The organism is Streptomyces sp. G-G2, assembly GCF_030063135.1.
Lineage (GTDB): Bacteria > Actinomycetota > Actinomycetes > Streptomycetales > Streptomycetaceae > Streptomyces.
Window position 1 is genome coordinate 1 of record NZ_JASISO010000009.1, and the last position, 56470, is coordinate 56470.

The 56470-nt window shown below is 72.7% G+C and carries 49 protein-coding genes and 3 pseudogenes (1 of these 52 cut by a window edge); 27 read left to right on the forward strand and 25 right to left on the reverse strand.

Annotation, left to right across the window (positions count from 1 at the left end):
- Nucleotides 1–231: 231 nt before the first annotated feature.
- Nucleotides 232–3711: a M28 family peptidase gene (locus QMF80_RS09600; RefSeq protein ID WP_283451592.1), complete on the reverse strand. Its 3480-nt coding sequence runs from the start codon at nt 3709–3711 to the stop codon at nt 232–234.
- Nucleotides 3712–3887: 176 nt separating this feature from the next.
- On the opposite strand from QMF80_RS09600, the gene QMF80_RS09605 reads away from it, so the two are divergent.
- From QMF80_RS09605 to QMF80_RS09615, 3 genes and pseudogenes are all read left to right on the forward strand, one after another.
- Complete coding sequence (locus QMF80_RS09605) at nt 3888–4847, forward strand: LysR family transcriptional regulator (RefSeq protein ID WP_283451594.1); 960 nt, start codon at nt 3888–3890, stop codon at nt 4845–4847.
- Nucleotides 4848–5180: 333 nt separating this feature from the next.
- Nucleotides 5181–5399 (forward strand): annotated as a pseudogene (locus tag QMF80_RS09610) (helix-turn-helix domain-containing protein); the annotation flags it as partial.
- Nucleotides 5400–5544: 145 nt separating this feature from the next.
- Entirely contained in the window at nt 5545–5964 is a 420-nt protein-coding gene (locus QMF80_RS09615) for a hypothetical protein (RefSeq protein WP_283451883.1), read from the forward strand.
- 31 nt (nt 5965–5995) lie between these two features.
- Here the strand turns inward: QMF80_RS09615 and QMF80_RS09620 are convergent, their stop codons facing one another.
- From QMF80_RS09620 to QMF80_RS38275, 5 genes and pseudogenes are all read right to left on the reverse strand, one after another.
- Nucleotides 5996–6214: a hypothetical protein gene (locus QMF80_RS09620; protein WP_283451885.1), complete on the reverse strand. Its 219-nt coding sequence runs from the start codon at nt 6212–6214 to the stop codon at nt 5996–5998.
- A gap of 196 nt (nt 6215–6410) precedes the next feature.
- Nucleotides 6411–7007 carry a TetR/AcrR family transcriptional regulator gene (locus tag QMF80_RS09625; RefSeq protein ID WP_283451596.1) on the reverse strand — a complete coding sequence of 199 codons (597 nt, stop codon included), beginning with the start codon at nt 7005–7007 and terminating at the stop codon, nt 6411–6413.
- Nucleotides 7008–7083: 76 nt separating this feature from the next.
- Nucleotides 7084–9150, reverse strand: coding sequence for a galactose-binding domain-containing protein (locus QMF80_RS09630; RefSeq protein WP_283451599.1), 2067 nt, complete (start codon nt 9148–9150; stop codon nt 7084–7086).
- Nucleotides 9151–9377: 227 nt separating this feature from the next.
- Nucleotides 9378–9509, reverse strand: a pseudogene (locus QMF80_RS38270) (hypothetical protein); the annotation flags it as partial.
- The gene (locus QMF80_RS38275; RefSeq protein WP_283451601.1) at nt 9509–9958 is read right to left on the reverse strand and encodes a DoxX family protein; all 450 of its coding nucleotides are present in this window, start codon (nt 9956–9958) and stop codon (nt 9509–9511) included. The pseudogene QMF80_RS38270 and the gene QMF80_RS38275, both read right to left, overlap by 1 nt.
- Nucleotides 9959–10309: 351 nt before the next feature.
- Here QMF80_RS38275 and QMF80_RS09645 point away from each other — a divergent pair, with 351 nt between their 5' ends.
- The 4 genes from QMF80_RS09645 to recQ all read left to right on the forward strand — a co-directional run bounded on the left by QMF80_RS09645 (nt 10310) and on the right by recQ (nt 15223).
- A complete protein-coding gene (locus QMF80_RS09645; RefSeq protein WP_283451603.1) occupies nt 10310–11548 on the forward strand; it encodes a molybdopterin molybdotransferase MoeA in 1239 nt (412 codons plus the stop codon).
- A gap of 174 nt (nt 11549–11722) precedes the next feature.
- Nucleotides 11723–12712 carry a hypothetical protein gene (locus tag QMF80_RS09650; RefSeq protein ID WP_283451604.1) on the forward strand — a complete coding sequence of 330 codons (990 nt, stop codon included), beginning with the start codon at nt 11723–11725 and terminating at the stop codon, nt 12710–12712.
- A gap of 104 nt (nt 12713–12816) precedes the next feature.
- Nucleotides 12817–13137: a hypothetical protein gene (locus QMF80_RS09655; protein WP_283451606.1), complete on the forward strand. Its 321-nt coding sequence runs from the start codon at nt 12817–12819 to the stop codon at nt 13135–13137.
- 94 nt (nt 13138–13231) lie between these two features.
- Nucleotides 13232–15223 carry a DNA helicase RecQ gene (gene recQ / locus QMF80_RS09660; protein WP_283451608.1) on the forward strand — a complete coding sequence of 664 codons (1992 nt, stop codon included), beginning with the start codon at nt 13232–13234 and terminating at the stop codon, nt 15221–15223.
- 51 nt (nt 15224–15274) lie between these two features.
- Here recQ and QMF80_RS09665 read toward each other — a convergent pair whose 3' ends face one another.
- Nucleotides 15275–16210: a D-alanyl-D-alanine carboxypeptidase family protein gene (locus QMF80_RS09665; protein WP_283451610.1), complete on the reverse strand. Its 936-nt coding sequence runs from the start codon at nt 16208–16210 to the stop codon at nt 15275–15277.
- 174 nt (nt 16211–16384) lie between these two features.
- Nucleotides 16385–17242: pseudogene (locus tag QMF80_RS09670) on the reverse strand (LysR family transcriptional regulator).
- Nucleotides 17243–17333: 91 nt separating this feature from the next.
- Between QMF80_RS09670 and QMF80_RS09675 the strand changes: the two are divergent.
- The gene (locus QMF80_RS09675) at nt 17334–17708 is read left to right on the forward strand and encodes a DoxX family protein (RefSeq protein ID WP_283451857.1); all 375 of its coding nucleotides are present in this window, start codon (nt 17334–17336) and stop codon (nt 17706–17708) included.
- A gap of 103 nt (nt 17709–17811) precedes the next feature.
- Here QMF80_RS09675 and exaC read toward each other — a convergent pair whose 3' ends face one another.
- Nucleotides 17812–19335, reverse strand: a complete 1524-nt coding sequence (gene exaC, locus QMF80_RS09680; protein ID WP_283451612.1) for an acetaldehyde dehydrogenase ExaC — start codon at nt 19333–19335, stop codon at nt 17812–17814.
- A gap of 115 nt (nt 19336–19450) precedes the next feature.
- On the reverse strand, nt 19451–20779 hold the full coding sequence (locus QMF80_RS09685) for a GAF domain-containing protein (protein ID WP_283451614.1): 1329 nt from the start codon (nt 20777–20779) through the stop codon (nt 19451–19453).
- Between the two features lie 201 nt (nt 20780–20980).
- Here QMF80_RS09685 and QMF80_RS09690 point away from each other — a divergent pair, with 201 nt between their 5' ends.
- Both QMF80_RS09690 and QMF80_RS09695 read left to right on the forward strand, forming a co-directional pair.
- Nucleotides 20981–21169: a tail-anchor membrane protein gene (locus QMF80_RS09690; protein WP_283451615.1), complete on the forward strand. Its 189-nt coding sequence runs from the start codon at nt 20981–20983 to the stop codon at nt 21167–21169.
- A gap of 24 nt (nt 21170–21193) precedes the next feature.
- Nucleotides 21194–21739 carry an MOSC domain-containing protein gene (locus QMF80_RS09695; protein ID WP_283451617.1) on the forward strand — a complete coding sequence of 182 codons (546 nt, stop codon included), beginning with the start codon at nt 21194–21196 and terminating at the stop codon, nt 21737–21739.
- A gap of 95 nt (nt 21740–21834) precedes the next feature.
- Here the strand turns inward: QMF80_RS09695 and QMF80_RS09700 are convergent, their stop codons facing one another.
- Nucleotides 21835–22638: a hypothetical protein gene (locus tag QMF80_RS09700; protein WP_283451619.1), complete on the reverse strand. Its 804-nt coding sequence runs from the start codon at nt 22636–22638 to the stop codon at nt 21835–21837.
- A 135-nt stretch (nt 22639–22773) separates the two neighbouring features.
- On the opposite strand from QMF80_RS09700, the gene QMF80_RS09705 reads away from it, so the two are divergent.
- A complete protein-coding gene (locus tag QMF80_RS09705) occupies nt 22774–23688 on the forward strand; it encodes an oxygenase MpaB family protein (RefSeq protein WP_283451621.1) in 915 nt (304 codons plus the stop codon).
- Between the two features lie 39 nt (nt 23689–23727).
- On the opposite strand, the gene QMF80_RS09710 is transcribed toward QMF80_RS09705, so the two are convergent.
- Entirely contained in the window at nt 23728–24327 is a 600-nt protein-coding gene (locus tag QMF80_RS09710; protein ID WP_283451623.1) for a class I SAM-dependent methyltransferase, read from the reverse strand.
- 160 nt (nt 24328–24487) lie between these two features.
- Between QMF80_RS09710 and QMF80_RS09715 the strand changes: the two genes are divergently transcribed.
- The 5 genes from QMF80_RS09715 to QMF80_RS09735 all read left to right on the forward strand — a co-directional run bounded on the left by QMF80_RS09715 (nt 24488) and on the right by QMF80_RS09735 (nt 29886).
- Nucleotides 24488–25318 (forward strand): MHYT domain-containing protein, encoded by an 831-nt coding sequence (locus QMF80_RS09715; RefSeq protein WP_283451626.1) that lies wholly within the window; start codon nt 24488–24490, stop codon nt 25316–25318.
- 58 nt (nt 25319–25376) lie between these two features.
- Nucleotides 25377–28310 carry a sensor histidine kinase gene (locus QMF80_RS09720; RefSeq protein ID WP_283451628.1) on the forward strand — a complete coding sequence of 978 codons (2934 nt, stop codon included), beginning with the start codon at nt 25377–25379 and terminating at the stop codon, nt 28308–28310.
- Nucleotides 28310–28768: a roadblock/LC7 domain-containing protein gene (locus QMF80_RS09725; RefSeq protein WP_283451630.1), complete on the forward strand. Its 459-nt coding sequence runs from the start codon at nt 28310–28312 to the stop codon at nt 28766–28768. Before QMF80_RS09720 ends, QMF80_RS09725 begins: the two co-directional genes overlap by 1 nt.
- Before the next feature lie 16 nt (nt 28769–28784).
- Nucleotides 28785–29165: a DUF742 domain-containing protein gene (locus QMF80_RS09730; RefSeq protein ID WP_283451632.1), complete on the forward strand. Its 381-nt coding sequence runs from the start codon at nt 28785–28787 to the stop codon at nt 29163–29165.
- Between the two features lie 142 nt (nt 29166–29307).
- On the forward strand, nt 29308–29886 hold the full coding sequence (locus QMF80_RS09735) for a GTP-binding protein (RefSeq protein ID WP_283451859.1): 579 nt from the start codon (nt 29308–29310) through the stop codon (nt 29884–29886).
- A gap of 205 nt (nt 29887–30091) precedes the next feature.
- Here QMF80_RS09735 and QMF80_RS09740 read toward each other — a convergent pair whose 3' ends face one another.
- Complete coding sequence (locus QMF80_RS09740; RefSeq protein WP_283451634.1) at nt 30092–30520, reverse strand: PPOX class F420-dependent oxidoreductase; 429 nt, start codon at nt 30518–30520, stop codon at nt 30092–30094.
- Between the two features lie 106 nt (nt 30521–30626).
- Here QMF80_RS09740 and QMF80_RS09745 point away from each other — a divergent pair, with 106 nt between their 5' ends.
- Together QMF80_RS09745 and QMF80_RS09750 are read left to right on the forward strand one after the other, a co-directional pair.
- Nucleotides 30627–31025 carry a roadblock/LC7 domain-containing protein gene (locus QMF80_RS09745; RefSeq protein ID WP_283451636.1) on the forward strand — a complete coding sequence of 133 codons (399 nt, stop codon included), beginning with the start codon at nt 30627–30629 and terminating at the stop codon, nt 31023–31025.
- Nucleotides 31026–31373: 348 nt separating this feature from the next.
- Nucleotides 31374–32063 (forward strand): DUF6397 family protein, encoded by a 690-nt coding sequence (locus QMF80_RS09750; RefSeq protein ID WP_283451638.1) that lies wholly within the window; start codon nt 31374–31376, stop codon nt 32061–32063.
- Here the strand turns inward: QMF80_RS09750 and QMF80_RS09755 are convergent.
- From QMF80_RS09755 to QMF80_RS09765, 3 genes are all read right to left on the reverse strand, one after another.
- Entirely contained in the window at nt 32027–32428 is a 402-nt protein-coding gene (locus QMF80_RS09755; protein WP_283451640.1) for a YchJ family protein, read from the reverse strand. The genes QMF80_RS09750 and QMF80_RS09755 overlap by 37 nt on opposite strands.
- A gap of 106 nt (nt 32429–32534) precedes the next feature.
- Nucleotides 32535–33452 carry an acyl-CoA thioesterase gene (locus QMF80_RS09760; RefSeq protein ID WP_283451642.1) on the reverse strand — a complete coding sequence of 306 codons (918 nt, stop codon included), beginning with the start codon at nt 33450–33452 and terminating at the stop codon, nt 32535–32537.
- Between the two features lie 40 nt (nt 33453–33492).
- On the reverse strand, nt 33493–36006 hold the full coding sequence (locus QMF80_RS09765) for a DEAD/DEAH box helicase (protein WP_283451644.1): 2514 nt from the start codon (nt 36004–36006) through the stop codon (nt 33493–33495).
- Nucleotides 36007–36150: 144 nt separating this feature from the next.
- On the opposite strand from QMF80_RS09765, the gene QMF80_RS09770 reads away from it, so the two are divergent.
- The 7 genes from QMF80_RS09770 (at nt 36151) to QMF80_RS09800 (ending at nt 43064) form a co-directional block, all read left to right on the forward strand.
- Complete coding sequence (locus QMF80_RS09770; protein ID WP_283451646.1) at nt 36151–36942, forward strand: metal-dependent hydrolase; 792 nt, start codon at nt 36151–36153, stop codon at nt 36940–36942.
- 551 nt (nt 36943–37493) lie between these two features.
- On the forward strand, nt 37494–37997 hold the full coding sequence (locus QMF80_RS09775; RefSeq protein WP_283451647.1) for a hypothetical protein: 504 nt from the start codon (nt 37494–37496) through the stop codon (nt 37995–37997).
- A 150-nt stretch (nt 37998–38147) separates the two neighbouring features.
- Nucleotides 38148–38303, forward strand: a complete 156-nt coding sequence (locus QMF80_RS09780; RefSeq protein ID WP_283451649.1) for a hypothetical protein — start codon at nt 38148–38150, stop codon at nt 38301–38303.
- 142 nt (nt 38304–38445) lie between these two features.
- Complete coding sequence (locus tag QMF80_RS09785) at nt 38446–39249, forward strand: serine/threonine protein kinase (protein WP_283451651.1); 804 nt, start codon at nt 38446–38448, stop codon at nt 39247–39249.
- 39 nt (nt 39250–39288) lie between these two features.
- Entirely contained in the window at nt 39289–40812 is a 1524-nt protein-coding gene (locus tag QMF80_RS09790) for a serine/threonine-protein kinase (protein ID WP_283451653.1), read from the forward strand.
- Nucleotides 40813–41038: 226 nt separating this feature from the next.
- A complete protein-coding gene (locus QMF80_RS09795) occupies nt 41039–42043 on the forward strand; it encodes an LGFP repeat-containing protein (protein ID WP_283451655.1) in 1005 nt (334 codons plus the stop codon).
- 13 nt (nt 42044–42056) lie between these two features.
- Nucleotides 42057–43064: a hypothetical protein gene (locus tag QMF80_RS09800; protein WP_283451657.1), complete on the forward strand. Its 1008-nt coding sequence runs from the start codon at nt 42057–42059 to the stop codon at nt 43062–43064.
- Nucleotides 43065–43152: 88 nt separating this feature from the next.
- Here the strand turns inward: QMF80_RS09800 and QMF80_RS09805 are convergent, their stop codons facing one another.
- The 4 genes from QMF80_RS09805 to QMF80_RS09820 all read right to left on the reverse strand — a co-directional run bounded on the left by QMF80_RS09805 (nt 43153) and on the right by QMF80_RS09820 (nt 50382).
- Nucleotides 43153–44934: an ABC transporter ATP-binding protein gene (locus tag QMF80_RS09805; protein WP_283451659.1), complete on the reverse strand. Its 1782-nt coding sequence runs from the start codon at nt 44932–44934 to the stop codon at nt 43153–43155.
- Nucleotides 44931–46793: an ABC transporter transmembrane domain-containing protein gene (locus QMF80_RS09810; RefSeq protein WP_283451661.1), complete on the reverse strand. Its 1863-nt coding sequence runs from the start codon at nt 46791–46793 to the stop codon at nt 44931–44933. The genes QMF80_RS09805 and QMF80_RS09810 overlap by 4 nt, the downstream gene beginning before the upstream one ends.
- Nucleotides 46794–46928: 135 nt before the next feature.
- Nucleotides 46929–49883: an FAD-binding and (Fe-S)-binding domain-containing protein gene (locus QMF80_RS09815; RefSeq protein ID WP_283451663.1), complete on the reverse strand. Its 2955-nt coding sequence runs from the start codon at nt 49881–49883 to the stop codon at nt 46929–46931.
- Nucleotides 49884–49911: 28 nt separating this feature from the next.
- Nucleotides 49912–50382, reverse strand: a complete 471-nt coding sequence (locus tag QMF80_RS09820) for a MarR family winged helix-turn-helix transcriptional regulator (protein ID WP_283451666.1) — start codon at nt 50380–50382, stop codon at nt 49912–49914.
- Between the two features lie 140 nt (nt 50383–50522).
- Here QMF80_RS09820 and QMF80_RS09825 point away from each other — a divergent pair, with 140 nt between their 5' ends.
- Both QMF80_RS09825 and mltG read left to right on the forward strand, forming a co-directional pair.
- Nucleotides 50523–52394: an ABC transporter ATP-binding protein gene (locus tag QMF80_RS09825; RefSeq protein WP_283451668.1), complete on the forward strand. Its 1872-nt coding sequence runs from the start codon at nt 50523–50525 to the stop codon at nt 52392–52394.
- 63 nt (nt 52395–52457) lie between these two features.
- Nucleotides 52458–53303, forward strand: a complete 846-nt coding sequence (gene mltG, locus QMF80_RS09830; protein WP_283451669.1) for an endolytic transglycosylase MltG — start codon at nt 52458–52460, stop codon at nt 53301–53303.
- 28 nt (nt 53304–53331) lie between these two features.
- Here mltG and QMF80_RS09835 read toward each other — a convergent pair whose 3' ends face one another.
- From QMF80_RS09835 to QMF80_RS09855, 5 genes are all read right to left on the reverse strand, one after another.
- Entirely contained in the window at nt 53332–54405 is a 1074-nt protein-coding gene (locus QMF80_RS09835) for an FAD-dependent oxidoreductase (RefSeq protein WP_283451671.1), read from the reverse strand.
- 4 nt (nt 54406–54409) lie between these two features.
- Nucleotides 54410–54682, reverse strand: a complete 273-nt coding sequence (locus tag QMF80_RS09840) for a hypothetical protein (RefSeq protein ID WP_283451673.1) — start codon at nt 54680–54682, stop codon at nt 54410–54412.
- Entirely contained in the window at nt 54679–55356 is a 678-nt protein-coding gene (locus QMF80_RS09845; protein ID WP_283451675.1) for an HAD family hydrolase, read from the reverse strand. The genes QMF80_RS09840 and QMF80_RS09845 overlap by 4 nt, the downstream gene beginning before the upstream one ends.
- Before the next feature lie 45 nt (nt 55357–55401).
- Nucleotides 55402–55881, reverse strand: coding sequence for an Lrp/AsnC family transcriptional regulator (locus QMF80_RS09850; protein ID WP_283451676.1), 480 nt, complete (start codon nt 55879–55881; stop codon nt 55402–55404).
- Between the two features lie 95 nt (nt 55882–55976).
- Nucleotides 55977–56470: the 3' portion of a DUF1295 domain-containing protein gene (locus QMF80_RS09855; RefSeq protein ID WP_283451678.1), read on the reverse strand. Its footprint extends 313 nt past the window's final position; 494 of the gene's 807 nt are visible here — the last part of the coding sequence; its start codon lies off the right edge, out of view; the stop codon is at nt 55977–55979.

Genomic DNA, 56470 nt, shown 5'->3' on the forward strand with positions numbered 1-56470 from the left:
TTGTCCGGCGCCCCTCAGCTGGTACTACGTTTCGCGTCCACCGGCCTGTTCCCGAAGTAACCCGTACGGAGTAACACCCGCCCCGAGGCCCGGCCCCGCGGCCTCCCGGCCGCCCCCGGGCCGCCCCCCGGCGCCGCCCCCCCCCGCCCCCCGGCCACCGCCCCCCCGCGGGGCGGCCCCCCGGGGCGCGACCCGGGGGCGGCCGGTCCCGTGGGGGGATTCAGCCGGGCGTCAGCTCACCTGGAGGGTGACGTCGTCCACGACGAAGGAGGTCTGGAGGGACTGGTCCTCGACCCCCTGGAACTGGAGGGTGACCGTCTGCCCCGCGAACGGCGAGACGTCGTAGGTCTTGAGCACGTAGCCCGCGGTGGCGTTCACGTTGGACAGGGTCTCCAGGACCTGGCCGCCCACCGAGACGGTGAGGGTGTCGTAGACGACGTTCTCCGTCTCGGCGGTGTCGATGTGCAGGTAGAAGGCGAGCCGGCCGGTCGAGCAGCCCGCCGGCAGGGTCAGGGACTGCGCCGCGCTGTCGGTGCGCGGGGTGCCCCAGCCGTTCATCCACGCCATGTACGCGCCGCTGTGCGGGGACTCGCCCGCCTGGTTGGTGATGACGCCCGAGGTGGAGGTCCAGGGACTCGCGCCGCTCTCGAAGCCGCCGTTGGCGACCACCTGGCGCGGGGTGCAGGTCCCGCCGCCGCCCCCGACGGTCAGGGTGTAGGTGGTGCTGTGGCTGACCGTGCCGCTACCGGTGACCGTCAGGGTGTAGGTGCCCTGCGCGGTGCCCGCGCCGACCTGGACGGACAGGGTCGAGGAGGAGCCGGACTGTACGGAGGCCGGGCTGACCGACGCGCTCACGCCGCTCGGCGCGCCGGAGACGGACAGGTTCACCGTCTGGGCGCCCCCGCTGACGGTGGTGGTGTTCACCGTGGAGGTCACGCTGCCGCCCGGGTTGGCGCTGCCCGCCGCCGGGGAGGTGCTCAGCGAGAAGTCCTGTGCCGGGGTGCCGCCGCCGACGGCCTGCTTCCAGATCGCGTACGCGACACCGTCGGCGTTGCGGTCCAGGACCGTGGCACTGACGTTGTTCGTGGTGTCACAGGAGCTGTGGTAGCAGGAGTCGTAGGCGGCGTTCGCGGTGCCGCCCCACTTGGCGGCCTGGGCCGCGGTCTTGCGGGCACTGGCACCGGCCGCGTAGCCCGAGGTCGGGATCCCGCCCTGCTGGAAGGAGTAGTCGTCACTGCGGCCCTGGCCCTCGACGTTCTCCTCGGGGGCGAGGTTCAGCGAGGTCCAGTACGCCTTGAGCGGCGCGGCGGTGGTGGAGTTGAGGTTGTTGATGAAGTACCCGGCGTTCGGTGAGCCGACCATGTCGAAGTTGTAGTAGCCCTTGATGGCGCTCTTCTGGGTGCTGCTGAGCTGGTTGACGTAGAACGTCGAGCCGTTCAGGCCCTGCTCCTCGTCGGTCCACCAGCCGAAGCGGACGTGCTTGGTCAGGGTCGGGTTCTTCTGCGCGAGGACGAGCGCGTTCTCCAGCAGGGTCGCGGAGCCCGAGCCGTTGTCGTTGATGCCGGGGCCCGCCGAGACGCTGTCCAGGTGGGCGCCGAACATGACGGTCTGGTCGGCGGGGCCGCCCGGCCAGTCGGCGATCAGGTTGTTGGACGGGTAGGTGCAGGAGGTGCAGTTCTGCTCGGTGACGGTGTAACCGGCCGCCTGGAGCTTGCCCTTCACATAGGCCAGGGACTGGGTGTGACCGGCGCTGCCCGCACGGCGGTTGCCGCCGTTCTGGTTGGCGATCGTGTTCAGCTGCGCCAGGTGCGCCTGCACGTTGGCGGGGTCGATGTTCGGCGGGTCGCTGCCGGGCTGGGTGCCGCCGACGTTGAGCGCGAAGTCGACGGTGTGCGAGAGGCCCGGTCCCTGGCCCTTGACGGTGACGGTGGAGGCGCCCGGGGCCGCGCTGGAGGTGGCGGTGAGGGTCAGCACCGAGGACTGGCCGGACTGGACGGTGGCCGGGTTGAAGGAGGCGCTCACCCCGGCGGGCAGTCCGCTCGCGGTGAGGGTGACCTGCTGGGCGGAGCCGGTGGTGGTACTGGTGCCCACCGTGGTGGTCACCGAGCCGCCCTGCTGGACGGTGCCCGAGGCGGGGTTCAGGGCCATCGAGAAGTCGTCGTTCTGACCGCTCGGGGTGCAGGTGGTGTCACCGGACTGCGCGGGCACGCTGATCGCGTCCCAGGCGGCCTTGGTCCGGGTGAAGAGGGTGCATGTGGTGTCCAGCGACTTGGCCGAACTCAGGGTCGCCGTACGGTACTTCTTGTAGGACATGCTGCTGGTCTTGAGCAGCATGCCGCCGTAGAAGATCTTGCCCGCGTTCTGCACGCCGACACCCGTCAGGGTGCTCTGGTTGCAGGTGGAGCTGTTGGGCTTGCCGCCGCCCGGGCTGGTGCCCTCGGCCAGCAGGTAGAACCAGTGGTTCAGCGGCCCCGCGGCCGCGTGCACCTCGGTGCTGGGTATGGAGGAGCTGTAGCAGGCCGGGTCGTTGTTCACGGCGGGCGGGTTGTACATGTTGCGGATCGGCCCGTTGCCCTGGAGATTGATCATCTCGCCGACGGTGTAGTCCGGGACGTCGTACGGGGCGGGCTCGTTGATGTACGCCTCGGTCAGCGCGCCGAAGATGTCACCGGTGCCCTCGCCGAGCCCGGCCTCCTGGCCGCTGGTGCCGCCCGGGGTGTTGGTGTCGATCGCGTGCCCGTACTCGTGGGCCACCACGTCCACACCGGCGATCCACTCGTTGGCGCTGTTGTGCCCGATGGTGACCGAGCTGCCGTCCCAGTACGCGTTCAGGTCGGAGAGGCCCACCTTGCCCGGGAAGCTGCGGCCGTTGCCGCTGACCCCGTTGCGGCCGAGCCACGCGCCCAGCATGTCCCACTGCTTCTGCGCGGCGAACATGAGGTCCGTACAGCCGGTCTCCTTGGACGTGGCGTTGCCCGTTCCCCAAGAGTCCGAGGACTTCGAGAACACACTGCCGGAGCTGTAGTCCGCGCAGCTCAGGCCGGTCCGGTTCGGGTCGCGCAGGGAGTACGAACCACCGGAGGCGGTGGTGTCGATGGTCAGCGGGTTGGGGCCGTTCCACTTGCTGGTGCCGCTGCCCGCCACCACCTCGTCGTAGCGGTCCACGAGCTTGCCGGTGCGCGCGTCCACGAACACGTGGAGCTTGCTCGGCGCGGTCGCGGTCCGGCCGGACAGGACGGTCTCCCAGGCCAGTACCGGCCGGTCGTCCTTGAGCCGGACCACGAGCCTGCTGTCGAGGACCTTGTCGGTCTTCGACAGCTCGGCCCGGGACGTGGCCTCCGCCGACTTCGCCGTGACGGTGGGGGTGGTTGCCACGTCGATGACGGTGGAGGAGGCCGACTGCAGGGCGCGGACCCGGCCCGCGCCGTCGGCGAGGACCACCGCGTCGCCGCCGACCACCGGCAGACCGCGGTAACTGCGCTCGTACGCCACCGAGTACAGGTCCTGGACCCAGGGGGTGACCATCCGCCGGTCGTACTGCTGCTGGGGGGAGTTGACCAGGGTGTCGAGGCCGCTCTTGACGGCCGCGTCGGCGGCCGCGACGGCCCGCGCGGCCGCGTTCGTCTGTGGGGGCAGGTTGGCCGCGGCCGGCTGTTGCGCGGCCGACGCGGTACCTGCCAGTGCGCCGGCGAGGCTCGCGGTCAGCGCCATCGCTGCCACGGTCGCCGTCCATCTGGTGGGCTGCAAGAGTCCACTCCGATCGTGTGGGGGGTCTGGCTGTACGCCGCCGCCGAGTATGGGCGTGGACATGGCGAGATTGGGACATCCCTGCGGGCATAAGACCCGCGTTATGGTGCGGGGGCGTTCACGCTGCGTAAGCTGCCGCAATGCAGCTCGAGTTGAGACATCTGCACACCGTCTGCCTGATAGCGGAATCCGGGAGCCTGGGCGCCGCCGCCCGGCGCCTCGGGATCTCCCAGCCCGCCCTCTCCGCCCAGCTCCGCAGGATCGAACGGGTCACCGGAGGCGACCTCTTCGTCCGCGGCCGGCTCGGGGTCGAGCCCACCTCACTGGGCCAGTTCGTCCTGGCCAAGGCCCGCCGGGTGCTGCACGAGATGGACGCGCTGGGCGCCGAGGCCCGCGCCATCGCCGGGCACATTCCGCTGCGCCTCGGCTGCATCCTGCTCGTCCTGATCGACGGCCTGCTCGCCCGCACCGACCTGGCCCTCTCCGGCCGCGAGCTCACCGTGGACCTGGAGGACTCGGTGACCGCGCTGGTCCGCATGCTCGGCGCGGGACGGTACGACGTCATCGTCTACGGCGAGTGCAACGACCACGAGGTCCCGCTGCCCGCGGGCGTGCTGGCCCGCACCCTGGTCCCCAGGGAGCCCTTCTGCATCCGGATGGCCGCCGGGCACCCGCTCGCCGACCGGGCCGCCCTCGACCTCGCCGACCTCGCGGGCGAACAGTGGATGACCCTGGTCGAGGACGACGACGGCGGACCCGAGGCCCTGGTCGAAGCCTGCGCCAAGGCCGGATTCACCCCGTCCCTGCGCTACCGGATCACCGACCGGATCATGCAGTACGACCTGATCGCGGCGGGCCGCGCCATCTCGCTCAGCCAGCCCACCGCGCCCGCCGTCCCCGGCACCGTGATGCGCCCCCTCACCGGCGAGCCCGTCGTGGGCCGCATCCGGCTCGCCTGGAACCGCTCGGCGGTCTCCGCCCTCCAGGCCGAACTGCTCTACCGTGCCGCGGCGGCCGCCTATCTGGCCAACGTGGACAACAACCCCTTCCACCGGGCCTGGTGGGACGCCCACCCCGAGGTCCACCCCGCGCTCGCCTGACAGGGGGCCCGCGCCCTGCGCCTGACACCGGGCGTCCGCCCTCTGCCCGCACCGGGCGCCCGCGCGCCATTCGGCGCGATCCGCTGTCACGAGAACCAGGTGCCTGGGAAGTGTGACTTTCTCGGATTCCGCCGTCTCCCTACCGTTGAGGGGTAAGCAAGCGGGAGTAAGCGCCGCGCGTCGAAACGGCGCGCCGCCGAGGGAGTTGTCTTGGCCACTCAGGATCCGATCGACCGACTCGACGAGCCGCCGGTCAGCGTATTCCGTGCATCGCGCGCCCAGCAGCGGATGGATTTCCTCCACGAAATGGAGGAGGGCCGGCCGACCTATCACATGCCGGTCTTCGACGCGCTGGAAGGCGCCGTGGACGCCGACGCCCTCCGCTCCTGCGCCCAGCGCCTGCTGGAGGAAGTGGCCCGGGAGATCCACGAGACGATCATCCGGCTGCTCGCGGCGGGCCTGAAGGACGAGGCCATCGCCCGTCGGCTGGGCATGTCGCTCCGCACGGCCCGGCGCCACATCGCCGACATCATGGAGGAGTTGGGCGCGGGCAGCCGGTTCCAGCCGGGCGCCGCGGCGGCGGCCCGCGGGCTGCTGGACCCCGGCCCGGAGGTGACTGTTCCGCCCGCCGGGCGAGTGGGAGGCGGCCGAACGGGCGACGGCCTGTCCGGAGGGACCGCACCTGCGCGAACTCGCGGTGTTCCTCTTCCTCCACCTGGGCCGTGCCCCGGGCATCCTGTGGCTCCAACACGAACACCCGGCTCTGACGGGCTCGTTGGCCGGTTTCCTGGCCGCGTGCCGCGGGCTCGGCCCGTGGGCCGCCCGGCTTGCGGCGCTGGCCGGACTCCCGGCCCGGTCCGCCGCGGCCGACGCCACCACGGAGCAGCGGGCGGGAGAGGCCGAGCACCTGCTGGTCCATCAGCTGGAGGGGGCCGCCACCTGGTCCCTGGCCGGGGCGGGCGAGTGCGGCGCGCGCACCTCCCTGCGCTACCGGCTGCGTACCGGAGAGGTGTTGTACGTTCCGGCGGGCTGGTCCCGGCGGGTCGAGTTCACCGGCCGCGCGTGTTACGTCGTCACGCGCCTCGGCCCCGTACCGGGTGGCCCGGTCGGGGCGTGAGGACGTCCGGCGGGCGCCGCGGAGGGCAGGCTCAGCCGCCCCAGGAGGTGTCGGTGGGGCTGTGCGGTCGCGAGTCGATGGCGGTGTTGGCGCCGGGCGTGACCGCGATCGTGGTGGGGGTCCGGGTCGCGGCCGTCGAGCCGGTCTCGCCGGAGGCGGAGACCGCGGTGGCGTCGTGCGCGGTGGCGGCGGACGGGACGAGGAGTGCGGCGGCCGTGACGGACAGGGCCAGGACGAAACACTTGAGCATGAGCTACCCCGGATCGGTGGTCTGCGCCGACGGGGCCGCCTCGTGAGCGGCCGCCGTCGCTCAGTGGTTGATGCACCCAACTCTGCCCCGATCAAGGTCTGATGATGAGGTCTCACCCCGCTCAGGAAGCTGTCTGGCGCGAAGGTGGACGGGGGCATTCGACTCGATTACGGGCCGAACCGGTACGGCGTACCCGTCAGCGTTCGCGGATCAGACCGGCGACGTGGTCGGTGATCATGTCGAGGATGTCAGCGGCGGTGTCCGTTTGGCCCAGAACGAGGAAGTTCAGCGTGACCCCGTCCGTCATCGCGGCCAGGTAGCGGGCCAGCACGTCGACGGGGACGAGGAGTTCGAAGTCCATGCTGCGGCCGAGCTGCTCCAGCAGTTCGGCGTAGGTCGCGGAGTACAGCTCGTACTGGCGCCGGGCGAGGTGCTCGAACCCCGGCTCGCGCAGCGCGTACTGGGTGAGTTCGTAGGTCAGCATGTGTTCGCCGGGACGGGCCGCCACATGGTCCCAGTACGCCTGGAAACCCGCCCGGACGGTCTCGTGGACGGTGGCCCGCGGCTGGATGCCCTCCTTCACCACCGTGACGTAGTGACCGGTGATCGTGGTGAGGACGGACTCCAGCAGGAGCTGCTTGGAATCGAAGCAGTAGTGGAAGACGCTCAGTGACACCCCCGCCTCGGCGGCGATGGACCGGGTGGTCGTCCGCGCGACCCCGTCGCGGGTCATCGCGCGGATCGCCGCCTCGGTCAGCTGCCGACGGCGCTCGGCCAGCGGCATCCGTGCCATGCGGGTCTCCTTCACTGGGGGTGCGCCGTGCTGCCCGGGGGGAGGGGGAGGCGCCCCCTCCCCCCGGACACGCGCGTCAGCTGCTGTATACGCCGACTTCGTGCAGGGAGTAACCCCATTGGGTGCCGCGTCCCAGCCCGTGGACGCGGACGTAGCGCGCGGAGACCCCGCTGAACCGGGCCGTGTCCAGGCCGCCGTCACCGGTGGCCGTGGACCAGGCGGTCTGCCAGTTCGCTCCGTCCGTGGAGACCTCGATGCGGTAGGCCTTCCCGTAGGCCCGCTCCCAGTCCAGGGTCACCCTGGACACCAGGCTCGCGGAGCCGAGGTCGACCTGGAGCCACTGGTCGTCGCTCCAGTCGCTGGCCCAGCGGGTGCCGGTGTTGCCGTCCACGGCCTGCCCGGGAGCGTAGCTCGTGAAGGGGTTCCATTCGGCCGAGCTGGCCGAGGCGGCGGCCCCGGAGGCGAGGTTCACCCCGGCCCGGTGCTGCTCGGACGCTCCCCACGTACGGAGGTAGGACTCGGCGCCCTGGAAGAGGTCGTCCACCACACCCTGGCCGCCGACGTGCCGGATGTCCTCGATCCAGTCGGGCACCATGCCGTAGTGCGCGCCGCCGTCGGTGTTGAAGTCCCAGGTGCGCTGGCCGCTGGTCAGCTTGTCGATGACCGAACCGCCGTCGGTGCTGCGGTAGGGGTACGTCACCGGGTCCGGGGCCCCGGCGCCGCGCGGGGCGGGCCAGCCGCCGACCCCGTTCATGTCGGTGCCGTAGCCGAGACCCACGTGGTACTTCTCGCGCAGCGCGTCCTTGCTTTTGGCCTCGGCGCTGAACCCTTCGGACCCGCTCATGTACTGGGCGGCGAAACCGCCGAGCTTGTAGAGGCGCTCGGTCCAGGCGCTGTCCATCCAGCTGTGCGAGGAGAGGACGCCGGGGTACGAGGCGGACTCCAGGATGTCGAAGGAGCGGCCCGCCGCCTTGACGCTCATGTGGTCGACCTCGAGCATCATCTTGCGTTTCATCATGCCGCGCACGGCGTACTCACCGAGGTCCGTCAGCCCCCGGCTGTTGCACTGGGCGTCGGCGGCGTACGAGGGCACCGCGACGCCCGGCGGGAGCTCCTTCTGCGCGTTGGCCGCGGGCGCCAGCCCGATGGGGTTGTCGTGCTGCGGACCGGTGCACTTCTCCGTCTGCCAGAAGGTCCCGGTCGACAGGAACTGCCCCACGTTGATGGCCGTGCCCAGGGCGCCCTCGTCGAACCGGACCCCGCACAGGGCGTTGTCGAACTTGTGGCACAGGAACATGCTGCGCACGCCCAGCGCGTGCAGCTCGTCGAGGCCCTTGTCGATGTCCGCCTTGCTGCACTGCGAGATGTCCAGCACCTGCTTGCAGCCGAAGGGCTCGGAGGTCTCGACCCCCAGCACCACGGCCAGCTTGCCCTGCTGGACCACGTCGCGGGCCTGCGCGGAGTCGGTGACGATGCGGAACCAGCCCTTGCCCGGGCCGCCGTACATCTTGTCGATGTAGGCCTGCATGTCGTACGTCTTCTGCGCCTCCAGCCGGATGGCGGTCATCTCGTCGCAGCTGCGGTCCTTGAAGAAGTAGACCGAGCAGATCACGCCGTTGGTGACGAGGTCGTTGACGAGCACCCGCTGGCCGCCGCGCCAGGCCCGCTCCACCCAGGCGTAGTAGTTCTGCTGATGGGTCAGCGAGTCGTGGGCGGGCCAGTCCTTGAAGGTGGGCCAGCCGACCGGGTCGTGCTTGCCGTCACCGCCCTTGGTGATGAAGTCGAAGATCGCGAGCGAACCGTCGGGGTAGTGCTCCGGACAGTCCTTGAGCGCGTCGGCGACCCCGAGGTCGGAGAACGCCTTGCCGCAGATCAGACGGCCACCGAAGCCCTCGTTGGCCATGATGTGGTCGTGGGCGTCGACGAAGCCCCGTACGTTCCCCTGCGCGTCCGTGCCCTTGAAGGGCTCGCCGGTGACGTTGATCCCGGAGTCGGGTACGGGCCGGGCGGTCGGGTTCCACCAGCCGGGGTCGGCGGCGGCGGCGCTGGACGCCGGGCTGAGCGCCGTGGCCAGCAGGGCGAAGAGCAACGACAGAACCATGACCGGCTTTCGCCGGATGTGCGGATGTCGGGTCAAGGTCATCACTCACGTCCTCGGTCGGCGGATGGCGCGGTGGGCAGGAGTTGTCATGTCCCGCGTAAACAACGCGTCGAGAATCCCGACTGCCGCGAGCAGAGTCAATAGTCCGGGTCACTTGACCTGATGCACCGTCGGATCCGGAGCCTTCACCGGTACGGGGGACCGGTGGCACAACCCAAGGGGCCGCGGGCCGTGTCGGCCCGCTGCTTTTCACGCACCGTCAGACCGTGTCAGGAGGCGGTCAGTTCACCCCGCACCTCGCGGGCGGCTGCGACGAGGGTCTCCAGTGAGCCGCGGGTCTCCTCCCAGCCCCGGGTCTTCAGGCCGCGGTCGGGGTCGACCCACAGCCGTCGCGGCGGCACTAGGCCTCGGACGCGCCGGACGGTGACAGGTGTTCAGATTCCGGACCGTGACATGAGATACGCCGGTTCCGCCGGACGGCGGGCAGGGAGAGCGCGGCCGGTTCGAGGACGGCGAGGGCGAGGAAGGCCCAGCAGTACAGGACGGCGAGTTCACCGTCGTTCTCCATCGGGAACAGGCCGTTGGGCTGGTGCTCGGTGAAGTAGGCGAAGGCCATGGCCCCCGAGCACAGGAGCGCGGCGGGCCGGACGAGGAGGCCGACGGCGACCAGGGCGCCACCGCCGAGTTCGACGAGTCCGGCCCACCAGTAGGGCCACAGGCCCACCGGAACGGGGTCGCCGCCGAGGAAGCCGAACAGCTTGGCGGCGCCGTGGCAGGCGAGGAGGAACCCGGTCACGATGCGGAACAGGCCCAGCAGGTGCGCGTCGGTGGGGCGTGGCAGGCGGGACATGAGCACTCCGTTCAGCGGACGGTGAGGGTGCCGGACGTGAACCTCCCGCTGCGACCGGCCTCGACGGTGACCACGTGACCACGATGACCACGGTGGTCACGTGACTGCGCGACCACGTGACCACGGCGAAGTTACCGCTTGGCCGCGGGCGGTCCGGGACGGTCGTCGCGACGGCGATGTCGTGTCGCGGTGCGGTGCGGTGCGGCGCGGGACGGCGCGCGCCCTCGCCGCCCTGCCGACGCCCCTCCGCCGGAGCCTCACGGGGGCGGGGCGGGGCGCGTGAGCGGGCCGGTGCGCGGTGGCAACGCGGCAGTACACGGGACGTAAAGCGGTGGCGGCAGAGTCCGGCGCATGACAGCCCCCGCCGCCCCGGCCCCCGCGTCCGCCCCCGCCGCCCCCGTGCCCGGGGCGGGACCCGGTGGCCCGTGCCGCGGCGGCGCGCCCTGGCAGCGCGCCCGGGAACTGGCCCACGCCGCCGCCGAGCCCGTGCCCTCCACCGCCGTGCCGCTGGCGGCCTCGGTCGGCCTCGTGCTCGCGGGCGCCGTCCGCACCCGGCTGCCGCTCCCGGCCCGCGACACGGCCGCGATGGACGGGTACGCCGTCGCGGGCCCGGGCCCGTGGCGGGTGCGCGGAGCCGTCCGGGCGGGGGAGGTCTGGCCGGGTGGGCCGCTGGTCGCGGGGGAGGCCGTGGAGATCTCCACCGGAGCCGGGGTCCCGCCCGGCGCGTATGCCGTGCTCCCGGTCGAGGAGGCCGCCCGCTGCGGGCCCGTGCTGCGGGGCCCGGCCCCCGCCGCGGGCAGGCACGTCCGCCGGACGGGGGAGGACGCCCCGGCCGGCACGGCCCTGGCCCCGGCCGGGTCCCGCGTGGGCCCGGCGCTGCTGGGGCTGGCCGCCGCGTGCGGGTACGACGTACTCCCGGTGCGCCGTCGGCCCCGCGTGCGCATCCTGGTCACCGGGGACGAGCTGGCGCTCTCCGGCCTGGCGGGGCCCGGGCGGGTACGGGATGCCCTCGGGCCGCTGCTCCCGCCGCTGGTGCGGGCGGCGGGGGGCGAGGCGGCGGACGTACGGCACGTCCCGGACCGGCCCGCGGACGCGCTCGCCGACCAGGTGCACGGGGCGCCCGCAGGCGCCGACGTCATCGTGGTGACGGGCTCCACGTCGGTGGGCGCCACCGACCGGCTGCGCCGGCTGCTCCACGACGACGGCGCCCGGTGGGTGGTGGACACGGTGGCCTGCCGCCCGGGCCATCCGCAACTGCTGGCCCGTACGGTCTCCGGCCGCTGGGTGGTCGGCCTGCCGGGCAATCCGTACGCGGCCCTCGTCGCGGCGCACACCCTGCTGACCCCATTGCTGGCGGGCCTGTCGGGCCGGGCGCTGCCCGTCCTGCCCGCAGCACCGCTGACCGGCCCGGTGCACCCCGCTCCGGGCCGCACCCGACTGGTCCCGGTGGTGTGGGAGGGGGCCACCGCGCGGGCGCTCGGCGGCCACGGCGCCGCCTTCCTCCACGGCGCGGCCCTGGCCGACGCCCTGGCGGCCGTACCGGCGGACTGGACCCGCGGCCGCGCGGTACCGCTGGTCCCGCTCTCCTGAGACGCCTTCCAGGGGGCGTCGAGGTCGTGGTGGCCGCCTTCCCGCACCCGCGGCCGGTGGGCGGATCGCGGTTCCGGCCGTCCTCCCGCCAGTCCCGGCCAGCGCGGCAGCCGGCCGCGGGGCTGGACTTAGGCTGCGCCCGACCATGACACTGGACTCCAAGGGGGGATCCGAATGGCACGGAGCACCACGCGGCGCGCGCTCGGGCGCATCGTCGCGACAGCGGGACTGCTGGTGGGCCTCGCGGCCGGGGGCGTCGCCGCGGGCAACCCCGTCCACGCCGCCGCGCACGCCACCGCCCGGACCACCGCGCCCGCCACCGCCCAGGCCGCCGCGCGGGAGGACATGCCCGAGTTGCCGGACATCCAACAGCCGGTCTCCCAGGGAACGTTCACCTTCGCCGGAGACTCGGACGACCGGATCACCCAGGGCCGCACGAAGTCCTTCGGGACCCCCGAGCAGGAGTTCCTGATCTACCGGAGCGTCGGCAGCAATATGGCGGAGATCCGGGTCCGGGACGGCGACACCTGGTGGTACCTGGCCTTCGGCGCCCCCCAGGGCCGGCAGCTGACGCCGGGCGTCTACCCCGGGGCCACCCAGTTCCCCTTCCACGGGAACAGCCCCGGCGTCGACTTCTCGGGTGACGGCCGCTACTGCGCCGCGGTGACGGGCAGCTTCACCATCCACCACATCGAGTGGAACCCGCACGGCTGGCTCGACTCCCTCGACGCCGACTTCGAGCAGCGCTGCGCGGGCGCGGCGGCGGCCTCCCACGGCACGGTCCGTGTCGAGGCCCCGCCCGCCCCGCCCGTCCTGGCGCTGACCATGTCGGCGGCCCGGATCGGCACCGTCACCGCCGGGGGAGAGGCGACGCTCCACGGCACCGTGCGCTGCAACAAGACGGCGAGCGTCAACGTGTTCGCCTACGTCGTCCAGCAGCAGGGCGCCGCGCGGGTCACCGGCTGGGTCCGTGAGGTGGTCGACTGCGCGGCCGGTACCTCGGTTCCCTGGCAGGGGACGGTGGGCGCCGACGACTTCGGCCGCTTCCGGGACGGCTGGGCCGACACCACCGCGGGCGCGCAAGCCATGGACTGGGACTACCTGATCTTCACCCACGCCCCGGGCAAGAACCCGCGGGTCTGCCTCGGCCACTGCGGCAGCTGACCCGTACCGCCCTGACGAGCGCGGCGCGATGGAGTCGACGTCCGTGTGGGCGCCCGTACCCGTACCCGCGCCTGTGCCGGTATCCGTACCCGATACCCGTACCCGTGCCGGTGCCGGTGCCCACGGGGTCCGGCACGTGCTCCCTGGCGGCCCCGGTCCGTACCCGCGAGATCATGGCCGCCGCCGGATCCGAGCAGGTCGACGCGGTGCGCGGGGAGGCGTACGGGAAGGGGGGCGAGGACGGGCGGGACGCTGCCGGGTTCCTGCTGGGCTCCGGCCCCGGCCACCACCTGATGGGCCGGGTCGACCAGGGATCCCGGGAACGCGCCCGCCGGAAGCCCGCCGGAAGCCCGCCGGGATCCTGCGCGCCCCCGAAGGAGACGGCGCGGTCCGGCTCCGCGGCTCGGCGTGGGTGGTCACCGTGATCCGCCCCGCTGACGGACCCAGGGGCTGTCCGGTTCCGTCCGTTGATCCCGGCGGGCGGAACCGGGTGTCGGTGGGTGACGTTACGCTTCGTGAATGGCCCTTCCCGACGCTTCCCCCGAGATCTCCGACGCTCTGCAGGTGCTGCACCGAGTATTCGGCTACAGCTCCTTCCGCGGCGAGCAGCAGGAGATCATCGAGCAGGTCGTCGGCGGCGGTGACGCCCTGGTGCTGATGCCGACCGGCGGCGGCAAGTCGCTCTGCTACCAGATCCCGGCGCTCGTCCGGGAAGGTACGGGCGTCGTGATCTCCCCGCTCATCGCGCTGATGCAGGACCAGGTGAACGCGCTGACCGCCCTCGGCGTGCGGGCCGGGTTCCTCAACTCCACGCAGGAGCCGTATGAACGGCAGGCCGTCGAGCGGGCCTTCCTCGCCGACGAGCTGGACCTCCTCTACCTCGCTCCCGAACGGCTGCGCACCGAGAACACGCAGCGGCTGCTCGACCGGGGCAAGGTGTCGCTCTTCGCGATCGACGAGGCGCACTGCGTCGCCCAGTGGGGCCACGACTTCCGGCCGGACTACCTCGCGCTGTCCCTGCTGCACGAGCGCTGGCCGAAGGTGCCGCGGATCGCGCTGACCGCGACGGCCACCGCGGCGACCCATGCCGAGATCGTGGCGCGGCTCGGCCTGGAGGAGGCCCGGCACTTCGTCGCCAGTTTCGACCGGCCGAACATCCAGTACCGCATCGCACCGAAGAACAACCCGCTCAAGCAACTGCTGGAGCTGATCCGCACCGAGCACGACGGGGACGCGGGCGTCGTGTACTGCCTCTCGCGGGCCTCGGTGGAGAAGACCGCGGCCTTCCTGGTCGAGCAGGGCATCGACGCCGTGGCCTACCACGCCGGAATGGACTCCCGTACGCGTGCGGAGAACCAGGCGCGCTTCCTCCGGGAGGACGGGGTCGTGGTCGTCGCCACGATCGCCTTCGGCATGGGCATCGACAAGCCCGACGTGCGTTTCGTGGCCCACCTCGACCTGCCGAAGTCGGTCGAGGGGTACTACCAGGAGACGGGCCGTGCGGGCCGCGACGGCGAGCCCGCCACGGCGTGGCTGGCGTACGGACTGCAGGACGTGGTCCAGCAGCGCAAGCTCATCGAGGGCTCCGAGGGCGACGAGGCGCGCCGCCGGTCGCTGGGCATGCACCTGGACGCCATGCTCGCGCTGTGCGAGACGGTCGACTGCCGCCGGACCCAACTCCTGGCGTACTTCGGCCAGTCGGGCGAGCCCTGTGGCAACTGCGATACGTGTCTGACCCCGGCCGAGTCCTGGGACGGGACGGTCCCGGCGCAGAAACTGCTGTCCACGGTCTGGCGCCTGGCGCGGGAACGCCGCCAGAAGTTCGGTGCGGGCCAGATCATCGACATCCTTCAGGGCAAGAAGACGGCGAAGGTCATCCAGTTCGACCACGACGGGCTCTCGGTGTTCGGCATCGGCGCCGACCTGAGCACCGCGGAGTGGCGGAGCGTCGTGCGTCAGCTGCTGGCGCTGCGACTGCTCGCGGTGGAGGGCGACTTCGGGACGCTGGTGCTGACGGACGACAGCGGCGAGGTGCTGGGCGGGCGCCGCAGCGTCTCGATGCGCAAGGAGAAGGCGGTCGCCGCCCCGGCCCGGAAGGAGTCCGGATCGCGCTCCGGGAAGGGCGCCCGGGTCCCGGTCGACCTGCCCGCCGCGGCCGAACCGGTCTTCCTGGCCCTGCGCGCCTGGCGGGCCGCGACGGCACGGGAGGCGGGCGTACCGGCGTACGTCGTCTTCCATGACGCGACGCTGCGGGAGATCGCGACCCGGCTTCCCACCACGGTGGCGGAGTTGGGGACCATCGGCGGGGTCGGCGAGGCCAAGCTCACGAAGTACGCCGAGGGAGTCCTCGACACCCTGGCGGAATGCGCGGCCGCCCCTGGTGCCCCCGCGGCCGCCGTGCCTTCGGCCCCCGCGGCGCCCGCGCCGCAGGGGCGGCCCGAGGCGGGGGACGCCGACGAACCGCCCTTCGACCTGGACGAGATGGAGCCGCCGTGGGACGACTGGGAGTAGCCGCCCCGCGGCGTCGCCGCGTCACGGCGTCATGACGTCACGTCCGCGCGGTCAGTCGAGTACGTCCGGGACCGGCTCGGTGTCGGCGCGCCGCAACGCCGCCTTCGCGCCGACCGCCGGGCCGAGGGCCCAGTTGGCCAGGGCCATGGAGTCGGCGTAGCGCTCCTCGTCGTTCAGCAGGACACCGACGACCGTCTTGCCGTTGCGCGTCACGGAGAAGACGAGGCACTTGCCCGCGGCCGTGCCGGTGCCGGTCTTGACGCCGATCGCGCCCGGGAACCCGTAACCGGTGGGGCGCGCCCGGATCAGCAGGTTGGTGTTCCACCACGTGCCCAGTGTCGACGTACCGCCGGAGCTGTAGGAGGTCGTCCTGACGAGCGACTGGAACATGGCGTTGCTCATCGCGTACTGGGTGAGCCGGGCGAGGTCGCGCGGGGTGGTGAGGTTGTTGCCGGTCGGTGAGATCCCGTCGAAGGAGTCGTAGACGGTGTTGGTCATGCCCAGCGCCTTCGCCTTGGCGTTCATCTGCTGGATGAAGTCCGTCCGCCGGGCGGCCGTGGTCGCGCCGGAGCCGAAGGTGTCCGCGAGCGCGAACGCGGCGTCGCAGCCCGACGGCAGCAGCATCGCGTACAGCAGTTGACGGACGGTCACGGTGGCGCCCGCCTTCAGCCCGGCCGAGCTGGCGCCCTGGAGGTAGACGTAGTCCAGGTACGCCTGCTGGACGGTGACCTTCCTGTTGGGATCGAGTCCGGGAGCGGTGGCCACCACCACGGCCGTCATGACCTTGGTGGTGCTCGCCATCTGCCGTTTGGTATCGGGTGACTTGCTGGAGAGCACGGCCCCGGTGGCGCCGTTCATCAGGAACGCCCCGGCGGCGCTGACGGGCGGCGCGGCGGCTGCTTGGGCGGGCGTAGACACCGCGAGCAGCGCACCGGCGGTCAGGGCGACGGCCAGCGCGCCCCGGGCGCACCGCATCAGGTTGGACATCACATCAACCCTCGAATCCCTCGAAGAAATCCGCAGGGGAGCGGTGGCCACACCCCGGATCCCGCTCCCTCCGGGGGAGAGTAGGCGCCCCGACGCCCGAGCGGGAGTCCGGCCGCACGAACCGGTGCGGACCTGGTGCCGGCTGCCGCGGGCCTGCCGCGGCCCCGGTGCGGTTCAGTCGCGGTAGGCGTCCGCGGCGAGCCGGACGAACGACCCGACCAGCGGGTTCGTGTCGCCCGCCCGCCACGCCACCACCACGCGACTCGGCGCCATGTCGGTCAGCCGGACCACGGCCAGCTCCTCGGGTACGCCGTGTCCGAGCAGGGTCATCCCGACCGTGCCCTTCCACAGGACGGCCTGCAGACACTCCTGCACCGCCCGCACCACGGGCCCCTCGCGCGGCTCGCCGCCGTTCCAGTAAGAGCGCCAGAGCTGGTCGGTGCCGTCCGGGAACTGGAACCAGCGCCTCTCGGCCAGGTCGGCCAGTGCCAGCTGGTCGCGGCGGGCCAGCGGATCGTCGGCGCGCAGCACCGCCCCCACCGGATCGACGCGCAACGCGCGCACCAACAGGCCGCTTTCGTCGAACGGCCCGCGGGTCAGCGCCAGGTCGAGCAGCCCGGCCCGCAGCCCGCAGCCCGCAGGTCCGGTCGGTCAGGTCTGTTTCGCGGACGCGCACCTCGACACCCGGGTGCTGTCGGCGGTAGGCGGCCGCCAGCCGGCTCGCGCCCCGGTCGCCGCTGTCACCCAGGATGCCGACGGTGAGGACCGCGGTGCCCGCCGCCGCGGCCACGCGCACGCGCACCTGCTCGGCCTGGTCGAGCAGGTGCGCGCCTGGTCGAGCAGCACGGCACCGGCCGCGGTGAGTGCGACACCCGCCGGGGAGCGGTGCAGCAGTGCGGCCCCGAGGTCCGACTCGAGCCGCTTGATCGACCGGCTCAGCGGGGGCTGGCTCATGTGCAGCCGGACGGCGGCCCGGCCGAAGTGGAGTTCCTCGGCGACGGCCACGAAATAGCGCAGGGTGCGTAGCTCCATGACCAGTGACGATACCCGGGGGGTATCGCTGCAATCCAAGGGGTCTTGGACAGCTCCGCCACCCCGGCGGTGGAATCGGGGCATGGACATCATGGACGTCGCCTACTGGCCCGTTGCCGGGTTCCTCGCACTCTTCTATCTCTACGGGGGCGGGATCAAGGTGCTCCGGACCCGGGAGCGGCTCCAGCCGATGATGGCCTGGACCGACCGCACGCCGATGCCGGTCGTCCGAACCATCGGAGTCGTCGAGGTGCTCGGCGCGACCGGCTTGATCCTTCCGCCGCTGACCGGCGTCGCACCCTGGCTGGCCCTGGCCCTGGTCCTGGCCGCGGCCCTCGGGTTCGTCCTCCTGCAGATCGCCGCGACCGCGGTCCACCTGAGCCGCGGCGACCGCAAGATCGCCCTCAACATCACCCTCGTCCTCACCGCGGCCGCGACCAGTTGGCTGGCCACGACCTGGCTGTGAACGCGATGCCTGAGGACGCGGGCCGCGCCTCGGGCCCCACACCGCGCGCGGCTGGAATGAGCGGCTGCAAGAAGGGGCGGGAAGGAGCGGCGGGAAGGAGGGGCTAGAAGAAGCCGAGCTTGTTCGGGGAGTACGACACCAGGATGTTCTTCGTCTGCTGGTAGCTGTCCAGCATCATCTTGTGGGTCTCGCGGCCCACCCCGGACTGCTTGTAGCCGCCGAAGGCGGCGTGGGCGGGATACGCATGGTAGGAGTTCTGCCACACCCGGCCCGCCTGGATCGCGCGGCCCGCGCGGTAGGCGGTGTTCACGTCGCGGGTCCACACCCCGGCGCCCAGGCCGTAGGGGGTGTCGTTGGCGATCCGGATCGCGTCCTCGAAGTCCTGGAACGAGGTCACCGACACCACGGGCCCGAAGATCTCCTCCTGGAACACCCGCATGCGGTTGTTCCCCTCGAAGATGGTCGGCTGGACGTAGTACCCGCCGGCCAGCTCACCTCCCGGCTCCAGCCGCTGACCTCCCGTCAGGATCTTGGCGCCCTCCTGCTGTCCGATCTCCAGATACGACAGGACCTTCTTGAGCTGCTCCTCGGAGGCCTGTGCCCCGATCATGGTGTCCGTGTCCAACGGGTGTCCCGGCACGATCAGTTCGGTACGGGCGACGGCCGCGTCCAAGAAGTCCCCGTACCGCCCGCGCTCGATCAGGGCGCGCGACGGACACGTGCACACCTCGCCCTGGTTGAGGGCGAACATCGCGAACCCCTCCAGCGCCTTGTCGCGCAGCTCGTCGTCGACGGCCCAGATGTCGTCGAAGAAGATGTTGGGGCTCTTGCCGCCCAGTTCCAGCGAGACGGGCTTCAAGTTCGCGGCCGCGTACCCCATGATCAGGCGGCCCGTGGAGGTCTCGCCGGTGAAGGCGATCTTCGCGACGCGCGGGCTGGACGCCAGCGGCTTGCCCGCCTCCTCCCCGAACCCGTTGACGATGTTGACCACGCCCGGCGGCAGCAGGTCCGCCACCAGGCTCATCCAGTAGTGCACCGAAGCGGGGGTCTGCTCGGCGGGCTTGAGCACCACCGTGTTCCCGGCGGCCAGCGCGGGCGCCAGCTTCCACACCGCCATCAGGATCGGGAAGTTCCACGGAATGATCTGGGCCACCACTCCCAGCGGCTCGTGGAAGTGATAGGCCACCGTGTCGTCGTCCAGCTCGCTGAGACTGCCCTCCTGGGCCCGTACCGCTCCCGCGAAGTAGCGGAAGTGGTCGATGGCCAGCGGAATGTCCGCGGCCAGGGTCTCCCGTACCGGCTTTCCGTTCTCCCAGGTCTCGGCGACCGCGAGCGCCTCCAGGTTCGCCTCCATCCGGTCCGCGATGCGCAGCAGGACCAGCGAGCGGTCGGCGGGGGAGGTGCGGCCCCAGGCGGGCGCCGCCGCGTGCGCCGCGTCCAGCGCCCGCTCCACGTCGGCCGCCGTTCCGCGCGCCACCTCGGTGAAGGGCTGCCCGTTGATGGGGGAGGGGTTCTCGAAGTAGCCGCCGAGGACGGGCTCGACGTACTCGCCACCGATGAAGTGACCGTACCGGGAGGCGTACGACATGAGCGCCCCGTCGGTACCGGGCGCAGCGTAACGGGCCATGGTGTACTCCCCTTTGCCGGGCGCCGTACCGGACCGGACGGCGCTCGGGAGGAGGCTAGGAGCGCGCGGGTTGCGGAAGGGTTGCACCACCGGGTGCGCATCGTCCGGACCGCTCTCACGGGGTGAACTCGGCGTCCTTGTAACTCAGTTCACGTTCCAGTGCGCGCACCCGGGCCAGCGCCGCCGAACGCCCCTCGGGCGGCAGTACGTCGGCCAGCGCCCGCCACACCGCCGGGTCGTCCTCGCCCCACGGCCCGCACACCCAGTCGGACAGCAGCCCCGCGTCGGCGCGGGCGATCACCGCGGCCCGGGCCTGCTCCTCGATCCGGCGGCGCAGCCGGACGACCCCGGGCGCCCCCGACCCCGGCAGCAGCGGCCCCGGATAGCCGGAGAGTGCGGCGGAGACGGCGCCCGCGGCCAGCTGCCGGATCACCGCGGAGAAGTCCGCCTCCAGCGGCGCGGCCGTCCGGTAGGGGCGGGACAGCAGCACGGGCCCGCGGAGCGGTCCGCAGGACAGCCCCAAGAGGGCCCGCAGCCGGGACATTTCGGCGCGCAGGGTCACGGCCGGGGCCGTCTCGTCCTCGTAGAGCGCGATGAGCAGCTCCTCGCCGGACAGTCCCTCCGGATGATGCGCGAGGAGCGCCATGATCTCGCTGTGTCGCCGCCCCAGCCGCACCTTCCGGCCACCCGTCACCAGCACCGCCTCGTCCCGGCCCAGCGCGGTCAGCGTGTCGGCCGCCCCGGCGTTCCCCGGGGATGCGGATTCCGGCCCCGGCTCCGACTCGGGCTCCAGCAGTGCGAGGTGGGACTCGGCGGCCCGCGCCACCGCCTGCACGAACGCCAGCGAATGCGGATGCGCCAGCCCGTCCCCGCCGGTGATGTCCACCGCGCCCAGCAACCGGCCCGTCCGCGGATGCCGCACGGGCGCCGCCGCGCACGTCCAGGGGTGCGCGTGGCGGCTGAAGTGCTCGGCCCCGAAGACCTGTACGGGCTCCCCGACCGCCACCGCGGTCCCCGGGGCGTTGGTCCCCATCGCCGACTCCGACCAGCGCGCGCCCGGGACGAAACCCAGCCCCCGGGCCCGGTCCAGGGTCCCGCTCTCGCCCTCCACCCACAGCAGGGTGCCCCGGGCGTCGCACACCGCCAGGAGGTGGGCCTCGTGCGCCGCGAACGCTCCCACCAGGTCCCGGAAGACCGGCATCACCCGGGCCAGCGGATGCTGTTCCCGGTACGCCCGCACCTCCGGCTCCGTCAGCTCCAGCCGGGCCGTGCACTCCGGGCTCACCCGGGCCCGCGCGCACCGCCGCCAGGACCTCGCGATGACCGCCCGCACCGGAGCCTCGACCCGTCCGTCCGCGGTGAACGCGGCGTGCGCCCGCCGCAGCACCCGGCCGCGCTCGACCGGATCGGCCCCGCCTGGCAACGCCACCGACGGATCGCCCATGTGTCAGCCTCCCCGGGTGCCGCGATTCCTGGCGGGCCCCATCCTCGTCCCGGCCAGCGCCGCCGACAAGCGGTACGTCGGCCAGTCCCCGACACCGGCCCTCCGGACGTTCCCCATGTGCTCGGGGTGGGCGGGAACGAGTCGCCGGGCCGTTGCGTTGTAGGGATGTAGCAGTCGTAGTGCGTGGAGAAGAGGGGCCAGATGTCGACGAGTGGAAAGATCGCCGCTGCCGGAGTCGTCGCAGCGATCGTCCTGTTCCTCACGGCCGGATTCTGGGTGGGCCTGCTGGTCCTGATCGGGGTACCGGCCGTCGCCTATCTGGCGCTGGATCCGTCTCAGCGGCGGCGGCTGCGCGGGGTGACGAGCAACAGGAAGCGAATAGGGCGCTGAAGGCGCCGCGAGGGGGACGTTCTCATGGGTACCGGTCGGGTCACGGCGGTCAGCAGTAACGGCGCGTACTCGTTCACCAAGTCCACGCGCGCGAGCATCACGCTGCTCGAGGGACTCGGCGTCGACGGGGACGTGCACGCGGGGGTCACGGTCAAGCACCGCTCCCGGGTCGCCGCGGACCCGACGCAGCCGAACCTCCGCCAGGTCCACCTCATCCACCGCGAGCTGTTCGACGAGGTCGCGGAGGAGGGCTTCTCGGTCGCGCCGGGCCAGCTCGGGGAGAACGTCACCACCGAGGGCGTGGAACTGCTCGGCCTGCCCACCGGAACCATCCTGCGCTTCGGCGAGGAGGCCGCGGTCGAGGTCACCGGCCTGCGCAACCCCTGCCTGCAGATCGACGCGTTCCAGCCGGGCCTGCTCAAGCAGGTGGTCGGCCGCGACGAGACGGGCCAGATCCTGCGCAAGGCCGGGATCATGGGCGTGGTCCGCCAGGGTGGCACCATACGCCCCGGAGATGCCATCAGCGTCACCCTGCCCGCACCGCCGCACATCCCCCTCGACCGGGTCTGACCCCCTCCGCGCGCCCCCTCCGCGCCACTACGCCGACCGCGCCACTACGCCGAGCGCGTCACGTACGCCGGCCGCTGACACCGGCCGCGCACCGCTCACACCGGCCTGACCGCCACCGCGTCCAGTGCCGCCAGCAGCGCGGGCAGGTCTCCGTCCGCGTCGCCGCCTCCGCCGTCCCCGGCCCCGCCGCGGGGTACCGGGATGACCTCGCTGGGGCCCTCGTCCAGCAGGACGAAGGCGATGTCGTCGGTACGGGCCACCAGCGACCACCCGGGTCCGTCGACCCGGAGGGTCCTGGTTCCCTCACCCGCGAACCCGGACCGCACCCGTCCCGGCGGCGGCGGGTCCGTGGTGTAGGCGCGGGCCTCCGCCAGCACCCGGGCCAGCCCGGGATGGGCGACGGGCTCGCCGCCGTCGGTCTCGAACCGCTCGCGCCACTCGGTCCACTGCCGGGCGATCTGGTCCGCGCCCATCCGCCGCTGCACCGGACCCCATGCCTCGGCCGACGGCGGTGCGAGCGGCACCCGCCCAGTACCGTCCGCACCCTGTTCCGGGTCGTGCGGTTCGGGGACGCCGGGCGCCGCCACCGACAGGGCCAGCGGCCATCCGGCGAGGGAGACCACGATGCTGCGCTCGTCGGGCGAGAGGTCGTACTCCATCCCGCAGTCCCAGGAGGCGATGGCCGTCGCGACGAGCGCGACATCGTCCACGACCACCGTCCAGCGCGCGCCGTCCTCGTCCTGGCCGAGCACCAGCCCGTACCCGTCCGTGGCCGGGGGAACGCCCAGCAGGGAGCAGGCCTCCGGGTAGTCGTCGCCCAGGATGCTCGGGAACTGGGCTGGGGTCAGCAGTACGGCGGACAGCACGTACAGCGAACCGTCGCCCTCCTCGTCGGACACGTACCCTCCCGGTGGTTCACCTGTCGGCGCACCCTAACCAGCGAGTAACCCGCGCGTCGAGAGCCGGAGAGTGCCGATTTCCAAGGCCCCTGCCTGCACGTAGAGTTGGGAACCCGCCACAGAAAGGGTCCCTCGGTGCAGCGTTACGACCGGCTGAAGGAGATCCTCCGGCTCGATCCGGAGCGAGATTTCCTGGCCATCTACCGGCTCACCGCCACCTACGAGTTCCCCTGGGACCACGCCCGGGCGCTGGAACTCGCCTTCTTGCGGATCTACGCCGTTCCCGGCATCGGCGCGCTGCTCGCCGAGACCGCCGCGTCCACCGACCGCACCCAGAAGCGCTACGACGACACCGTGCTGCTCCTCGACGCGGTGCTGGAACACGGCTTCGACAGCGATACGGCGCGCATCGCGATCCGGCGCGTGAACGGCACGCTCCGCGGCTACGACCTCTCCCACGACGAGATGCGCTACGTCCTGTCCACCTTCGTGGTGGTTCCGAAACGCTGGCTGGACGCCTACGGCTGGCGTTCGCTGACCCACCACGAGCTGCGGGCCTGCGCGCGGTACTACGCCACGCTCGGCCGGCACTTGGGCATCACGGACATCCCGGACTCGTACGAGGAGTTCGAGGCCACGCTGAACGCCTACGAGGAAGCCCATTTCGGCTGGGACGAGGGCGGCCGCAAGGTCGCGGACGCCAGCCTCGCCCTGATGGCCTCCTGGTACCCGGCCCCGCTCGCCCCCCTGGTGCGCGGCGGCGCCCTGGCCCTGCTCGACGATCCGCTGCTCGGCGCCCTGCGGTACGAGCCCCCGCACCCCCGGGTGCGGGGGCTGGTCCGGGGTGCGCTGCGGCTGCGGGGGCGGGCGGTCAGGCTGCTGGCCCCGCGCGCGGAACCGCACTACGCCCGGCAGAACCCCGAGATCAAGAGCTATCCCGGGGGCTATGACGTGGGTGAGCTGGGCACCTTCCCGGCGCCGGGCGCGGGCGGCAGTCCGGTCCCCCGCCCGCGTCGCCCCCGGGGTGCCGACGCGCAGCCCCCGCTGTAGGCCGCCGCTCCCCGGGGGCCCGCGACGGCGCCCCCGGACTCATGGGCGACGTACCGCCAGCGCCAGGAACCGGTCCTCCTCGTCGGCGTACGAGGCCATGTCCCAGCCGGAACCGGCGAGCAGCGGGCCGAGGTTGTGCTCGGCCCGCATGTCCCCGGGGGTCAGTTCACGGCCCTGGCGCGCGGCGAGGGCCGCCCGGCCGATCGGGTGGAACAGCGCGAGGCGCCCGCCGGGGCGGACCACCCGGGCGAGCTCCCGCAGGTTCGCCCCGGGGTCGGGCAGATGGGCGATCAGTCCGGCCGCGAACACCGCGTCGAGGCAGCCGTCGCGCAGCGGCAGTCGCGCGACGTCCGCCAGCAGCAGGGTGCCCGCCGCGTCCCGCCCGGCCCGGGCCGCCTCAGCGAGCATCTGCGGGGTGAGATCGGCGCCGAGCACGGTCCCGGAGGGGCCGACGGCGGCCCGGAGTTCGGTCAGCGCCCGCCCGGTCCCGCAGCCCGCGTCGAGCACCCGCTGCCCGAGCCGCAGGCCGAACTCGGACACGGCGGTGGCGAAGGCGGGCCCGTCGCGGGGGAACTTCCGGTCCCAGTCGGCCGCGCGGGCCCCGAAGAACTCCTGCACGTGTGTGTGGTCTTCGCTCATGCGCCCATGATCCCCCACCGGTCACCGGCTGCGGACAGTGCGCAGGATGACACCTGGGGTGATCGAAGAAGAACGTAGCTCTGTCATATTCCAGCAGTTCCAGCTGCTTTCGAAATGCGCCCCCTGTTCGTGGCCTCACCCGGACTAGCGTCCGGGAGCCATGGGACACCTCGACCACGCGGCCTACGGCTGGCTGACACCCGTACTGTCATATGTGATGGCATGCATCGGCTCGGCCCTCGGGCTGCGCTGCACCGTCCAGGCGCTCGCCGCCACCGGCCGCTCGCGCCGCAACTGGCTGCTCACCGGCTCCTCCGCCATCGCCACCGGCATCTGGACGATGCACTTCGTCGCGATGCTCGGCTTCTCCGTCACCGGCACCGAGATCCACTACGACGTGCCGCTGACCCTCCTGAGCCTGATCGGCGCCCTCCTGGTCGTCGGCGCCGGGGTGTTCGCCGTCGGGTACGGCGGGAACCGGGGCCGCGCGCTCGTCCTCGGCGGCCTCACCACCGGCCTCGGCGTCGCGAGCATGCACTACCTCGGGATGGCGGCGCTGCGGATGCACGGCCGCCTCTCCTTCGACCCGCTGTACGTCGGGCTCTCCCTCGCCATCGCCGTGGTCGCGGCCACCGCCGCGCTCTGGGCCGCGATCAACATCAAGTCCCCGATGGCCGTGGCCGTCGCCTCGCTGGTCATGGGGGCCGCCGTCAGCAGCATGCACTACACCGGGATGCTCGCCGTCTCCGTCCGCGTCATCCCCTCGGACGCGTCCCTGTCCGGAGCCCCGCTCATGCAGTTCGTCTTCCCCCTCGCCGTCGGCCTCGGCTCCTACCTGTTCATCACCTCCGCCTTTGTCTCGCTCTCCCCGAGCGCCGACGAACGCGCGGCCTCCGCCTTCGCGCGGAGCCTGGGCGCGCCGGTCGCCGTGCCTCCCGCCGCTCCCACCGGTTCCGTCACTTCCGCCCCTCCCGTCCCCGCCGCCCGCTGAGCCGCCCGTGTACGTCCGTACGTACGCACGCACGTACCGCACCCGGAACGAGGACCCCATGCGCACACCCCGCAGGAAGCCGGACACGGCGGCGCCCCCGCCGCCCGTGCCCCCGGTGCGCGGCCGCCGGGCACACGCCGGACCTCCGGCGGAGGAGCCCCACCCGGACGCGTCGGCCTCCCCGGGGCAGGCACACGCCCCCGGCGGACAGGTGTACGCGTCCCGGCCGACGTACGCCCCCGGTGAGCTCGGCGCGCACGTCCCGGGTCGGGGAGCGCCGGTGCCCGCGGCCTTCGCCGTCGGCCCCGCCTCCGCCGGAGCCGATCCTTCCGGACGACGGCCGGGGGCTCCCGGGCCCACCACGTACGGCCACGGCGCCTCGGACTTCGCCGCCGCGGCGGCGGCCACCACCGGCTTCGCTCCCCACGGCCGGGGCCGACCGAGGGTCCCGCGCCCCGGCACCGTCCGCGCGAAGATCGTCTCGCTGCTGATGGTCCCGGTCGTCTCGCTCCTCGCGCTCTGGGCCTTCGCGACCGTCAGCACCGCCCAGGACATCGCCCGCGCCGACCGTGCTCAGCAGACCGACGACCGGATACGCACCCCGCTCGACGGAGCGGTGGCGGCACTCCAGGCGGAGCGGGGCGCGGCCGTCCGCTTCCTCGCGGATCCTGCGGCCACCGACCGGGCGGCCGCCCTGCGGGAGGCGTCCCGGCGTACCACCGCCGCCGTCGACCGGCTCCGGCTGGGCGACGCGCACACCGTGGCCGACTCCGGCGGGTACCCGGCCGAACTCGCCACCCGGCTGCGCGTCTTCGTGGCTGCCGCCGACGCACTCGGGTCCTCCCGTACGGGGGCCGCCGAGGGGCGGACCACCCCGGACGCCGCCTACGCCGCCTACACCGCGGTCGTCGACTCCGCCCTCGGGGTCGGTGGCGCGCTCAGCGGCGGTCCGGCCGGCCCGGAGGCGGAATCGGGAGCCGCGGCCCGGGTCCTGCTGGAGTTCGGCCGGGCCGCGGAACTGCTGTCCCGGGAGGACGCGCTGCTCGCCGTACCGGGGCCTCGGGGCGCGGAAACGCTTCAGCGGCTGGCCGGGACGATCGAGACCCGCCGCACCCTCACCGACGCGGCCGCCCGCGACCTGCCCGCCGCGCAGCGGAGTGCTTGGCAGGCCGTGCTCAAGAGCGCGGGCTACGCCGACCTCACGGCGGCGGAGGACCGGACCCTCGGAAACGGAAACGGAAACGGAAACGGAAGTGGGAGCGGGAGTGGCAGCGGGGGCGCGAGCGGGGGCACCGGGGGGCGTGAAGTGCAGGGCGTACCCACCGGCTGGGACCCGGCGTACGCGGGCGTGGGCACCTCGATGCGCGACATCACGAGCGCCGCGCACGCCGGGTCAACGGACCGCACCGGCCCGCTCGCCCAGGGACTGCTGAGCCCGTCGGGAGCCGCCGTCCTGCTGGGCCTGGCCGCCGTTGCCGCCTCCCTCGTCATCTCGGTGCGCGTCGGGCGCGGGCTCGTCGTCGAGCTGGTCTCGCTGCGCAACGGCGCCCTGGAGATCGCCCACCGCAAACTCCCGCACGCCATGGAGCGGCTGCGCGCCGGACAGCACATCGATGTCCTCGCCGAAGCCCCGCCCGGACAACCGGCCGAGGACGAGGTGGCCCAGGTCGGCGCGGCCCTGTCCACGGTCCACCGGGCCGCGCTGAGCGCCGCGGTGGAGCGCGCCGAACTGGCCGACGGGGTCTCCGGGGTGTTCGTCAACCTCGCCCGCCGCAGTCAGGTCCTGGTGCACAAACAACTCACCCTGCTCGACTCCATGGAACGCCGCGCCGACGATCCCAACGAACTGGGCGACCTCTTCCGGCTCGACCACCTCACCACCCGGATGCGGCGCCATGCGGAAAGTCTGATCATCCTGTCGGGGGCGGCCCCGGGGCGCGCGTGGCGGCTGCCGGTCCCGCTGACCAATGTCGTACGGGCGGCCGTCTCCGAGATCGAGGACTATCCGCGCGTCGAGGTACGGGGCCTCGCCGAGGCGGGCGTCGTCGGCGGCGCCGTCGCCGACCTCACGCACCTGCTCGCCGAACTGATCGAGAACGCCACCCAGTTCTCTCCGCCGCATACCAAGGTCCGGGTGAGCGGCGAACCCGTGGGCACCGGCTACGTCCTGGAGATCGAGGACCGGGGGCTCGGCATGGGCCGGGAGGCGCTCGCCGACGCCAACCGCCGCATCGAGCAGTCCGAGGCGCTCGACCTCTTCGACAGTGACCGGCTCGGCCTCTTCGTGGTCAGCCGCCTCTCGGCCCGGCACGGGGTCCGGGTCCAGCTGCGTACGTCGCCCTACGGTGGCACCACGGCCGTGGTGCTGATGCCCAACGCCCTGCTCCAAGGCACCGTCACGGCCGACGGGGGCGCCGAACCGGGCGCGGTCGGCGTGCGGCCGGAGCGCCCGGTCCCCCCGCCCACCGCCGTCCCGCGCGTCGGATCGCCCCCCGCCGTTCCGCCCGCCGTCGTACCGGCGGCCGGTGCGGCCGGCCCCGCGGGCGCGGCCGGCCAGCCGGGGGCCGTCGGCGACGCCGGTCCCTCCGGCCACCCGGGTGGCTCCGCAGAGCGGGACCCGCGGCCCGCCCCGGTGGCCGCCCTGCGGATGCGCGATTCCGGCGGCGCGGGACCTCGTACACCGTTCCCGAGTACGCCGTCCCACGCTCCCACCCCTACTGCCACCCCTACTCCCGCCCGCGCTCCCGAGCCGGAACCCGTGCTGGCCGGGGTGACCGAACTGCCCCGCAGGGTCCGCCAGGCCAGCCTCGTCCCGCAGCTGCGCGAAGCCCCGGCGGCCCGGGCCGCGACCGCCCCCCGGAGCGCGCGTACCCCGCAGGACCCGCCCGGGCGCAGCCCGGAGGAGGCCCGGGAACGCATGGCCGCGTACCGGGCGGGCTGGGCGCGGGGCGCCCAGGACGCCACCCCCGTTGACAGCGAAGGAGCAGAGTGATGATCGAACACCACAGAACCGCCCGGCCCGTGACCGGCACCGAGGGCGCCCGCCGGTCCGGCGAGCTGGACTGGCTGCTGGACGACCTGGTGGTCCGGGTACGGGAGGTCAGGCACGCCGTGGTCCTGTCCAACGACGGCTTGGCGGTGGGCGCTTCGACCGCTCTCGGCAGGGAGGACGCGGAGCACTTGGCGGCGGTCGCCTCCGGCTTCCACAGCCTGGCCAAGGGCGTGGGGCGGCACTTCCACGCCGGGGGCGTGCGCCAGACGATGGTGGAGATGGACGACGCCTTCCTCTTCGTCGCGGCGGCCGGGGACGGCTCGTGTCTGGCCGTGCTCAGCGGGGCGGGCGCCGATATCGGCCTGATCGCCTACGAGATGGCCCGGCTGGTCAAACGGGTCGGCGAGCACCTGTACACCCCGCCCCGGTTCGCGGCCCGGCCGCCGGCCGCCGGTTGAGAGCGGCGGCCGAAGGATGAACGGCCAGTGGTACGACGCCGAAGCGGGCCCCCTCGTGCGTCCGTACGCGATGACCGGCGGGCGCACGAAGCCCGGGCCGCACGGGGTCCGGTTCGACCTGATCGCGCTGGTGGCCGTGGAGCCGGGCGCCGTGGACACGGCGCTGGAGTCGCTCCTCGGACCCGAACACCGGTCCCTGCTCGGCCTGTGCGGGCCGCAGACCCAGTCGGTCGCGGAACTCGCCGCCGACGCGGACCTCCCGGTCGGGGTGGTCCGGGTGCTGCTCGGGGATCTGCTGGAGGCGGGGCACGTCCGGGTGAGCAGGCCCGTACCGCCCGCCCAGCTGCCGGACGAGCGGATCCTGCGCGAGGTCATCGAAGGTCTGCGCGCGCTGTGATCGGACGAACGTGATGGAGGGGATGGCAGTGACGGGGCAAAGGATCAAGGGACCGCGAGCGGAAGCGGTACCGGCGGCAGCGACGGCGGCAGGGGCAGCAGCGGAGGCGCAGGCAGGTTCGGGGGAGGAGGAACTCGCCTCGCTGGCCCTGAAGATCCTTGTGGCCGGGGGCTTCGGGGCCGGCAAGACCACGCTCGTGGGCGCGGTCAGTGAGATCCGTCCCCTGCGTACCGAGGAAGCGCTGAGCGAGGCCGGCGAGCGGGTCGATGACACGGGCGGCGTGGACGCCAAGACCACCACCACCGTGGCCATGGACTTCGGGCGGATCACCATCCGGGAGGGGCTGTCGCTCTATCTGTTCGGGACGCCCGGACAGGACCGGTTCTGGTTCCTGTGGGACGAGTTGGCGCAGGGGGCGCTGGGCGCGGTGGTGCTGGCCGACACCCGGCGGCTCCAGGACTGCTTTCCGGCGGTGGACTACTTCGAGCACCGGCGCATCCCGTTCGTGGTGGCCGTGAACTGCTTCGCCGGGGCGCGGGGTTACGGGGCGCACGAGGTCTCGCTGGCGCTGGACCTGGAGGCGGGTACTCCGGTGGTGCTGTGCGATGCGCGGGACAAGGATTCCGGGAAGGAAGTGCTGATCAGGCTGGTCGAGTACGCCGGGCGGCGGCACACCGCCCGGCTGCTCGACCTGGTGGAGCCGCAGGTGGATCCCGTATGAGGACCGACGGCCACCGCTCGACGTCCTAGTGCCGCGTCAGGCAACGTTCGCCCCGTCGCGACGCCCCGCACGCACTCTCGCCGCACCGGCCGAAAGCCCACGTACGTCCAGTACAAGGGCTTCCGGCCGACACGCCGAGAGCACGCACCGCACGCCGCTCCTCAACGGGGCAAACGTTGCCTGACGCGGCACGAGCCGGCGAGCATCAGTCGGCGATGTCCGCCGCCGAGATCACCTTCTCGATCCCGACGCGGACGAGCAGTTCGCCCGGGACGGCGTTGCGGCGGCCGAAGGCCTCGGCGTTCTCCTCGCCCATGTAGCGGCCGCCGATGCGGGTGGCCCATTCCCGCAGGTCGTCCGTGTCCTCGCTGATCTCGGCCCGCCCCTGGAGGACGACGTAGGAGAACGGCGGCCGTTCATCGTCCACGCAGAGGGCGACGCGGCCGTCACGGGCCAGGTTCCGGCCCTTGACGGTGTTCTTCCCGGTGTTGAACACGAAGGAATCGCCGTCGAGGACGAACCAGATGGGAGCGATGTGCGGGCTTCCGTCCTCGCGGACGGTCGAGAGCTTTCCGGTGCGGGTGGAGTGGGAGACGAATGCCCGCCATTCCTCTTGAGTCATCTTCTTCGTCATAAGGACATCCTCCTTGCCGGAAAGCCGCTGGTGGGGAAGGCTGGCGGCACGACTACGCGGTGGTGGGCACGGCCATCCAGGCCGGGTCGACGGGAGGGGCGGGGAAATGGCACTGGACAAGCAGCTCGACTGGCTGCTGGACGACCTGACGCGCAGGGTCCAGCAGGTCCGGCACGCGCTGGTGCTCTCCAATGACGGCCTGGTGACGAGCGCGAGCGCGGGCCTGGCGCGGGAGGACGCGGAGCACCTGGCGGCGGTCTCCGCCGGACTCCAGAGCCTGGCCAAGGGCTCCGGCCGCTACTTCCAGGCCGGTGAGGTCCGCCAGACGGTCGTCGAGTACGACGAGGGAGTCCTGCTGGTCATGGCGGCGGGCGCGGGCAGCTCGCTGTGCGTCCTGACGGCGACCGAGGCGGACTACGTACAAGTCGCCTACGAGATGACCCTGCTGGTCAACCGCGTGGGCGAACACCTGGGCGTCGCGGAACGCCGCATCACCGGCGGCTGACCTCCTCCTTCTCCTCCTCCTCCTCCTCCCTCGGCGCCCACCCACTTGTCCACGCGGCCGCCATCTCCCCCACCACGGCCCGGCCCCCGCGAACCTGCCCCGAGCTGGCCTCATGAGGAGCGCCGGGAAGTTATCCACAGGCTTTGCCAGCTGTCGTCGCGCTCAGTTACGGTCTTTACGCAGAGTAATCGACGCGCGTGGGGGAGGACCGTCATGGAGGTCAAGAGCAGGGTGCTGGGCAGTGCTGCCGGTCGGGGGCTCGCGGCGGGGGCGCCGGGGCCGGAGCTGGTGGGCGGAGGGCGGGCTGCCGGAGAACTTGGCCTGAAGCGAGGTGAGTTGGCTCGGGCCGTGCAGTTGGGGATGGTCCGGGCCGGGCCGTGCGCGTCCGGCGGGGCCGCGCGGTTCGCGTGGGCCGAGCTGGACCGGGTGAAGGCGGGGGACGGATTCCCGGACACGCTGCGTGAGCGGGTCCGGACGGTGGGGGCGGCGGAGGCGTCGGGGCTGCTGGCGATCAGCCCGGGCCGGTTCACCCGGCTCGCGCGCTGCGGGCGGGTCTCCCCGGTCGGCTATCGGATCAACCGGTACCGGGCCGTCGTCTGGCTGTACCTCGCGGCCGAGCTGGCGGAGTTCGCGGCCAGGGAGCCCCTGCTGCTGCGCGGGAGCGCGCCCCCGGAGGACCGGGAGCTGGTCGAGGCCCGGGCGGACCTGCGGCCCCGCCGATGGCGCGGTCGGCACGTGGGGCTGCTGCTGAGACGTACCGCGGACCCCTGGGAGCGGGCGGCGGTCCTGGCCTCGGTGCTGCCGGAAGAGGAGCTGGAGCAGGCGGCGCCCGACCCGGTGGAGCGGATCCTGCTGGCCGGGCTCGCCCCACCGCCGCCCTACGGGCATCCGCAGGTTCCGGCAGCGGCGGCCGTCGCGCTCAGGCTGCTGCGGGCCGAGCCCCCGGACGAGCTGTGCTGGTACCGCACCAGCCTGGAGTTCGCCCTGGCCGGGGCGAGGGGTCAGTCGAAGACGACGGGGGAGAGCGGGCCGACGTAGACCCAGGCCCCGCCCTCCCGGGAGAAGGTGCTGTGCTCCAGCAGCGAACCGGCGTGCCCGCCCTCGCGGTAGTGCGCCCGGAACTCCACCGTGCCCTCCGTCTCGAACATCCCGCCGCGCTCGGTCCGTAGGATCTCCAGCCGTTCCCAGCGCTGACCGGGGTCCAGGTCGAGTCGGCCCGGACGGGTCGACGGGGCCCAGGAGCGCAGCAGGTAGGCGGTGTCACCGACGGCGAAGGCGCTGAATCGGGACCGCATCAGCAGCTCGGCGGTGGGCGCCTGCCGCTCGCCGGAGTGGAAGCGGCCACAGCAGTCCGGGTAGGCGGCGGGCAGCCCGCAGGGGCAGGGGAGGGCCGGGGTCGGCATGGTCGCGCTCAGCTCTTCCGTGACGGGTCGGACGGGTCGGACAGGCCGGATGCCACGCCGGTGTGGACGGGTTGGACGGCTTCACCTGATCGGACGGATCAGGCGGCTACGCCGGATCGGACGGCTTGGGAGGCTCGGACGGCTTGGGAGGAGCGGCCGGGTAGGGGCGGAAGAGCCCCTCCTGTACGACGGAGACCAGCAGCCTGCCCTCCACGTCGTAGATGCGGCCACGGGCCAGCCCCCGGCCGCCGTGGGCGATGGGGGACTCCTGGTCGTAGAGGAACCACTCGTCCGCCCGGAAGGGGCGGTGGAACCACATGGCGTGGTCCAGACTCGCCATGTCGAAACCGCGCATCCCCCACAGCGGTTCCACGGGAATGCGCACGGCATCGAGGAGGGTCATGTCGCTGGCGTAGGTCAGGGCGCAGGTGTGCACGAGCGGGTCGTCGCCCAGCGGGCCGACCGCCCGCATCCACACCGCGCTGCGCGGATCGGCGTCCTTGAGGTCCTCGGGGGTCCAGCGGAGCCGGTCCACGTACCGGATGTCGAAGGGCTGGCGGCGGGCCATCCGCTCCAGCGCCTCGGGCAGCGCCCCGAGGTGCTCGCGGATCTCGTCCACGACCTTCGGCAGGCTCTCCGGGTGCGGGAAATCCAGACGGGGAGGCAGCTGGTGCTCGATGCCACCCTCCTCCGGGTGATGGAAGGAGGCGGTGAGATTGAAGATCGTCTTGCCCTGCTGGACCGCGGTGACGCGGCGGGTGGTGAAGGACCGCCCGTCGCGCACCCGCTCCACCTGGTACACGATCGCCACCCCGGGAATGCCGGGGCGCAGGAAGTACGCGTGCAGTGAGTGGACCGGCCGGTCGCCCTCGGTGGTCCGGCCCGCCGCCACCAGGGCCTGGCCCGCCACCTGGCCGCCGAAGACCCGCTGGAGGGACTCCTGCGGGCTGAGGCCGCGGAAGATGTTGACCTCGATCTGCTCCAGGTCGAGGAGATCGACGAGTCTCTCGGCGGGGTTCGTCATCAGGGGTTCTCCAGTGGGGCGGGTCGGTTGTGGAGGCTGGTCAGAGTTCGCCGACGCCGGTGACCCGGACGACTGCCCGGCCCTCCTCGTCGGAGGCGGCGAGGTCGACCTCGGCGCTGATGCCCCAGCCATGGTCGCCGTTGGGGTCGGCGAAGGCCTGGCGGACGCGCCACAGGCCGTGCTCCGCGTCCTCCTCGATCATCAGCAGCTTGGGGCCGCGGGCGTCGGGGCCGGTCCCCAGGTCGTCGTACTCGTCCCAGTACTTGTCCAGCGCGTCGCCCCACGCGTCGGCGTCCCAGCCGGACTCGGCGTCCAGCTCGCCCAGCACGTTGACGTGGTCCAGGGCGGCCAGCTCCACCCGGCGGAACATGGCGTTGCGGACGAGGACCCGGAAGGCGCGGGAGTTCGCGGTGACCGGCTTGACCTGGTCGGCCTTCTCCTGGGCCTGCTCCGCCGTCTCCACCTCCGGGTTCGCCAGCTGCTCCCACTCGTCGAGCAGGCTGGAGTCGACCTGGCGGACCAGCTCGCCGAGCCAGGCGATGAGGTCCTGGAGGTCCTCGGACTTCAGGTCGTCCGGGATGGTGTGGTCCAGGGCCTTGTAGGCGCCCGCCAGATAGCGGAGCACGATGCCCTCGGTACGGGCCAGCTCGTAGTAGGAGGTGAACTCGGTGAAGGTCATCGCGCGCTCGCACATGTCGCGGATGATCGACTTCGGCGAGACGGGGTGGTCGCGGACCCACGGGTGGCTCTTGCTGTACACGTCGTAGGCGTGCAGGAGCAGTTCTTCGAGGGGCTTGGGATAGGTGACGTCCTGGAGCCGCTGCATCCGCTCCTCGTACTCGATCCCGTCCGCCTTCATCGCGCCCACGGCGATGCCGCGCTCCTTGTTCTGCTGGGCGGCCAGGATCTGACGCGGGTCGTCCAGCGTGGACTCCACGACCGACACCATGTCCAGCGCGTAGGAGGGGGACTCCGGGTCCAGCAGGTCGAAGGAGGCCAGCGCGAAGGTGGACAGCGGCTGGTTGAGCGCGAAGTCCTGCTGGAGGTCGACCGTGAGCCGGATGGTGCGGCCCTCCGCGTCGGGGGTGTCCAGCTTCTCCACCACGCCGCCGTCGAGCAGCGAGCGGTAGATCGCGATGGCGCGGCGGATGTGGCGCAGCTGGTTCTTGCGCGACTCGTGGTTGTCCTCGAGGAGGTGACGCATCGCCTTGAAGGCGTCGCCCGGCCGGGCGATGACCGACAGCAGCATGATGTTGGTGACCTTGAACCGCGAGGTCAGCGCCTCCGGGTCGGCGCCGATCAGCTTCTCGAAGGTGGTGTCGGACCAGGCCACGAAGCCTTCCGGGGCCTTCTTGCGGACCACCTTGCGGCGCTTCTTCGGGTCGTCGCCCGCCTTCGCGAGCGCCTTCTCGTTCTCGATGACGTGCTCGGGTGCCTGCGCGACCACATAGCCCGCGGTGTCGAACCCGGCCCGCCCGGCGCGTCCGGCGATCTGGTGGAACTCGCGGGCGCGCAGCGTACGGACCCGGGTGCCGTCGTACTTGGTGAGCGCGGTGAAGAGCACGGTGCGGATCGGGACGTTCACGCCGACACCCAGGGTGTCGGTACCGCAGATGACCTTGAGCAGTCCGGCCTGGGCCAGCTTCTCGACCAGGCGGCGGTACTTGGGCAGCATGCCCGCGTGGTGCACACCGATGCCGTGGCGCACGTAGCGCGAGAGGTTCTGGCCGAACTTGGTGGTGAAGCGGAAGTGGCCGATCAGCTCTGCGATCTTGTCCTTCTCCTCACGCGTGCACATGTTGATGCTCATCAGCGACTGCGCTCGCTCGACCGCCTGGGCCTGGGTGAAGTGCACGATGTACACGGGTGCCTGCCGGGTCTCCAGCAGCTCGGTGATGGTGTCGGTGATCGGCGTGGTGACGTACTCGTACGACAGCGGGACGGGCCGGTTCGTGGAGCGGACCAGCGAGGTCGGCCGCCCGGTCCGCCGGGTCAGATCCTCCTCGAACCGCTTCATGTCACCGAGGGTGGCCGACATCAGGACGAACTGCGCCTGCGGCAGTTCCAGCATCGGGATCTGCCAGGCCCAGCCGCGGTCCGGTTCCGCGTAGAAGTGGAACTCGTCCATCACGACCTGGCCGATGTCGGCGTTCTTGCCGTCGCGCAGCGCGATGGAGGCCAGCACCTCGGCGGTGCAGCAGATCACGGGGGCGTCGGAGTTCACCGAGGCGTCTCCGGTCAGCATGCCGACGTTCTCGGTGCCGAAGAGCTTGCACAGGTCGAAGAACTTCTCCGACACCAGCGCCTTGATGGGCGCGGTGTAGAAGGTGACCTTGTCCTGGGCCAGAGCCGTGAAGTGCGCTCCGGCCGCCACCAGGCTCTTGCCGGAGCCGGTCGGAGTGGACAGGATCACGTTCGCTCCGGAGACGACCTCGATCAGGGCCTCCTCCTGCGCCGGGTACAGGGTGATGCCCTGGCCCTCCGCCCACGAGGAAAAGGCCTCGAAGAGGGCGTCGGGGTCGGCGTTCGGCGGGAGCTGATCAATGAGGGTCACACCCCCCATCTTGCCTGGCTTCCTCCCGGATCAGGGAACCGGCGGAGGGAAAGAAGATCATCGCCGGTACGCTGTGCCGTTGACCGGGCCCGAACGAAACCGTCAACGGGGCCCGACCTCCACAACACTGGGGCGGGAACGACCATGATGGGTCCGGCGCACTCACTCTCCGGGGCAGCTGCCTGGCTGGGGGTGGGCGCGGCGACCGCGGCCGCCGGCTACCCCATGCCCTGGCCCGTCCTCGTCGTCGGCGCGCTGATCTGCGCGGGAGCGGCCCTGGCCCCCGACCTGGACCACAAATCGGCGACGATCTCGCGCGCCTTCGGACCGCTGTCCCGCGGGCTGTGCGAGGTGGTCGACAAGATCTCCTACGCCGTATACAAGGCGACCCGCTCGCCGCGTGACGCCCGTCGTACCGGAGGCCACCGCACGCTCACCCACACCTGGCTGTGGGCCGCCCTGATCGGCGGCGGCTCCTCGGCGCTCGCCGTCAGCACCGACCGCTGGGGCGTCCTCGTCCTGCTCTTCGTGCACCTCGTGCTCGCCGTCGAGGGCCTGCTCTGGCGCGCCGCCCGGATGTCCAGCGACGTCCTCGTCTGGCTGCTCGGCGCCACCAGCGCCTGGATTCTGGCCGGGGTGCTGGACCAGCCCGGCAACGGCGCGAACTGGCTCTTCACCGATCCGGGCCAGGAATACCTCTGGCTGGGCCTGCCCATCGTGCTCGGGGCCCTGGTCCACGACATCGGGGACGCGCTGACCGTCTCCGGGTGCCCCGTGCTGTGGCCCATCCCGATCGCGGGCAAGCGCTGGTACGCGCTCGGGCCGCCCAAGCCGATGCGTTTCCGCGCGGGCAGCTGGGTCGAGCTCAAGGTCCTCATGCCGGTGTTCATGCTGCTCGGAGGCGTGGGCGGGGCCGCGGCCCTGGGATTCATCTAGTGCCGCGTCAGGCAGTGTTTGCCCGTTGAGGAGCGGCGTCCGGTGCGGCGAGAGTGCGCGCCGGGCGGCGCGACGGGGCGAACGGTGCCTGACGCGGCGCTAGGGACGGCCTGGACGGCGTCGGCCGGTTCGCTCCGGTACGGACGTCATGTGAGCCGACGGACCGTCAGTGTTCGGCGGCCCGCATGAGGTCCGGGGGGACGCATGGGCAGTAGACGCACGGTCATGGCCATGACCGCGGCGGGGGCGGTCCTCGCCTCGCTCGCCCTGGCGGTACCGGCGCAGGCGGCCCCGGGGGGCTCCGCCGCGGCGCCGGACCACGGCGCCGGGTGCGAGCCGTCCATCAAGGTGCTCGGCACCCTGCCCGGCTCGGACCCCGCTCCGGCACCCTGGTCGCACCTGACCCAGGTGAACGGCATCGGCCCGCTCGGCCTCTCGGCAGGCGTCTCCTACGGCAGACCCGTCTTCTGGCTGGGCCCCTCCGCGCACCCCGTGCCGCTGCCCGCCGGGGCCACCGGCAGCAGCCCGGAGGCGGTGACCGGTTCGGCCTCATGGTCGGCACCCTCACCACGGCCGTCGGCCGCAAGGCCTTCAGCTACTGGCCCGGAGCGGCCGCGGTCCACCTGCTGCCCGGCGGCCAGGCCGCCACGGACGTCAACGATTCCGGCCACGCCGTGGGCTCCCGCTACGACGCGGTCGCGGGCCGGACCATCGGCCTCGAATGGTCCGGCGGCGCCCTGCGCCGGGAGCTGGCGCTCCCGACCGGGTTCCAGCTCGACGCGGTGACCGGGATCAACAGCTCCGGGCAGATCACCGGCCACGGTTCCGGACTCGGCGACGACCCCGACGACTCCTACGGCACCAGTCCTGGCCTGCTGGGGTCCGCCCACCCCGCGGTGGCGCCCCTCACCCTCCAGCCGCCCGGCGGTGACTACGAGTCCTACAAGACCCTGGGCATCGAGAACAAGGGCCGGGTCGTCGGCTACTACGCCTACAGCCGGGCCATGGAGGACACCGCCGTCTCCTGGAGCGCCCCGTACGGCAGCCCCACCTAGTGCCGTGGCTCGCCGGAAGCACCAGCGGCGACTTCGAGGACATCAGCCCCACCATCAACGTCTCGGTCGGCCTCGCCTACGCCCCCCTACACCTACCCGCCGGAAGAACCCCCGCCCGTCCAGGCCGAGTACTGGAACGGCGGCGGCCCCATGAGGGCCCTCCCGCGGCTGGCCCCCACCGGGTCCTTCGCGGCGTACACGGTCACGGACGACGACCGGGTCGGCGGGGTGGCCGTGGACGCCAAGGGGGTCGCGCGCCTGGTCATCTGGATTTGCGCGAGCAAGCAGGTGTACCCACCGCGATGACGGGACCGGGTGAACCGGCCGGTCGGCCAGTTTCACGGTGAGTCCAAGCCATTGCGGCCACGGCCGGGCGTCGACCCCCCGTACGGATGGGTAACCTCGGCGAGCGGGCGCCCGCTGACGCGCGGGCGGGAACGGGGGGACCGTGAGCGGGATAGTCATCTATCTGCCGCAGGGGAGCGACGGCGTCGGCGAAGAGCCGTGCGGCGACGCGGTGACGCTGCGGCTCGGACCGGGTGAAGTGGCGCGTTTCGGCCGGGGATCCGCGACCACTCCGGTCGAACTCCGCCTCGTCGACACGGCGATCTCCCGGCTGGCGGGGGAGATCCGGGTCACCGACGACCACTGGCAGCTCAGCAACCACAGCAGGACCCAGAGCTATCTCGTGGAGAACCCGGAGGGCGCCGGGGAGTACCTGAGGGTGCCGCCCCGCCGCGCCGGGGCGCCCATTCCCTTCGAGTTCTCCCGGGTGGTGCTGCCCACCCGGGGCAGTGCCACCGTGGCCTTCCAGGTGTTCGCTCCGGACCACGTCTACCTCGATCCGGACGCGATGGGCGGCCAGTGGGGAAGCCGTACCGTCACCGCGTACTCCCTCGACGAGACGGCCGTGTACTTCCTCGTCCTGCTCGCGCTCTGCGAACCGCGCCTGCGCGACGAGTCGCCGGTCGCGGTGCCGACGACCCCCGAGATCGTCGAGCGGCTCAAGGGCCACGCCGCGTGCGGCCTGCTGACGGCCCGGGCGGTCAGTTCGCACATCGACTACCTCGCCGAGGAGAAGATGCGGATCAGCCTTCCGGCCGAGGACGACCCCCGCCGCAGCGCCCGCCGCAACGGGAAACGGGAGACAGTCGTCGGGCTCGCGCTGCGCTTCGGGCTCGTGCGCGAGGAGCACCTCGCGCTGCTGCCGCCCCGGTTCTCGGCGGGCGCGCGGAAGCGGGAGTCGGTGTGACGGGACGGCAGCGGCCGGCGGCCGGCGGCGGACACCGACATGGCCGACGGGCCGGAGGAGCGGACGGTGCACGGCCCGGCAGACACCTCGGAGAGTGACCGCGCGCAGGCCCTCCCGCGAGGCTACCGCGTCGGAGACTGGGAGGTCACCGGGCCGATCGCGGACGGCGGCTGGGCAACGGTCTACGCGGGACGCCCGGTCCGCGACGGCGACAGCGACAGCGGCGGCGATCCGGGTCCCGGTCCCGGTCCCGGTCGCGATCCCGGCGTCGGCGTCGGCGTCGGCTTCGGCGGTACGGACGGCGCGCGTCCGGACGGCGTCGCGCTCAAGTTCCTGTCGACCGCCGGACTTTCCCCGCGCCAGGCCCGCAAGGTCGCGGAGACCGCCCGCCGCGAGGTGGAACTCGGCACCCGCTCCCCTCACCCGAGACTGATCCGCCTCCTCGGCTCCCTCGTGCTCAGCGACCCGGACCACCCGTTCCTGGACGGTGCGATCGTGCTGGTCATGGAACGCGCCCGGTGCAGCCTGCGGGACCTGCTCGGCGCCCCGCCGGACGAGGCCGGAGCCGCCCGGCTGATCGCCGAGGTGTGCGAGGGGCTGGCTCACCTGCACCGTGTCGGCTGGGTGCACGGCGACCTCAAACCGGACAACGTCCTGATCATGGAGGACGGTTCCGCCCGCCTCGCCGACTTCGGGATCGCCACGGAACTCACCGGCACCCGCGGTACCCACGGCTATGCGCCACCCATGGGTACCTTCGACTACCTCCCGCCCGAGCGGTGGAAGGCCCCGCTCGGCGAACACGGCGTGGAGGTCCGCCCGAGCGCCGACATCTGGGCCCTGGGCGTCATGGTCCACGAGCTGTTCGCCTCCGGTGCCCCGCCGTTCCCCGGCGCCACGCCCATGGCGCGCGGTGCCGTGGCGCAGGAGTACGCCGACGGGCGCGCGCCGTTGCGCCTGGACCCCCGGCTGCCGCCGTTCTGGCGGGAGCTGGTCACCGACTGCCTCGCCCCGACACACGCGGAGCGCGCCGCGCACACCGCCGAGAGCCTGTACGAGCGGGTCACCGCCCGTACGTCCGCGCTCGGTTCGGCCACCCGCCCGCGCCCGCGCCGCCCGGGCCGCGTGCTCCTCCTCGGGAGCCTGGCGCTGTGCGCCGCGGCGGCGGCCACCGCCGCCGCCTGCTGGTCGTACGCCGGGCGCGAGGACGGCGCACGCGAGGAGGCCGAGGACCGGATCCGGGTGTTCAACGCCGAGCAGAGCTGCCGCGCGCGGACCGACCGCGACGTGCAGTGCAGTCTCGGCCTGGCCATCGACCCGCTGAAGGCTTACACCGCCGACAACGTGGTGACCGTACGGGTGTGGCACGGTGACGTCCTCGCCGTGGACTGTCAACTGCCCGGGGGGATGCCCATCATCGACGAGATGGGCACGCGCTCCACCCAGTGGTTCCACGTCCGTTTCCCGCCGGGTTCCCCCCGGAACGACGCCTGGCTGCCCGCCGTGCGGACGAAGGACCGCCCGGCGCTGCCCCCCTGCCCGCGCCCCGCTCCCGCGGGCTGAGCGGCCGCGCCCCGCGCGCCGTACGTCCTCGAACGCGCGCCCGGTTAGCGGGGGTTGCCCGGCGCTGTCACTCCGGATCGTTCCGGATGCGTTCGCGCGGCTTCCCCTCGCTACGTTGTGGGCCGTCGGTCCGCGGGACGGACCGCACCCACCCCTGGCAGGTCCGCCACCGCGTGGTGAACCGCAGCGAAGGAGCAGGCTGGTGCGTGGCGCAACCGTACGACGCATGAGATCGGGAACGGTGGCCCTGCTGGCCGCCCTGGCCGTGTCCGCCCTCGGGCCCGCGGCGGCGCGGGCCCAGGGAGTCCGCGATGTGCCCGGTCCCCTGGGGCACACCGCGACGGCGGACCTGTACTGCGACATTCCCGCCGAGCGGGACATCGCGGTGATCCGCAAGGTCTACGAGGTCGGCCAGCGGATGAACGTGTCCGACAAGGTGATGCTCGCCGGATTCGAGACGGGCTGGGTCGAGTCCCGGATGAACAACCTGAACTGCGGGGACCGGGACTCGCTCGGCGTCTTCCAGCAGCGGCCCTCGCAGGGCTGGGGCTCGCCGGAGCAGATACTCGACGTCGACTACTCGGCGGGCAAGTTCTTCGAAGTGGCCCTGCAGATGGAGCCCGGTATGGAGGGCAGCAGTCCCGGGCAGCTGGCCCAGGCCGTCCAGCGCTCCGCCTACCCGGACCGCTACGACCAGGTGGAGGGCGCCGCCCGGGCGATGCGCGACGAGGCGTTCCAGCCCTACGGCGCGATCGGCGCGAAGTACGACGGCCTGGGCGGGCACGGCGGCCCCCTGGGCTGGCCGGTCCGCGCCGAAGAGGCGGCCCTTCTGGGCGGACGGTTCCAGGGCTTCCAGAACGGGATCATCATCTGGCACCCGGACGCGGCCTTCGCGGTCTACGGCGAGATCCTCAGCAAGTTCTGGGCGACGGACGCGGAGCGGCGCTGGGGCTTCCCGATGATGGACGAGGCGGCGGCGGCGCAGGCGCCCGACGGGACCCGCGGGCGTTATCAGTTCTTCGAGCGGGGGCTGTTCATGTGGTCGCCCGTGACCGGGGCGCACGTGGTCCACGGGGCGATCTACCAGGCGTTCCACGCGGGCGGCCACGAGGCGGCCCTGGGCTATCCGGTCAACGACGAGGTGGACGAGGCCGGGGGCAAGGCCCAGCGCTTCCAGAAGGTCACGATCCACTGGAACCCCGACCGGGGCACCTGGACCACCAACAACTGACCAGGAGGAAGCCATGAGATCGCTGATCTTCCGGCGGGCGGCCGGGGCGCTGACACTGACCCTGGCGGCTGTCGCCGTCACCTTCTCCACCGCGCCGACCGCGAGCGCCTCGGACCCCGGCGGCCCGATCGGGCGGGGCGAGGCGATGGACCGCGCGTGGTCGTGGATCGCCGAGCAGGTGCCCTACAGCCAGAGCGGCTGCCACGAGAACCAGTTCGGCTGCTACCGCCCCGACTGCTCGGGTTACGTGTCGATGGCCTGGCACCTGGGCTCGTCCCTGACCACCTGGGGCCTGTGGGACGTCACCGCGGACATCGCGGCGGGCGACCTGCAAGCGGGCGACATCCTGCTCAAGGACTCGGGCGGTACGGACCACGTGGCGCTGTTCCTCCGCTGGGCCGACCCCGGCCACACCCAGCCCGTGGTCCGCGAGGAGTACGACTTCGGGCACGTGGCCGAGGAGCGGGTCTGGGGCGACGGACTGCGCGGGTTCACCCCGCGCCGCTACCACCAGCTGGACGACCTGGTCCCGTACGGCGCGATCGGGGCGAAGTACGACGGCATGGGCGGCCCGGGCGGCGCGCTGGGACGGCCGACCTCCGGCGAACGCGATTCCATGATGGGCGGGCGCTTCCAGGCGTTCCAGAACGGGATCATCCTGTGGCACCCGGACGCGGCCTTCGCGGTCTACGGAGACATCCGGGACAAGTTCTGGGCGACGGACGCGGAGCGGCGCTGGGGCTTCCCGACGATGGACGAGGCGGCGGCGGCGCAGGCGCCCGACGGGACCCGCGGGCGTTATCAGTTCTTCGAGCGGGGGCTGTTCATGTGGTCGCCCGTGACCGGGGCGCACGTGGTCCACGGGGCGATCTACGAGGCGTTCCACGCGGGCGGACACGAGGCGGCCCTGGGCTATCCGGTCAACGACGAGGTGGACGAGGCCGGGGGCAAGGCCCAGCGCTTCCAGAAGGTCACGATCCACTGGAACCCCGACCGGGGCACCTGGACCACCAACAACTGACGGACCCCGCCCACGCGGTGGAACGCTACGACCGCTCGACCGGCCGCTGCCCCGCGGTGTCATTCGCAGGGGCGGCGGCCGGCCGGGCTCAGCCGTGCCAGGAGCGCCACAGGGCCGCGTACGCCCCGTCCGCCGCGACCAGTTCCTCGTGCGAGCCCAACTCGCTGATCCGGCCCGCCTCGACCACCGCGATCACATCCGCGTCGTGCGCGGTGTGCAGCCGGTGGGCGATCGCGACGACCGTACGTCCCTCCAGGACCCGGGCCAGCGAACGCTCCAGGTGCCGGGCCGCCCGCGGGTCCAGCAGCGAGGTCGCCTCGTCCAGGACCAGCGTGTGCGGGTCCGCCAGCACCAGCCGGGCCAGCGCGACCTGCTGCGCCTGCGCCGGAGTCAGCGCTGCCGAGCCCGAACCGACCTCGGTGTCCAGGCCGTTCTCCAGCGCCCGGGCCCAGCCGTCCGCGTCCACCGCGCCCAGCGCCGCCCACAGCCGCCCGTCCTCTGCTCCCGGCCGGGCCAGGCGCAGGTTGTCGCGGAGGCTGCCGACGAACACGTGGTGCTCCTGGTTCACCAGGGCCACGTGCTCCCGCACCCGTTCCGCGGGCATCTCCGACAGCCGCGCCCCGCCGAGAGTGATCTCGCCCGTCCGCGGCGCGTAGATGCCCGCGAGCAGCCGTCCGAGCGTGGACTTGCCCGCGCCCGAGGGCCCGACCAGCGCCATCCGGGTTCCCGGCGGTACCGACAGGGACACCTGGTGCAGGACGTCCACCCCCTCGCGGTAGCCGAAGCGGACCTCGTCGGCCCGTACGTCGCGGCCGTCCGGCGCGACCCGCTCGTCACCCGCGTCGGGCTCGATCTCCCGGACCCCGACCAGCCGGGCCAAGGAGACCTGGGCGACCTGGAGTTCGTCGTACCAGCGCAGGATCAGCCCGATCGGGTCGACCATCATCTGCGCCAGCAGCGCGCCCGTGGTCATCTGCCCCACCGACATCCAGCCCCGCAGCACGCAGTAACCGCCGATCAGCAGCACCGAGCCCAGGATCGTCACATAGGTGACGTTGATGACGGGGAAGAGCACGGACCGCAGGAACAGCGTGTACCGCTCCCAGGCCGTCCACTCCTTGATGCGCTGCTCGGACAGGGCGATCCGGCGCCCGCCCAGCCGGTGCGCCTCGATCGTGCGGCCCGCGTCCACCGTCTCGGTGAGCGCCGCCGCGACCGCCGCGTACCCGGCGGCCTCCGAGCGGTACGCCGAGGGCGCCCGCTTGAAGTACCAGCGGCAGCCGAACACCAGCACCGGCAGCGCCACCAGCGCGGCCAGCGCCAGCGGCGGCGCCGTCACCGTCAGCGCCCCGAAGAGCAGCCCCGCCCACACCAGGCCGATGGCCAGCTGGGGTACGGCCTCGCGCATCGCGTTGGCCAGCCGGTCGATGTCCGTGGTGATCCGGGACAGCAGATCACCGGTGCCCGCGCGCTCCAGTACGCCCGGCGGCAGAGCGACCGACCGCACCAGGAAGTCCTCGCGCAGATCGGCCAGCATCTCCTCGCCGAGCATCGCCCCGCGCAGCCGGACCATCCGCACGAACAGCGTCTGCACCAGAAGCGCCAGCGCGAACAGCAGCGCCACGCGCCCCAGACGCAGTTCGCGCGCCCCCGCCGCGAGATCGTCCACCACCTGCCCCAGCAGGTAGGGACCCGTCATGGACGCGACCACCGCGACCGCGTTGACCGTCACCAGGAGGACGAAAGCGCGCCTGTGCCGCCGCAGCAGCCCGCGTACATAGCCCCGTACCGTCGTCGACGTGCCCACCGGAAGGGTGGCCACGGACTCGGGGGCGGCCGGATCGTACTCCGGCGCCACCACGCCGATCATGCCGATTCCTCGATCTCTGTGAGTTCCCGCAGCTTGTCCAGCCCCTCGACCGCGCCGAGCAGCTGTTCTTCGTCCGTCTCGCGCGTGACGACCGCGCGGTAGCGCGGATCGCCGTGCAGCAGTTCACGGTGCGTACCGACCACCGCGACCGTGCCCCCGTCGATCAGGACGACCCGGTCGGCGCGGTCCAGCAGCAGCGGCGACGAGGCCAGGACCACCGTCGTACGGCCCGCGCGCAGCGCCGCGACGCCCTCCGCGATCCGGGCCTCGGTGTGCGAGTCCACCGCCGAGGTCGGCTCGTCCAGCACCAGCACCTCCGGGTCCGTGACCAAGGAGCGCGCGAGCGCGAGGCGTTGGCGCTGGCCGCCGGAGAGCGAGCGTCCGCGCTCGGTGATCCGCGCGTCCATCGGGTCGTCCACCCCGTCCGGAGCGGACTGCAGCAGCGCGTCCAGTACGTCACCGCACTGGGCCGCCGCCAGCGCCGCGGCCGGCTCGACCGTGCCGGACGCCGGTACGTCGAACAGCGCGCGCAGGGTGCCGGACAGCAGCACCGGGTCCTTGTCCTGGACGAGCACCAGCGTGCGCGCCGTGTCCAGGTCCAGCTCCTCCAGTGCGACCCCGCCCAGCAGCACCGACGTCCCCCCGACGGCGTCCGCGTCGGCCGGATGACCGCCGAGGCGCTCGGCGAGCCGCCCCGCCAGATCGGGGTCCCCGCAGACCACGGCGGTGAACTGCCCGGCCGGAGCCAGCAGTCCGGTCTCCGGGTCGTACAGGTCCGCCCCCGGGGCCGGCGCCTCGGGCGGCTCCCGTACCGGATCGGCAGACGCCGCTCCCGCGCCCGCCTGCCCTTCCGGAGCCGGGTCGGTACGGGTCAGCGCCAGCACCCGCGCGGCCCGCTTGGCGGAGGGCCGGGAGAAGGAGTACGCCATGGCGATCTCCTCGAAGTGCCGCAGCGGGTACAGCATCAGGGCCACCGCGCTGAACACGGCGACGAGTTCACCCACCGTGATCCGGCCGTCCAGGACCAGCGTGGCCCCGTACCAGACCACCGTGATCAGCAGCAGACCCGGCAGCAGTACCTGGATCGCCGAGATCAGGGCCCACATCCGGGCGCTGCGCACCGCGGCCTTGCGCACCTCCTGCGAGGCCTCGCGGTACCGGCCGAGGAACAGTTCCTCGCCGCCGATCCCGCGCAGCACCCGCAGCCCGGCCACGGTGTCCGAGGCCAGCTCGGTCGCCTTGCCGGCCTTCTCGCGCTGGATGTCGGCGCGCTTGGTGGCACGGGGCAGCAACGGGAGTACGGCCAGGGCCAGTACGGGAGTTCCGGCCGCCACGACCACGCCGAGCGCGGGCGCGTAGAACACCAGCCCCACACAGATCACGACGACGGCGACGGCGGCCGCGAGGAAGCGCGAGACGGCTTCGACGAACCAGCCGATCTTCTCCACGTCACCGGTGGAGACGGCCACCACCTCACCGGCCGCGACCCGCCGGGTCAGCGCGGCCCCCAACTCGGCGGTCTTGCGGGCGAGGAGCTGCTGGACCCGGGCGGCGGCGGTGATCCAGTTGGTCACGGCCGTCCGGTGCAGCATGGTGTCACCGAGCGAGATCGCGATCCCGATGAGCAGGATCAGCCCACCGACCAGGAGCAGCCGGGTGCCGTCGCGGTCCACGACCGCCTCGACGCCGAGACCCACGGCGAAGGGCAGACCCGCGATCCCGCAGAAGTGCACCAACCCCCAGCACAGGCTCTTGAGCTGTCCACCGAGCTGATTGCGTCCCAGCCACAGCAGGAACCGGGGCCCGGATCGCGCGTCGGGTACCCCTGGGTCCGGATACGGAAGATCGCTGATCTGCATGACGCCCCATGACTCGGTAGTGGTCCAAACCGTGCAAGGTTCGCCTTCCGGAACCTTGCGGGGCAATCGATTTTTCGTTGACCGAGCGATATCCGGCCACGGCGACAGAGGGGGCGGTCCGGGGCAGACCGGCGCTCAGGGGCGAGTGGCCCGCTCCAGCGCCAGCAGGACCGACTGGTAACCGTGGCCCGTGGCCCGGTCCATGCCCACCTCGCACATCCGGTTCGCCGACAGGTAGGCGTCGTAGGGCCGCGCCGTCACCTCGGCGGCCTCCCGCGCCGTGGCGGCGGCGGCCAGCTCCGGGTGCAGCATGCCCCGGTCGCCCGCGAAGGCGCAGCAGCCCGCGTCGTCGGGCACCACCACCTCCTCGGCGCAGGCCGCGGCCACCGCCCGCAACTGCGCCTCATCACCCAGATGGCGCATCGAGCAGGTCGGATGCAGCACCGCCGAGCCGACCGTGCGCAGCACCTCCAGGCGCGGCAACAGCTCCTCCGCGGCCCAGACGACGGAGTCGACCACTGTCAGCCCGGCGTGCAGGTCCCGGTTGTCCCGCGTCAGGTACGGGACCACCTCGTGCGCGATGCCCAGGGTGCAGGAGGACGCGTCGACGACGAGGGGCAGCCGCCCGCCGGCCGTCCAGCCCCAGGCGGCCTCCACGATCCGGTTGGCCATCAGCCGGTTCCCGGCGTCGTACCCCTTGGAGTGCCAGATCGTCGCGCAGCAGGTGCCGGTCACGTCCTTCGGGATCCACACCGGCCGTCCGGCCCGCTCGGACACCGCGACGACGGCCTCCGGCAGCGACGGCCCGACCGGCCCGTGCGCGCCCGCGGCGCTGTCCGGGCCGCCGAAGATGCGGTTGACGCAGGCCGGGTAGTACACGGCCGAGGCGCCGACCCGCCGGGTGGCCGGCAGCGTGCGGGCCGCCGCTCCCGGGATCCGCGGCAGCCACTGCGGGACCAGGTCCGGACGTACGGCCTTGCGCGCGATCCCCGTGGCCAGCCGCAGCGGACCGTCCCCGACCCGGTCGGTGATCCGGCTCGCGGCGGCCACCGCGAGCCGGGCCGCCGCCTCCACGGCCCCGAACCGCTTCGCGGCGAGCGCGGCGGCCCGCTCCTCGCGCGGGCTGTGCCGACGGTGGCGGAAGTCCTTCATCAGGGCGCCGGTGTCGATGCCCACCGGGCAGGCGAGCTTGCAGGTGGAGTCGCCCGCGCAGGTGTCCACCGCGTCGTAGCCGTAGGCGTCGAGGAGCTCCTCCAGCACCGGGGATCCCGGCTGCTGGCGCGTCATCTCGCGGCGCAGCACGATCCGCTGGCGCGGGGTCGTCGTCAGATCCTGGCTGGGACACGTCGGCTCGCAGAAGCCGCATTCGATGCAGGGGTCGGCGACCGCCTCGACCCGCGGAATGGTCTTGAGCCCGCGCAGATGGGCCCGGGGGTCGCGGTCGAGCAGGATCCGCGGGGCGAGCACCGCGTCGGGGTCGAGGAGCCGCTTGGTGCGCCACATCAGGTCGGTGGCCTTGGCGCCCCATTCGAGTTCGAGGAAGGGGGCCATGTTGCGCCCGGTGGAGTGCTCGGCCTTCAGCGAGCCGTCGAAGCGCTCGACGGTGAGCCTGCAGAAGGCGTCCATGAACGCCCCGTAGCGCTGGACGTCGGCGGGCAGCGCCGCGTCGAAGGCCAGCAGGAAGTGCAGGTTGCCGTGGGCCGCGTGACCGGCCACGGCGGCGTCGAAGCCGTGCTCCGCCTGCAGTTCGAGGAGCGCCTCGCAGGCTTCGGCCAGCCGGGAGGGCGGTACGGCGAAGTCCTCGGTGATCAGGGTGGTGCCGGAGGCGCGGGCTCCGCCGACGGCGGTGACGAAGGCCTTGCGCGCCTTCCAGTACCCGGCGATGACCGCGGAGTCGGAGCTGAAGGCGTTGCTCACCGAGGCCGCCGGGGCCACCAGTTCCAGTCCGGCGACCACATCGGCCGCGCGTGCCCCGTACGCGGCCAGGCTCGCCGGGTCCGGCGCCCGGAACTCCACGAGCAGGGCGGTCGTGTCCTTGGGCAGCCCGGCCCAGTCGGCCGGTACGCCCGCCACGCTGACCGAGGCGCGCAGCGTGTTGCCGTCCATCAGCTCCACCGCGACCGCGCCCGCCGCGTTGAAAAGTGGCACGGCGGCCGCGGCGGCGGGCAGGGAGGGGAAGAAGAGCAGAGCGCTGGAGATCTCCCGGTCCAGTGGCAGGGTGTCGAAGACCACCTCGGAGATGAAGCCGAGGGTGCCCTCGGAGCCGACCATCAGCCCGCGCAGGATCTCCACCGGGGTGCTGCCGTCGAGGTAGGCGTCCATGCGGTAGCCGGTGGTGTTCTTGATCTCGTACTTCGCCCGGATCCGGGCGGTCAGCTCGTGATCGTCCTCGATCGCCCGCTTGATCTCCATCAAGCCGTGGCACAGGGCGGGCTCCGCCCGCGCGAGCTCCTCGTCGGCCAGCGGGTCGGCGGTGTCCACGATGGTCCCGCCGGGCAGCACGAAGGTGAGCGAGGACAGGGTGCGGTACGCGTTCCTGGTGGTCCCCGCGGTCATGCCCGAGGCGTTGTTCGCGACCACCCCGCCCAGGGTGCAGGCGATCGCGCTGGCCGGGTCGGGGCCGAGCACCCGGCCGTGCCGGGCGAGCGCGGCGTTGGCCCGCAGCACGGTGGTGCCGGGGCGGATCCGGGCGCGCAGCCCCTCCTCCAGGACCTCGATCCCGGCCCAGTGGCGGCGTACGTCGACCAGGATGTCCTCGCCCTGGGACTGGCCGTTGAGCGAGGTCCCGGCGGCGCGGAAGACCACCTCGCGCTGCCTGCCGTGGGCGTAGGAGAGGACGGCGGAGATGTCGTCGATGTCCTCGGCCATCACGACCACCTGCGGCACGAAGCGGTACGGCGAGGCGTCCGAGGCGTAGCGGACCAGGTCGGAGATCTTCCACAGCACCTTGTCCGCGCCCAGCAGGCCGATCAGCTCGGAGCGCAGCGGCTCCGGCGTCCCGGTGGCCCGGCGGTCGGGCACCCGGTCGGGGGCGGGAACGCCGGTGGCATGGGGGCGCAGGGCTCCCGGCTTCGGCTCCAGCAGCGGCATGGGTGCCCCCTCGGTACGGCGGTCCGCCTCAGCAGGCGCGCTCCGCCGGTCCGTCCGCCAGAGCGTTGAGCAGTCCGCCGAGCAGCTCGCGCTGACCGGCGGTCAATGGAGCCAGGATCTCCTCCGCGGCGCCCGTTCGCGCGTTGCGCAGCCTGCGCAGCGTGGCGCGGCCGGTGTCGGTCAGCTCGATCCGGATCACCCGGCGGTTCGCGGTGTCCGGCACCCGGCGCACGCACTCGGCCGTCTCGAGACCGTCGACCAAGGTGGTCACCGCCCGGGGCACGACCTCCAGCCGAGCGGCCAGATCGGCCATTCGGGGCGGGTCCGCCGCGGAGAAATGGGCGACCGTGCGCAGCAGCCGGGACTGGGCCGGAGTGATGCCGAGGGGCTCCAGGTGGCGCTTCTGGATGCGGTGCAGCCTGCGGGTCAGCCGCAGCAGCTGCTCGGCGAGTACGCCGTCCGAACTGTCCGGGCTGTCGGTCTCCGACGCGGTGCTCATACTGGGAAGAGTATCAGGACCAGGCTCATTGTGAGTATAGGTAACAATGAGCTATGCTCATTCGAGTGCTGTCGGGAATGCCCGGCAGCGGTGCCCGCACACCCGCACACTCGACAGCAGTGCCCTCACAAGGGAGGCCCATGCGCCCCGAAGAACCGAAGTGGACCCCATCGAAGGAATCCCTCGACCCCAGCCGTCCCGCCCCCGCGGACCAGCCGCGCGAGCTGCGGCGGATCGCCCGCCTGTTCCGTCCCTACCGGGGCCGTCTCGGTGTGGTGGGCCTGCTGGTCGGGGCCTCCTCGCTGGTCGGCGTGGCCTCGCCGTTCCTGCTCAAGGAGATCCTCGACGTCGCGATCCCGCAGGGGCGTACCGGGCTGCTCAGCCTGCTCGCGCTCGGCATGATCCTCACCGCGGTCGTCACGAGCGTCTTCGGCGTGCTCCAGACCCTGATCTCGACCACGGTCGGCCAGCGCGTCATGCACGACCTGCGCACCGGGGTCTACGCGCAGCTCCAGCGGATGCCGCTGGCCTTCTTCACCCGTACCCGCACGGGTGAGGTGCAGTCCCGGATAGCCAACGACATCGGCGGCATGCAGGCCACCGTCACCTCGACGGCGACCTCCCTCGTCTCGAACCTGACGGCCGTGGTCGCCTCCGTGGTCGCGATGCTCGCCCTCGACTGGCGGCTCACCCTGGTCTCGCTGCTCCTGCTGCCGGTCTTCGTGTGGATCAGCCGCCGGGTGGGCCGCGAGCGCAAGAAGATCACCACGCAGCGGCAGAAGCAGATGGCGGCCATGGCCGCCACCGTCACCGAGTCCCTCTCGGTCAGCGGCATCCTGCTGGGCCGCACCATGGGCCGGGCCGACTCGCTCACGCAGGCCTTCTCCGAGGAGTCCGAGAAGCTCGTCGGGCTCGAAGTGCGCTCCAGCATGGCCGGCCGCTGGCGGATGTCGACCATCGGCATCGTCATGGCCGCGATGCCCGCGCTGATCTACTGGGCGGCGGGCATCGCCCTGCAGTCCGGCGCCCCCTCGCTCTCCACCGGCACCCTCGTCGCCTTCGTCACCCTCCAGCAGGGTCTGTTCCGGCCCGCGGTGAGCCTGCTGTCGACCGGTGTGCAGATCCAGACCTCGCTCGCCCTGTTCGCCCGGGTCTTCGAGTACCTCGACCTGCCGGTGGACATCACCGAGCGCGCGGACGCCGTGCGCCTGGATCAGGCCAAGGGCGAGATCCGGCTTGAGGGCGTGGACTTCGCCTACGACGCCAAGCACGGCCCCACCCTGACGGGCATCGACATCACGGTCCCGGCGGGCGGTTCCCTCGCCGTGGTCGGCCCGACCGGATCCGGCAAGAGCACCCTGAGCTACCTGGTGCCCCGGCTGTACGACGTCACCGGCGGCCGGGTGGCCCTCGACGGCATCGACGTGCGCGACCTCGACTTCGACTCGCTGGCCCGGTCCATCGGCGTGGTCAGTCAGGAGACGTACCTCTTCCACGCCTCCGTCGCCGACAACCTCCGCTTCGCCAAGCCGGACGCCACCGACGAGGAGATAGCCAAGGCGGCCAAGGCGGCCCAGATCCACGACCACATCCAGTCGCTGCCCGACGGCTACGACACCCTGGTCGGCGAGCGCGGCTACCGCTTCTCCGGCGGCGAGAAGCAGCGCCTGGCCATCGCCCGCACCATCCTGCGCGATCCGCCGGTGCTGATCCTGGACGAGGCCACCAGCGCACTCGACACCCGCACCGAGCACGCCGTGCAGCGGGCCATCGACGCCCTGTCCGCGGGCCGCACCACCATCACCATCGCGCACCGCCTCTCCACCGTCCGCGACGCGGATCAGATCGTGGTCCTCGACGGCGGAACGATCGCCGAGCGCGGTACCCACACCGAGCTGCTGGAAGCCGACGGGCGGTACGCGGCCCTGGTCCGCAGGGACGGCGAGCTGGTTCCGGCGGCGGTCCCGGACGCCCTGCCGGTGGGGGCGCCGGTCACTCCCGTGAACGTGTGATCGTACGACCGCGACGCGGGGAAGATGCCCGACATGCGGCACTTGGCGGGTTAGCGTTCCCGCATGCGTCTAGAGCACCGGCCGCCGGAGCGGCCCGGGATCCGCGTCACCCGCCGGGGCCGACTGGCGATCCTCCTCGGCCTGCTGGCCGCGACCGGAGCGGCGGTACTGGTCCCCATACTGTTGAACGGGGGCGGCGAAACGCCCCCGAAACCGCGTCGACTGGTGATCCCCGAAGGCTGGCGGGCCACCCAGGTGTACACGGCGGTGGACCGCGAACTGAAACTCCCCGCGGGCTCCGCGAAGGCGGCGGCCGCCGGTGCGGCGCTGGACCTTCCCGCCGAGGCCAAGGGCAACCCGGAAGGCTTCCTCTTCCCGGCGACGTACCCGCTGACCGACGGGACCACCCCGGCCGGACTCCTCGGCTACATGGTGCGCACGGCCAACGGGCAACTCGCCGCCCCGCCGATCGCCACGCAGGCCAGGAGTCAGGGCATGACCCCCTATCAGACGGTCACCCTGGCCAGCATCATCCAGGCGGAAGCCGATACCCCGGCCGACATGGGCAAGGTCGCGCGGGTGGTCTACAACCGGCTCGCCAGATCGATGCCGCTCCAGATGGACTCGACCATCAACTACGCGCTGAACCGGACCGCCGTGGACACCGCGTCGCGGGACACCCGGATCGACAGCCCCTTCAACACCTACGAACGCCAGGGTCTGCCACCCACTCCGATCGACAGCCCCGGCCTGGCGGCCCTGCGGGCCGCGGTCGCCCCGACCCCCGGCGACTGGCTGTTCTTCGTCACGGTGAAGCCCGGCGACACCCGCTTCTCGGCGACCTACGAGGAACACCAGCGCCACGTCACCGAGTTCAACAAGCACCGCGCCGCCGCCCGCACGGCGTAGGCCCGGCAGTGCGCGGCGGCGGGCCGGCTCAGGCGGAAGCGGGCTCCGGGGCGCGGTCGAGCAGGCGGCGGATCTCGCGTACGGCCGCGCCGCCCGCCCGGTTGGCGCCGATCGTGCTCGCCGAGGGCCCGTAGCCCACCAGGTGCACCCGCTCGTCCCGCGCCGCCCTGGTGCCCTCCACCCGGATCCCGCCGCCCGGCTCGCGCAGCCGCAGCGGGGCCAGGTGGTCGATCGCGGCCCGGAACCCGGTGGCCCACAGGATCACATCGGCGTCCACCCGGTGCCCGTCGTCCCAGGCCACGCCCGAGGGGGTGATCCGGTCGAACGCCGGCTCGCGGTCCAGGACCCCGGAGGCCAGCCCGGCCCGGACGGCGTCGTTCAGCGGCAGCCCGGTCACGCTGACCACGCTCTGCGGGGGCAGGCCGCGCCGGACCCGCTCGTCCACCAGGGCCACCGCCGCCCGCCCCTCGGCCTCGCCGAAGGAGCCGTCCCGGAACACCGGGGGCCGCCGGGTCACCCAGGTGGTGGCGGCGGCCACCTCGGCTATCTCCAGCAGGTGCTGCACTCCGGAATTGCCGCCGCCCACCACGATGACCCGGGCCCCGGCGAACTCCTGGGGCCCGGGATAGTTCGCGGTGTGCAGCTGGCGCCCCCGGAAGGTCTCCTGGCCGGGGTAGCGGGGCCAGAACGGGCGGTCCCAGGTCCCGGTGGCGTTGATCAGGGCCCGCGCCGACCAGGTCCCGGCCGAGGACTCCACCAGGAGGCGCCCGGCCGTCCCCTCGCGTACCGAGGTCACGTCCACGGGGCGCCGTACGCGCAGCCCGAACCGCTCCTCGTAGGCGGCGAAGTACTCCCCGATGACCTCCGACGAGGGCCGCAGCGGGTCGGCGCCCGTCAGCTCCATACCGGGCAGGGCGTACATCCCGTGCACCGTCCCGTAGGTCAGCGACGGCCATCGGAACTGCCAGGCTCCGCCCGGGCGGGGAGCGTGGTCCAGCACCACGTGGTCCAGCCCCGCCCGCCCCAGGTGGTAGGCACTGGACAGGCCCGCCTGCCCCGCGCCGATGACCACCACGTCCACGTCCCTCAGGAAATCGTTCACGGTTCTACCAACCGGCGGCGGTCCCGGGATCTTCCCGCCCCGCGGCCGAGGCCGTCTCGTGCTTCCGTGTGACGTGCTCGGTCTCGCGGTCGAGCACGGCCACGGCGGCGCGCATCCGGCGCCGCCCGGGGGTCCGTACCCACGGCGGCAGGAACGGGGTCAGCCCGGCGTCACCGCCGAACAGGGCGCGGACCGCGATCCGTTGGGTGAGCCCCGCCACCTCCCGGTGTACGTCGATCCGAGGAAGCGCCGCACCGTCGTGGGACGGGCGGCTCATGCCGTGCGGCGGGCCGTCAGCCAGTCGTGCGCCACGTCCGCCGAGAACTCCGCGTGCCCGGCCCGCAAGGGCAGTGCGGCCGTCGCGAAGGCCGGGTCGTCGGCCGTCTCCGCCACGTACGGGATCGCCACGCAGGCCATCCCGGCCGCGTGCGCGGCCTCGGCGCCCGGGGCGGCGTCCTCCATGACCAGGCAGTCGGCGGGGTCCGCTCCCAGCCGCCTCGCCGCCTCCAGGAAGACGTCCGGGGCGGGCTTGCCGTGCGGGACCTCCTCGGCGGAGACCACGGTGGTCAGCAGGGCGGCCAGCCCGGTCCCGGCGAGCACGGCGTCGATCGCCTCGCGCGAGGAACCCGAGGCCACCGCCATCGGGACGCCCTCGGCGTGCAGCCGCTCGACGAACTTCCGCATCTCGGGGAAGGCCTCGGTCCGGGCCCGGGCCAGCTCCAGGCAGGCGGCGTTCTGCTCCGCGAGCAGTTGTTCCACCGGGGCCGTGAGGGCGTACCGCTGGCGCAAGACCTCGAGTGTTTCCAGGGTGCCGATGCCGATGTACCGGGAGTGCTGCGCCCAGGTGAAGTCGGGGACGCCGTGCCGCTCCAGGGTCAGGCGGCCGGACTCGTAGTAGTTCGGCTCGCTGTCCACGAGGGTGCCGTCGAGATCGAATATGACGGAAATCACCGCTATGGCCGTCCTGCCGGTCGTGTGCGTATCCCTGCCATCCTGTCAGGGTTTTCGAGCGGCCCGGCCCACGGATTCCACGAGTGGCAGCAGCCGGTGCGGGACCCGCTCGCGCAGCACCACCTCGGTCCGGGTGCGCACCACGCCCGGCAGTCGGATCAGCCGTTGGATGACGTCCTCCAGATGGGCGTTGTCCCGGGCCGCCACCCGGGTCAGCAGGTCCCCGCCGCCGGTGATCGAGAAGGCCTCGATGATCTCCGGTACGGCCGCCAGCGCCTCGCCCGCCTCGTCCAGGTGCCCCTGGGTGACCTCGATGTGCACGAAGGCGAGCACCGGATGTCCGAGGGCGGCGGGGGAGAGCGCGGGGCCGGTGCCGGTGATCACCCCGGTGCGCTCCAGCCGGTCGAGGCGGGCCTGCAGGGTGCCGCGCGCCACGCCGAGCCTGCGGGCGTACTCGCGCACGCTGGTGCGCGGCTCCTCGATCAGCAGCCGCAGGATCCGGGTGTCCAGCTCGTCCACCGCCATGGTGCGCAGGCCCTCCGCCGCAGGTCACGATCCGTATGGAACTGTACCAATGGCGCTCAAAACCAATGGCGCTCAAACCAGCCGACGGACCGGACCTACGGCCGACGCGGTGGCCGGGGCAGGAAACCGCTGGTCCGCGCCACGTACTCGGCGTACCCGGGCCGCCCCGCCATGTGCCGCTCCAGCAGCGCCTTGCCGCTGCCCGCCGTCAGCAGGTACGACATGACCAGCGGGGCCACGAGGGTCGCCGCCGCCGCGGCGGGGGAATCGCACACGATCAGGAAGAGCCCCCACCACACGCAGAAGTCCCCGAAGTAGTTCGGGTGCCGGGTCCATGACCACAGCCCCCGGTCCATGATCCGCCCCCGGTTCGCCGGGTCGGCCCTGAACCGGGCGAGCTGGTGGTCGCCGGCCGCCTCGAAGGTGATCCCGAGCAGCCACAGCGCGGCCCCGGCCACCGCGAGCGGACTCATCGGACCCGTCACGTACTGCCCCGCCTGCACCGGCAGCGACACCAGCCACACCAGCGCCGCCTGGAGCAGGTAGACCTTGCGAAGGGCGTACAGGTCGCGGCCCCGGGAGCCGGGCC

Bases quoted from the DNA above. Each gene is read 5' to 3' on its own strand.
- QMF80_RS09805 (WP_283451659.1), bottom strand. From the start codon at position 44,934: ATGATCGGCGTGGTGGCGCCGGAGTACGATCCGGCCGCCCCCGAGTCC.
- QMF80_RS09770 (WP_283451646.1), top strand. From the start codon at position 36,151: ATGATGGGTCCGGCGCACTCACTCTCCGGGGCAGCTGCCTGGCTGGGG.
- QMF80_RS09665 (WP_283451610.1), bottom strand. From the start codon at position 16,210: ATGTCCAACCTGATGCGGTGCGCCCGGGGCGCGCTGGCCGTCGCCCTG.
- QMF80_RS09810 (WP_283451661.1), bottom strand. From the start codon at position 46,793: ATGCAGATCAGCGATCTTCCGTATCCGGACCCAGGGGTACCCGACGCG.
- QMF80_RS38275 (WP_283451601.1), bottom strand. From the start codon at position 9,958: ATGTCCCGCCTGCCACGCCCCACCGACGCGCACCTGCTGGGCCTGTTC.
- QMF80_RS09850 (WP_283451676.1), bottom strand. From the start codon at position 55,881: ATGGCGGTGGACGAGCTGGACACCCGGATCCTGCGGCTGCTGATCGAG.
- QMF80_RS09630 (WP_283451599.1), bottom strand. From the start codon at position 9,150: ATGACCTTGACCCGACATCCGCACATCCGGCGAAAGCCGGTCATGGTT.
- QMF80_RS09780 (WP_283451649.1), top strand. From the start codon at position 38,148: ATGAGGGCCCTCCCGCGGCTGGCCCCCACCGGGTCCTTCGCGGCGTAC.
- QMF80_RS09625 (WP_283451596.1), bottom strand. From the start codon at position 7,007: ATGGCACGGATGCCGCTGGCCGAGCGCCGTCGGCAGCTGACCGAGGCG.
- QMF80_RS09760 (WP_283451642.1), bottom strand. From the start codon at position 33,452: ATGACGAACCCCGCCGAGAGACTCGTCGATCTCCTCGACCTGGAGCAG.
- QMF80_RS09840 (WP_283451673.1), bottom strand. From the start codon at position 54,682: ATGAGCCGCCCGTCCCACGACGGTGCGGCGCTTCCTCGGATCGACGTA.
- QMF80_RS09725 (WP_283451630.1), top strand. From the start codon at position 28,310: ATGATCGAACACCACAGAACCGCCCGGCCCGTGACCGGCACCGAGGGC.
- QMF80_RS09645 (WP_283451603.1), top strand. From the start codon at position 10,310: ATGACAGCCCCCGCCGCCCCGGCCCCCGCGTCCGCCCCCGCCGCCCCC.
- exaC (WP_283451612.1), bottom strand. From the start codon at position 19,335: ATGGCCCGTTACGCTGCGCCCGGTACCGACGGGGCGCTCATGTCGTAC.
- QMF80_RS09605 (WP_283451594.1), top strand. From the start codon at position 3,888: ATGCAGCTCGAGTTGAGACATCTGCACACCGTCTGCCTGATAGCGGAA.
- QMF80_RS09685 (WP_283451614.1), bottom strand. From the start codon at position 20,779: ATGGGCGATCCGTCGGTGGCGTTGCCAGGCGGGGCCGATCCGGTCGAG.
- QMF80_RS09695 (WP_283451617.1), top strand. From the start codon at position 21,194: ATGGGTACCGGTCGGGTCACGGCGGTCAGCAGTAACGGCGCGTACTCG.
- QMF80_RS09720 (WP_283451628.1), top strand. From the start codon at position 25,377: ATGCGCACACCCCGCAGGAAGCCGGACACGGCGGCGCCCCCGCCGCCC.
- QMF80_RS09690 (WP_283451615.1), top strand. From the start codon at position 20,981: ATGTCGACGAGTGGAAAGATCGCCGCTGCCGGAGTCGTCGCAGCGATC.
- mltG (WP_283451669.1), top strand. From the start codon at position 52,458: ATGCGTCTAGAGCACCGGCCGCCGGAGCGGCCCGGGATCCGCGTCACC.
- QMF80_RS09815 (WP_283451663.1), bottom strand. From the start codon at position 49,883: ATGCCGCTGCTGGAGCCGAAGCCGGGAGCCCTGCGCCCCCATGCCACC.
- QMF80_RS09775 (WP_283451647.1), top strand. From the start codon at position 37,494: ATGGTCGGCACCCTCACCACGGCCGTCGGCCGCAAGGCCTTCAGCTAC.
- QMF80_RS09825 (WP_283451668.1), top strand. From the start codon at position 50,523: ATGCGCCCCGAAGAACCGAAGTGGACCCCATCGAAGGAATCCCTCGAC.
- QMF80_RS09790 (WP_283451653.1), top strand. From the start codon at position 39,289: ATGGCCGACGGGCCGGAGGAGCGGACGGTGCACGGCCCGGCAGACACC.
- QMF80_RS09650 (WP_283451604.1), top strand. From the start codon at position 11,723: ATGGCACGGAGCACCACGCGGCGCGCGCTCGGGCGCATCGTCGCGACA.
- QMF80_RS09740 (WP_283451634.1), bottom strand. From the start codon at position 30,520: ATGACGAAGAAGATGACTCAAGAGGAATGGCGGGCATTCGTCTCCCAC.
- QMF80_RS09600 (WP_283451592.1), bottom strand. From the start codon at position 3,711: ATGGCGCTGACCGCGAGCCTCGCCGGCGCACTGGCAGGTACCGCGTCG.
- QMF80_RS09800 (WP_283451657.1), top strand. From the start codon at position 42,057: ATGAGATCGCTGATCTTCCGGCGGGCGGCCGGGGCGCTGACACTGACC.
- recQ (WP_283451608.1), top strand. From the start codon at position 13,232: ATGGCCCTTCCCGACGCTTCCCCCGAGATCTCCGACGCTCTGCAGGTG.
- QMF80_RS09730 (WP_283451632.1), top strand. From the start codon at position 28,785: ATGAACGGCCAGTGGTACGACGCCGAAGCGGGCCCCCTCGTGCGTCCG.
- QMF80_RS09620 (WP_283451885.1), bottom strand. From the start codon at position 6,214: ATGCTCAAGTGTTTCGTCCTGGCCCTGTCCGTCACGGCCGCCGCACTC.
- QMF80_RS09675 (WP_283451857.1), top strand. From the start codon at position 17,334: ATGGACGTCGCCTACTGGCCCGTTGCCGGGTTCCTCGCACTCTTCTAT.
- QMF80_RS09755 (WP_283451640.1), bottom strand. From the start codon at position 32,428: ATGCCGACCCCGGCCCTCCCCTGCCCCTGCGGGCTGCCCGCCGCCTAC.
- QMF80_RS09715 (WP_283451626.1), top strand. From the start codon at position 24,488: ATGGGACACCTCGACCACGCGGCCTACGGCTGGCTGACACCCGTACTG.
- QMF80_RS09745 (WP_283451636.1), top strand. From the start codon at position 30,627: ATGGCACTGGACAAGCAGCTCGACTGGCTGCTGGACGACCTGACGCGC.
- QMF80_RS09820 (WP_283451666.1), bottom strand. From the start codon at position 50,382: ATGAGCACCGCGTCGGAGACCGACAGCCCGGACAGTTCGGACGGCGTA.
- QMF80_RS09795 (WP_283451655.1), top strand. From the start codon at position 41,039: ATGAGATCGGGAACGGTGGCCCTGCTGGCCGCCCTGGCCGTGTCCGCC.
- QMF80_RS09710 (WP_283451623.1), bottom strand. From the start codon at position 24,327: ATGAGCGAAGACCACACACACGTGCAGGAGTTCTTCGGGGCCCGCGCG.